The organism is Paenibacillus terrae, assembly GCF_000943545.1.
Taxonomy (GTDB): domain Bacteria; phylum Bacillota; class Bacilli; order Paenibacillales; family Paenibacillaceae; genus Paenibacillus; species Paenibacillus terrae_A.
Genome location: NZ_JTHP01000005.1, coordinates 1 through 57,671, shown reverse-complemented (window position 1 = coordinate 57,671; position 57,671 = coordinate 1). Strand labels below are relative to the sequence as shown.

The 57,671-nt window shown below is 47.2% G+C and carries 49 protein-coding genes and 2 pseudogenes (1 of these 51 running past the window's edge); 34 read left to right on the top strand and 17 right to left on the bottom strand.

The features are described from left to right. On the top strand, window positions 1–1,419 hold the 3' portion of the coding sequence (locus QD47_RS04460) for a pectate lyase family protein (RefSeq protein WP_044644984.1). The gene continues 675 nt to the left of window position 1, outside the view; 1,419 of the gene's 2,094 nt are visible here — the last part of the coding sequence; the start codon falls outside the window, past its left edge; it ends in the stop codon at window positions 1,417–1,419. Window positions 1,420–1,523: 104 nt separating this feature from the next. On the opposite strand, the gene QD47_RS04455 is transcribed toward QD47_RS04460, so the two are convergent. From QD47_RS04455 to QD47_RS04445, 3 genes are all read right to left on the bottom strand, one after another. Continuing rightward, a complete protein-coding gene (locus tag QD47_RS04455) occupies window positions 1,524–1,868 on the bottom strand; it encodes a hypothetical protein (RefSeq protein WP_044644983.1) in 345 nt (114 codons plus the stop codon). Between the two features lie 101 nt (window positions 1,869–1,969). Continuing rightward, on the bottom strand, window positions 1,970–4,978 hold the full coding sequence (locus QD47_RS04450) for a DEAD/DEAH box helicase (protein WP_044644982.1): 3,009 nt from the start codon (window positions 4,976–4,978) through the stop codon (window positions 1,970–1,972). Beyond that, a complete protein-coding gene (locus QD47_RS04445; protein ID WP_044644981.1) occupies window positions 4,975–6,651 on the bottom strand; it encodes an SWIM zinc finger family protein in 1,677 nt (558 codons plus the stop codon). Before QD47_RS04445 ends, QD47_RS04450 begins: the two co-directional genes overlap by 4 nt. Window positions 6,652–6,999: 348 nt before the next feature. On the opposite strand from QD47_RS04445, the gene QD47_RS04440 reads away from it, so the two are divergent. Then, complete coding sequence (locus QD47_RS04440) at window positions 7,000–7,194, top strand: alpha/beta hydrolase (protein WP_044644980.1); 195 nt, start codon at window positions 7,000–7,002, stop codon at window positions 7,192–7,194. Between the two features lie 78 nt (window positions 7,195–7,272). Here QD47_RS04440 and QD47_RS04435 read toward each other — a convergent pair. Further along, window positions 7,273–7,578, bottom strand: a pseudogene (locus tag QD47_RS04435) (HAD-IA family hydrolase); the annotation flags it as partial. A gap of 216 nt (window positions 7,579–7,794) precedes the next feature. On the opposite strand from QD47_RS04435, the gene QD47_RS04430 reads away from it, so the two are divergent. The 4 genes from QD47_RS04430 to QD47_RS04415 all read left to right on the top strand — a co-directional run bounded on the left by QD47_RS04430 (window position 7,795) and on the right by QD47_RS04415 (window position 11,286). Next, window positions 7,795–9,477: a sigma-70 family RNA polymerase sigma factor gene (locus QD47_RS04430; protein WP_044644979.1), complete on the top strand. Its 1,683-nt coding sequence runs from the start codon at window positions 7,795–7,797 to the stop codon at window positions 9,475–9,477. Beyond that, complete coding sequence (locus tag QD47_RS04425; RefSeq protein ID WP_044644978.1) at window positions 9,474–10,415, top strand: ParB/RepB/Spo0J family partition protein; 942 nt, start codon at window positions 9,474–9,476, stop codon at window positions 10,413–10,415. The genes QD47_RS04430 and QD47_RS04425 overlap by 4 nt, the downstream gene beginning before the upstream one ends. A gap of 230 nt (window positions 10,416–10,645) precedes the next feature. Then, window positions 10,646–10,903 (top strand): hypothetical protein, encoded by a 258-nt coding sequence (locus tag QD47_RS04420; protein WP_044644977.1) that lies wholly within the window; start codon window positions 10,646–10,648, stop codon window positions 10,901–10,903. Further along, window positions 10,900–11,286, top strand: a complete 387-nt coding sequence (locus QD47_RS04415) for a retropepsin-like aspartic protease (protein WP_044644976.1) — start codon at window positions 10,900–10,902, stop codon at window positions 11,284–11,286. Before QD47_RS04420 ends, QD47_RS04415 begins: the two co-directional genes overlap by 4 nt. A gap of 121 nt (window positions 11,287–11,407) precedes the next feature. On the opposite strand, the gene pgmB is transcribed toward QD47_RS04415, so the two are convergent. The 3 genes from pgmB to QD47_RS04400 all read right to left on the bottom strand — a co-directional run bounded on the left by pgmB (window position 11,408) and on the right by QD47_RS04400 (window position 15,534). Then, window positions 11,408–12,061, bottom strand: a complete 654-nt coding sequence (gene pgmB, locus QD47_RS04410; RefSeq protein ID WP_044644975.1) for a beta-phosphoglucomutase — start codon at window positions 12,059–12,061, stop codon at window positions 11,408–11,410. A gap of 27 nt (window positions 12,062–12,088) precedes the next feature. Next, entirely contained in the window at window positions 12,089–14,371 is a 2,283-nt protein-coding gene (locus tag QD47_RS04405) for a glycoside hydrolase family 65 protein (RefSeq protein ID WP_044644974.1), read from the bottom strand. A 140-nt stretch (window positions 14,372–14,511) separates the two neighbouring features. Beyond that, window positions 14,512–15,534, bottom strand: coding sequence for a LacI family DNA-binding transcriptional regulator (locus QD47_RS04400; RefSeq protein ID WP_044644973.1), 1,023 nt, complete (start codon window positions 15,532–15,534; stop codon window positions 14,512–14,514). 243 nt (window positions 15,535–15,777) lie between these two features. On the opposite strand from QD47_RS04400, the gene QD47_RS04395 reads away from it, so the two are divergent. Both QD47_RS04395 and QD47_RS04390 read left to right on the top strand, forming a co-directional pair. Further along, window positions 15,778–17,442, top strand: a complete 1,665-nt coding sequence (locus QD47_RS04395) for a PTS transporter subunit IIBC (RefSeq protein WP_044644972.1) — start codon at window positions 15,778–15,780, stop codon at window positions 17,440–17,442. A gap of 5 nt (window positions 17,443–17,447) precedes the next feature. Then, window positions 17,448–18,269 carry an endonuclease/exonuclease/phosphatase family protein gene (locus QD47_RS04390; RefSeq protein WP_044644971.1) on the top strand — a complete coding sequence of 274 codons (822 nt, stop codon included), beginning with the start codon at window positions 17,448–17,450 and terminating at the stop codon, window positions 18,267–18,269. Between the two features lie 27 nt (window positions 18,270–18,296). Here QD47_RS04390 and QD47_RS04385 read toward each other — a convergent pair whose 3' ends face one another. Then, window positions 18,297–19,496 carry an MFS transporter gene (locus QD47_RS04385; RefSeq protein WP_044644970.1) on the bottom strand — a complete coding sequence of 400 codons (1,200 nt, stop codon included), beginning with the start codon at window positions 19,494–19,496 and terminating at the stop codon, window positions 18,297–18,299. A gap of 190 nt (window positions 19,497–19,686) precedes the next feature. Continuing rightward, window positions 19,687–20,184 carry a DinB family protein gene (locus tag QD47_RS04380; protein WP_044644969.1) on the bottom strand — a complete coding sequence of 166 codons (498 nt, stop codon included), beginning with the start codon at window positions 20,182–20,184 and terminating at the stop codon, window positions 19,687–19,689. Window positions 20,185–20,489: 305 nt separating this feature from the next. On the opposite strand from QD47_RS04380, the gene QD47_RS04370 reads away from it, so the two are divergent. Beyond that, window positions 20,490–20,756, top strand: a complete 267-nt coding sequence (locus tag QD47_RS04370; protein ID WP_235332183.1) for a helix-turn-helix domain-containing protein — start codon at window positions 20,490–20,492, stop codon at window positions 20,754–20,756. An 84-nt stretch (window positions 20,757–20,840) separates the two neighbouring features. On the opposite strand, the gene QD47_RS04365 is transcribed toward QD47_RS04370, so the two are convergent. Together QD47_RS04365 and QD47_RS04360 are read right to left on the bottom strand one after the other, a co-directional pair. Then, window positions 20,841–21,770 carry a response regulator gene (locus QD47_RS04365; protein ID WP_044644967.1) on the bottom strand — a complete coding sequence of 310 codons (930 nt, stop codon included), beginning with the start codon at window positions 21,768–21,770 and terminating at the stop codon, window positions 20,841–20,843. 5 nt (window positions 21,771–21,775) lie between these two features. Beyond that, window positions 21,776–23,077 carry a sensor histidine kinase gene (locus QD47_RS04360; protein ID WP_044644966.1) on the bottom strand — a complete coding sequence of 434 codons (1,302 nt, stop codon included), beginning with the start codon at window positions 23,075–23,077 and terminating at the stop codon, window positions 21,776–21,778. A gap of 212 nt (window positions 23,078–23,289) precedes the next feature. On the opposite strand from QD47_RS04360, the gene QD47_RS04355 reads away from it, so the two are divergent. The 9 genes from QD47_RS04355 (at window position 23,290) to QD47_RS04315 (ending at window position 33,039) form a co-directional block, all read left to right on the top strand. Further along, entirely contained in the window at window positions 23,290–24,543 is a 1,254-nt protein-coding gene (locus QD47_RS04355) for a cation:dicarboxylate symporter family transporter (protein WP_044644965.1), read from the top strand. Window positions 24,544–24,802: 259 nt separating this feature from the next. Continuing rightward, window positions 24,803–26,314, top strand: coding sequence for a methyl-accepting chemotaxis protein (locus tag QD47_RS33865; RefSeq protein WP_044644964.1), 1,512 nt, complete (start codon window positions 24,803–24,805; stop codon window positions 26,312–26,314). A gap of 145 nt (window positions 26,315–26,459) precedes the next feature. Then, the gene (locus tag QD47_RS04345) at window positions 26,460–26,822 is read left to right on the top strand and encodes a DUF1304 domain-containing protein (protein ID WP_044644963.1); all 363 of its coding nucleotides are present in this window, start codon (window positions 26,460–26,462) and stop codon (window positions 26,820–26,822) included. 161 nt (window positions 26,823–26,983) lie between these two features. After that, window positions 26,984–28,603, top strand: coding sequence for an ABC transporter substrate-binding protein (locus QD47_RS04340; protein WP_044644962.1), 1,620 nt, complete (start codon window positions 26,984–26,986; stop codon window positions 28,601–28,603). Window positions 28,604–28,676: 73 nt separating this feature from the next. Next, the gene (locus QD47_RS04335) at window positions 28,677–29,627 is read left to right on the top strand and encodes an ABC transporter permease (RefSeq protein WP_044644961.1); all 951 of its coding nucleotides are present in this window, start codon (window positions 28,677–28,679) and stop codon (window positions 29,625–29,627) included. A 4-nt stretch (window positions 29,628–29,631) separates the two neighbouring features. Further along, window positions 29,632–30,477 carry an ABC transporter permease gene (locus QD47_RS04330; RefSeq protein ID WP_044644960.1) on the top strand — a complete coding sequence of 282 codons (846 nt, stop codon included), beginning with the start codon at window positions 29,632–29,634 and terminating at the stop codon, window positions 30,475–30,477. Window positions 30,478–30,542: 65 nt separating this feature from the next. After that, on the top strand, window positions 30,543–31,571 hold the full coding sequence (locus tag QD47_RS04325; protein WP_044644959.1) for an ABC transporter ATP-binding protein: 1,029 nt from the start codon (window positions 30,543–30,545) through the stop codon (window positions 31,569–31,571). A 22-nt stretch (window positions 31,572–31,593) separates the two neighbouring features. Then, window positions 31,594–32,535 carry an ABC transporter ATP-binding protein gene (locus tag QD47_RS04320; RefSeq protein ID WP_152643763.1) on the top strand — a complete coding sequence of 314 codons (942 nt, stop codon included), beginning with the start codon at window positions 31,594–31,596 and terminating at the stop codon, window positions 32,533–32,535. A 48-nt stretch (window positions 32,536–32,583) separates the two neighbouring features. Then, entirely contained in the window at window positions 32,584–33,039 is a 456-nt protein-coding gene (locus tag QD47_RS04315) for a hypothetical protein (RefSeq protein WP_044644957.1), read from the top strand. Window positions 33,040–33,091: 52 nt separating this feature from the next. On the opposite strand, the gene QD47_RS04310 is transcribed toward QD47_RS04315, so the two are convergent. Both QD47_RS04310 and QD47_RS04305 read right to left on the bottom strand, forming a co-directional pair. After that, the gene (locus QD47_RS04310; RefSeq protein ID WP_044644956.1) at window positions 33,092–33,706 is read right to left on the bottom strand and encodes a hypothetical protein; all 615 of its coding nucleotides are present in this window, start codon (window positions 33,704–33,706) and stop codon (window positions 33,092–33,094) included. Continuing rightward, window positions 33,699–34,574 carry a hypothetical protein gene (locus QD47_RS04305; protein ID WP_235332182.1) on the bottom strand — a complete coding sequence of 292 codons (876 nt, stop codon included), beginning with the start codon at window positions 34,572–34,574 and terminating at the stop codon, window positions 33,699–33,701. The genes QD47_RS04310 and QD47_RS04305 overlap by 8 nt, the downstream gene beginning before the upstream one ends. 118 nt (window positions 34,575–34,692) lie before the next feature. Here QD47_RS04305 and QD47_RS04300 point away from each other — a divergent pair, with 118 nt between their 5' ends. The 6 genes from QD47_RS04300 to QD47_RS04275 all read left to right on the top strand — a co-directional run bounded on the left by QD47_RS04300 (window position 34,693) and on the right by QD47_RS04275 (window position 42,663). Next, on the top strand, window positions 34,693–35,727 hold the full coding sequence (locus QD47_RS04300) for an iron chelate uptake ABC transporter family permease subunit (protein WP_044644954.1): 1,035 nt from the start codon (window positions 34,693–34,695) through the stop codon (window positions 35,725–35,727). A 119-nt stretch (window positions 35,728–35,846) separates the two neighbouring features. Then, on the top strand, window positions 35,847–36,404 hold the full coding sequence (locus QD47_RS04295; protein WP_044644953.1) for a GNAT family N-acetyltransferase: 558 nt from the start codon (window positions 35,847–35,849) through the stop codon (window positions 36,402–36,404). Between the two features lie 312 nt (window positions 36,405–36,716). Next, window positions 36,717–39,389 carry a pyruvate, phosphate dikinase gene (ppdK, locus tag QD47_RS04290; RefSeq protein WP_044644952.1) on the top strand — a complete coding sequence of 891 codons (2,673 nt, stop codon included), beginning with the start codon at window positions 36,717–36,719 and terminating at the stop codon, window positions 39,387–39,389. Between the two features lie 243 nt (window positions 39,390–39,632). Next, window positions 39,633–40,931, top strand: coding sequence for an ABC transporter substrate-binding protein (locus tag QD47_RS04285; RefSeq protein WP_044644951.1), 1,299 nt, complete (start codon window positions 39,633–39,635; stop codon window positions 40,929–40,931). Window positions 40,932–40,970: 39 nt separating this feature from the next. Continuing rightward, window positions 40,971–41,843, top strand: coding sequence for a carbohydrate ABC transporter permease (locus QD47_RS04280; protein ID WP_044644950.1), 873 nt, complete (start codon window positions 40,971–40,973; stop codon window positions 41,841–41,843). Continuing rightward, the gene (locus QD47_RS04275) at window positions 41,833–42,663 is read left to right on the top strand and encodes a carbohydrate ABC transporter permease (protein ID WP_044644949.1); all 831 of its coding nucleotides are present in this window, start codon (window positions 41,833–41,835) and stop codon (window positions 42,661–42,663) included. The genes QD47_RS04280 and QD47_RS04275 overlap by 11 nt, the downstream gene beginning before the upstream one ends. On the opposite strand, the gene QD47_RS04270 is transcribed toward QD47_RS04275, so the two are convergent. After that, complete coding sequence (locus QD47_RS04270) at window positions 42,653–43,510, bottom strand: helix-turn-helix transcriptional regulator (protein ID WP_044644948.1); 858 nt, start codon at window positions 43,508–43,510, stop codon at window positions 42,653–42,655. The genes QD47_RS04275 and QD47_RS04270 overlap by 11 nt on opposite strands. Before the next feature lie 137 nt (window positions 43,511–43,647). Between QD47_RS04270 and QD47_RS04265 the strand changes: the two genes are divergently transcribed. Beyond that, complete coding sequence (locus tag QD47_RS04265) at window positions 43,648–44,934, top strand: Gfo/Idh/MocA family protein (protein WP_044644947.1); 1,287 nt, start codon at window positions 43,648–43,650, stop codon at window positions 44,932–44,934. A 124-nt stretch (window positions 44,935–45,058) separates the two neighbouring features. On the opposite strand, the gene QD47_RS04260 is transcribed toward QD47_RS04265, so the two are convergent. After that, window positions 45,059–45,898 (bottom strand): carbonic anhydrase, encoded by an 840-nt coding sequence (locus QD47_RS04260; RefSeq protein WP_044644946.1) that lies wholly within the window; start codon window positions 45,896–45,898, stop codon window positions 45,059–45,061. A gap of 118 nt (window positions 45,899–46,016) precedes the next feature. Further along, entirely contained in the window at window positions 46,017–46,382 is a 366-nt protein-coding gene (locus tag QD47_RS04255) for a winged helix-turn-helix transcriptional regulator (protein WP_044644945.1), read from the bottom strand. Window positions 46,383–46,654: 272 nt separating this feature from the next. On the opposite strand from QD47_RS04255, the gene QD47_RS04250 reads away from it, so the two are divergent. The 9 genes and pseudogenes from QD47_RS04250 to QD47_RS04215 all read left to right on the top strand — a co-directional run. Continuing rightward, window positions 46,655–47,860 carry an MFS transporter gene (locus QD47_RS04250; RefSeq protein WP_044644944.1) on the top strand — a complete coding sequence of 402 codons (1,206 nt, stop codon included), beginning with the start codon at window positions 46,655–46,657 and terminating at the stop codon, window positions 47,858–47,860. 24 nt (window positions 47,861–47,884) lie between these two features. Then, window positions 47,885–48,727: an aldo/keto reductase gene (locus tag QD47_RS04245; RefSeq protein WP_044644943.1), complete on the top strand. Its 843-nt coding sequence runs from the start codon at window positions 47,885–47,887 to the stop codon at window positions 48,725–48,727. Window positions 48,728–48,895: 168 nt separating this feature from the next. Further along, complete coding sequence (locus tag QD47_RS04240; RefSeq protein ID WP_044644942.1) at window positions 48,896–49,927, top strand: LacI family DNA-binding transcriptional regulator; 1,032 nt, start codon at window positions 48,896–48,898, stop codon at window positions 49,925–49,927. Window positions 49,928–50,110: 183 nt separating this feature from the next. Then, complete coding sequence (locus QD47_RS04235) at window positions 50,111–51,586, top strand: glycoside hydrolase family 32 protein (RefSeq protein ID WP_044644941.1); 1,476 nt, start codon at window positions 50,111–50,113, stop codon at window positions 51,584–51,586. Window positions 51,587–51,655: 69 nt separating this feature from the next. Further along, window positions 51,656–53,074: a sucrose-specific PTS transporter subunit IIBC gene (locus QD47_RS04230; RefSeq protein WP_044644940.1), complete on the top strand. Its 1,419-nt coding sequence runs from the start codon at window positions 51,656–51,658 to the stop codon at window positions 53,072–53,074. 423 nt (window positions 53,075–53,497) lie between these two features. Next, window positions 53,498–54,082: a hypothetical protein gene (locus QD47_RS04225; protein WP_044644939.1), complete on the top strand. Its 585-nt coding sequence runs from the start codon at window positions 53,498–53,500 to the stop codon at window positions 54,080–54,082. Between the two features lie 41 nt (window positions 54,083–54,123). Beyond that, on the top strand, window positions 54,124–54,480 hold the full coding sequence (locus tag QD47_RS04220) for a hypothetical protein (RefSeq protein ID WP_025683674.1): 357 nt from the start codon (window positions 54,124–54,126) through the stop codon (window positions 54,478–54,480). An 82-nt stretch (window positions 54,481–54,562) separates the two neighbouring features. Next, entirely contained in the window at window positions 54,563–54,721 is a 159-nt protein-coding gene (locus tag QD47_RS32405) for a hypothetical protein (RefSeq protein WP_200893386.1), read from the top strand. Between the two features lie 5 nt (window positions 54,722–54,726). Beyond that, window positions 54,727–55,548 (top strand): annotated as a pseudogene (locus QD47_RS04215) (PTS transporter subunit EIIC); the annotation flags it as partial. Between the two features lie 206 nt (window positions 55,549–55,754). On the opposite strand, the gene QD47_RS04210 reads toward QD47_RS04215, so the two are convergent. Next, window positions 55,755–57,173 (bottom strand): helix-turn-helix domain-containing protein, encoded by a 1,419-nt coding sequence (locus QD47_RS04210; protein WP_044644938.1) that lies wholly within the window; start codon window positions 57,171–57,173, stop codon window positions 55,755–55,757. Window positions 57,174–57,671 lie beyond the last annotated feature (498 nt).

Genomic DNA, 57,671 nt, shown 5'->3' with positions numbered 1-57,671 from the left:
ACAGATAAACCAACTCCTGGGGTAGATAAAAACGCAACCTCAAATATTAACTATAATCTGGCCGGTTTCTCCTATGGTAATACAGGCGGCGGGGAAATTAAGGATACCGATGCCAATTACAAAAAGGTTTACAATGCTGTAGATCTCAACGAGGCACTTAAAAAAGGTACTAAAGTCAGAGTTATTGAGATCATGAATGATCTTGATTTGGGATGGAACGAAATGCCTGATGCTGCGAAGGTCATGCCTTTTAGTGCAAACAACCCTGTGCTGACAAATCCCGTTTTGAAGAAAACAGGTGTGAGCAAAATCTATATAGAAAACTTGAATGGAATCACGATTTTCTCGGCAAATGGCGCTAAAATCAAACATGCCGGCTTTGTGATCAAAAGAAGCTCTAATTTGATTTTCCGTAACCTCGAATTTGACGAGCTTTGGGAGTGGGATGAAGCAACCAAAGGGAACTATGACAAGAATGACTGGGATTATATCACGGTTGAAGGCCAAAGCTCCAAAGTATGGATTGACCATTGTACATTCAACAAAGCATATGATGGCTTGGTAGATGTGAAAAAAGGCAGTAACGGAGTTACCATTTCCTGGTCCTTGTTCAAAGGAGATGACCGCAGCTCCAACAGCTGGGTGACTCAACAAATTAACGCTATGGAAGCAGACAAAGCTTCTTACCCGATGTACGCTTACTTGAGAAGCAGTGCAGTTGGCATGAGTAAAGAAGATATCATTGATATCGCAGCAGGACAAAAGAAAGCACATCTGATCGGTGCTACTGAGATGGCCGCTGATAATGCAGATCTGGCAGTAACATTGCACCATAACTACTACAAGGATATTCAAGACCGTATGCCGCGTTTGCGTGCTGGTAATGCCCATGCCTATAACATCGTTATGGATGATGCCGGATTGGCTAGAGCCAAAAAAAGAATTACATCCGACATGGCTAAAGCAATTGCTGCCAAAGGATACCATTTTGACGTCGTAGGTAATGGTGCGATTTCAACTGAAAATGGCGCGGTATTGCTTGAAAAATCATATTTAATTGATGTATTTTCTCCAGTTCGTAATAATCAAAAAGACCCTAAAAAAGATGACTACACAGGTAAAATCAAAGCAGAAGATGTCATCTTCTCTGACAACGGTAAAGTGTTCAGAGGGGGCAGCGAAGATGCGAATAGCCCGTTAGCCCCTTATCCTGTAAAAGGCAAGAGCTTCTCCTGGAATGGATTCACAACGTTGCCTTACAGCTACACAGCCGAAGATCCTGCGAACCTGGTTGCACAATTGACAGCCAAGGACGGGGCAGGTGCAGGCAAGCTGAACTGGTCGAGTGAAAACTGGCTTAAAACAGTATACAAAGCAGTCGCTTCAAAGGGTGTAAAAACGGTGGAAGATTCCGAATAAATATATTTGAAAATAGCTTTGGAATAAGAAGCAGCCAGGACAGATATACTCTGTTCCTGGCTGCTTCTTTTCGTATACATTTTCAGGATGCGTTCGGCAAGCACTTAACCGATAACGACAAACGAGGACACACCAGCAGGTACCGATCTGACCCGGAACAGCGTTCCGTCGTCTCTAAAGGTACGCAGAATATAAGGCTGGTTCGTAGGTGTGCGCACATTGTCGAATCGGACTGTGCCGAAACTGTCGAAATTGGCAGCTTGCACAAAGCTTCCATTTGTACGACGGAGGACTGCAAAAAATCCCGTTGTAATAAAAGGTACTCCATCATTACGAGCCCAGATGACCGTAAACCGGCTAAAGGTTTGCGTAGGACTCACATTACGATATCTCGTAGCAGGAACCTTCCTGCCCGTAGACTTCAAGGTTTGAGGAGGACGAATGGCCATTACCTATCAACTCCTTTGTTGTGATGTGATAGTAAATGCACACAAAGGAGTTTCGGACCGTGCTATAATCTACTTCTTCCAAAATAGGTTTATAGACCTCATCACGCCCAGTCGCGACGTAGTGTAAAGAGTTCTTTTAACGCGTCTGTCGACAGCTCGGTGATCCAGCCCTCGGTGCTGGAAATGATTTGGTCGCTAAGCTGCTGCTTGCTCTCCAGCATTTCGTCAATGCGTTCCTCCAGCGTGCCCAGCGAGATGAACTTGTGCACCTGTACGTCCTTCGTTTGTCCCATTCGGTAGGCGCGGTCTGTGGCCTGATTTTCAACAGCCGGATTCCACCAGCGGTCGAAGTGAAAGACGTGGTTGGCAGCTGTCAGATTCAGACCCACGCCCCCGGCCTTGAGTGACAAAATAAATACGGATGGCTGCTCGTCAGGTGGCAATGTGTGAGATTGGAACTGGTCAATCATCCGGTCACGGGCGGTTTTGGACGTGCTACCGTTGAGGTAGAGCACCGGCTCTTGCAGCTCTTGAGCGAGCACCTGCTGGAGCATACGTCCCATGCCAATATACTGTGTGAAAATAAGGCAGCGCTCGCCTTCCTCCCGCAGCTCCTTGACCATGGCCAAAATACGCTCCAGCTTGGATGAACGGCTGATAACTGCTTCGAAATCGGGCTGACTATAGCCGGAAGCCGTGGCATCCGGGGCCGCCTCCTTGGTTAAGAGCGCAGGATGGTCACAAAGCTGCTTCAACTGGGTAAGGGCAGATAATATAGCACCTTTTCGCTCAATCCCCTCCAGCTTCTGCATCCGTTCCATGAGCTCTTTAACAATTTGGTCATAGAGCGCTCCCTGCTCGGAGGTGAGGTGAATATACGTTTTCATCTCATTTTTCTCGGGCAAATCAAGCTGTATAGCCGGGTCTTTCTTCTTGCGTCGCAGCATGAAGGGCTGAACCAGTTTTTGCAGGTCTATCGTTCGTTGTTCGTTATGTTCCTTCTCGATAGCATTGATGAACCGATTGCTGAAGGAGCGTGCGCTGCCCAGATAACCGGGATTGATAAAATCATAAATCGACCATAGCTCGGACAGCCGATTTTCAATAGGCGTCCCGGTCAGCGCTATACGATGCCGGGCAGGGAAGCTGCGAACGGCACTGGATTGCTTGGTTTGCGCATTTTTAATGTTCTGCGCTTCATCCAGGCAAACCGAGTCCCAGGTTATGCTTTGCAGCAGCTCTTGATCAAGGGTCGCTGTTGCAAAGGAGGTCAGGATGACATCGGCTTGCTCGACTTCCTCACGGAATAAGTCTCCCTGATCCCGCTTGCTTCCATAGTGGAGCATGACCTTCAATGAAGGTGCGAATCGGCTGAGTTCCTTTTGCCAGTTGCCCAGCACTGAAGTTGGGCAAATCAGCAGCGAACTGGAGCGGACGCCCGTCTCTGCGGCGATGTCCTGTAGATGTAGCAAATAGGCAATAAACTGCACCGTTTTGCCAAGCCCCATATCATCGGCAAGACAGGCGCCCAGTCCAAAGCGCCGTAAAAAGGCAAGCCACGCGTATCCGTCCTGCTGATACGTCCGCAGCTCGGCTTGCAGTCCGTCCGGCACCTCCAGTGCGGGCCATTCCGACTGCCGCCCAAGCTGGCTGATCAGCTTCAGCAGATGCCCGTTCAGCTCGACCTCCAGCCGGAAGCGTGCCGCATCCTCCGGCTGTTCTCCCGTAGCGTCGCTCTCCGCCTCATCAGCGTTGCCGAGCAGGTGTAGCTGTAGGATGTCCTGAAACGACAATCCCTGAGTGCTGTCGATCCCGGCCATGGCCCGACGGATTTGCGCCAGCAGCGCGGGATCGAGTGCGATCCATTGCCCACGGAAGCGCACCAGCCGCTCATTGCGGGCCACCAGCTCGGCGAACTCGGACTCGCTCAGATCGGCATCGCCAATGGCAACACGCCAATCGAACTGGACAATCGAGTCCAGTCCGAACAGCGAGCTGCCCTTCGCGCGCTCGCCTCCGCCTTCGCCCGGGCGGACCTTGGCCCGCAGCTTCGGCTTCTTGCGGGTGGCTGCTTCCCACCAAGCGGGAAGCAGCACCTGCCAACCGCCCTCCAGCAAGCGATGGCTGTCGGTCGTCAGGAATTGCCACGCCGCCTCGTCGGAGAGCGGGCGATCCAGCACGTCATCGCGGCTTCCGGTCCGCTGCTCGGCGGGCAAAATCGCGGTCAAGCGCTCCAGCCATCCGGCTGAGCGCTCACGCACATGGGCCGTCCACGCATCGGGCCACGGGCCGGATGCGTATCCATCGTCGGCTAGCCGTACAGGCACCAGCAGTGCCGGGTCCTGCTTGTCCTGCAACACAAGCTTGAGCTGCCACGACGGATCGTCGTCCTCCAGCTCTGGCTCCAGCAGTTGCAGGAGCGGGCGGAAGGGCGCGGTATCGGCCTTCCAGCCGATAGCGATAAGCCATGCCCGCGCATCCAGACCTGCCGCGGCCGGGCGGTTTTGGGCGAAGAGAATTGGATATTCTCTTCGCAAATCGGCGGCTTCCGCCTCGGTGCTGTACCAGCGTTGAAACACGGCGGACGAGAACGCCGCAGCCAGCCCTTCGCGCTCGTCCTTCTCCAGGCTGTCAAGCAGAGCAAGCTCTGCCGGTTTGGTGCTTTCCAGCGTTTCCCCCGATTCTAACGCCTCTAACGTCTCCGCCGCCTCCAGTACTTCCGCATCCCAAATCCATTGCAGCTTCCCTGTCTGAAATGCTGTGAGGCTGGGCGCGTAGGCTTTCGCTTCAATGCAATGGGCAAGTAGAGGGATCAGCCGAAGCCACGGGGCATTGTCCTCGTCCCAGATCCATTCGATATGCTCCAGCAATTTGCGCTCCGTCAGAAAGGGAATCACCTGCTCCGAGGGGAGGAGGATAATATCCGTGCCCTGAATGTGTTGAATCTCCAGATCGGTGCCATAGAAAGAAGCCTCATGCCAAGCAAATAAACGCTGCTTCAGGATTTGGCCGGAAATGCTGTAGTTCATAGACGAATCGCCATAAATAAGCGCGTCTCCATAGGTGGTTAACTGGATGTGTACCGTAATCGTCTCTGTATATTGGCTCATGATAACAATTTCCCTTTCCGCAATTCCTCCTGTAGCGCCCTCAGGCGGCTATGGCGGCTGGTGAAGGTCGTGAAGAACAGCTCCCAGCGCGGCTCTTGCTTCATTTTTTTGTATAGCTTGAACAGCCGCTTCAACAGCTTGACCGCTGCTTTATAGCTAGATCTGTTTTTTTCCAGCACATATCGTTCCACCGCCTGATGGTAGAAGGGCAGCAGTAGCTCCGGTGCGTTCTTTTCAATGGGCTGCAATACACTCACCCGAAAACTCAAAGGCTCGCTGCGTATACTTAACTGGTAGTCGATCCATTGCCGCCATTTGTCGTGGGCAAGCAGTGCTTCTTCATACATTCCCCCGGCAAAAGGAAGCATTCCGACCAGTGTATCCCACATTTCCTGCTCTGCTTCTGGAAGATGCTGCAAAACCGTATCCCAATCGTTCATATAATCGTGCAAATGATCGTCCCGATGGCTGTGGAGTAAGGGGCCGATATGCTGTAGTCCGTCCTTGAGGCGCGACCATTCCTCGGCTTCACGTAAGGCATGTAAGAACAAAAGCAGTTGGCTGGAAGAGATTTTTAGCGGAAAAGCCTTTTCGGCCTCCTCAAGCAGTGACCAGGCTTGATCATCCTGCGACTGGTAAAAATACATCCAGCTTTGGGCCAGCATCCAGGGAAGCCGGGCCAAAGCTGTGCCAAGCTCATCCTCAGCCGCCCGTAAATGCTGTAATTCCTCCGCATATATGCTGGAAGTGGAATCTTTCTGCTGGGGACGCATCCAATTTAGCCAAAATCGGTAGTACGCGTCTGAAAAATAAGTGCCGTTACGCGATTCTGTCAGCATTTTTCGGCGTAAATAGGCCAAGGTCTCTGCCATGCGTGCTTTTTGCATCGGTTCATTGGTTAGGGCAGGTGTTAGGACAAGCTGGCTCTCAAAATCACGCTCGATAGCTTCTTTAAGCTCATCGGCGGCGATTTGCGTGTAATATCCCATATAGGAATGGGTGGGATAGCCTGGCATAGGTGACTGAGGCACCAGCTTTTCCAGCACACGCAGATGAGCGTGCAATTCATACAACTGTTCCATGCCGGGTGAAAGCGGCGGCTTCACGGCATATATTGAGGCCAGCGCGCTTTGTGCATATTGGGAATTTTGCGTATTCATGTGGATAAGGGCGATGCACTGATCGAACAAGTCATGCCATTCCAAGATGGGCAAATTCAGTATGCGGCTTGCTGTTTTACTGATCGTGTTCCTGGCAGCCTGCTTGCGATCCGGTGAAGGAGTGGACCGGGAAGCAGGCGCGGTGGTGCGCACGTCAGATTTTGTAGCCAACCGGGTGAAGCTCGCTGAATGGGCGTTCACCAACGCATGTACGGAACGCTCCTGCACATTCGCATAATTCAGCAGTGTGGCGATCATGTGCTTGCAGTTCTTATGAACCGGACATGTACATCGGCTGGCAGCAAAAGCGCTCAAGTGCAGATCCACCTCGTAAAGATCGCTTCCATCTACGACAGCCGCGATATGGTCGGCGTCAGGCATTGTAAATTCTTTTACCTTTCCTTGCTTAAAATATTGAAAGCCGCGTTTAATCGTCACGTCATTAAAATGGTCAGCTACATTTTGGATAAGCTGCTGCCACTGTATATCATCCATAAGATAGGTTGGTTTCATATGCATTAGTCTCCTAAGAGAGAATAGTCAATCTGATGACAGCTTAACTCTTCCATTATATCAGTTTAGGAACGAGTATTTGCATTAATCCAGAGAGCGGTTTTTATTCGGCAATATAATAGATCGGAATGATTCTGTCCGTCTATATATTGTACCTGCGGGCGAATGGAAACGAATAATGCAAAATGCTGGGACGTAAATTGAGGTGGAGGGAGCAGATGGAAAGTTTTCATGCGGGTTGACATGCGTTCTTTTAGAGAGTGAATTTGTATTATGAATATAAAATGAATATTACTAATATTTTAGTGCTGATGATCCTATTTAGGATTGTATGAGGAGGAAAAGAAGATGTCATCTTTATATAGCTACGATATCCACCTGCCCAGCCAGCTTGATCCCAACCGCACGTATCCGACCATTTTTACACTGCACGGTAAAGGGTCCAATGAGCAGGACATGTACAGAGTTGTCGAGCCGCTGTCGGGGGATTTTATTATTATCGGTATTCGTGGAGACTTGCCTATGGGCGGGGGATTTCAATAGAGAAAGTCCTTCAAGTCATAAACACGCTAAAATGACCTGTCACAGAGACAGGCCATTTTTTTATATTCTTTCCCTTTTTCATCCCCTGAAAAAATGATTCTCCAACATGCTCAAAGACAGCTCGGCTGTAGTGGCCACCACGATATCCGCACCTTGCATTTGTGAGGGCGTTCCTACGCCGACCGCGAACATTCTTGCACTCTTGATCGCCTGGATTCCCGCCTGTGCGTCCTCTATACCGATACAGTCGGCAGGCTGAACGCCCAGATTGGAAGCTCCGGTGAGGAAGATTTCCGGGTCGGGTTTGCCATGCCGAATGGCTGTGACATCCACCACACTGTCAAAATAGTGCGTCAGCTCCAGCCTGTCCAGTATAAACGCTGCACAGAAGCCCACATACCTACTATCATCTTTTTCATAAAATTGATCTGATAGATCACTAAAAACAATATGAGACCTAAGATTACTTGTCTGATTATCCAATTATATGTCTAAAAAAACACTTTATTATCAAACTATTAGAACCTTTGACGAATGACAGATTTCCAAAGAAGTTTAGAATATACTTGTGAAAATAGTCTTTTTTAGGGAGGGAGGCATTTGGCTAAGTCCCAGTCAAAAGAAAAAATAACAATTGAAGAATTAGTGGAGAGTTACTCTAAAAACATAACCAGAACAGCAAAAAAATTTATTAACTCAAGGATGAAATATGACAAATGGTTGTTAGAAGATCTTGTCCAACAAGGCTATGTCGGACTGATAGAAGCTCATAGAAGATATGATTTCAATACAGGCAATAATTTTTTTTGGAGTTACGCTCGCAAATTTGTAAGAGGCAGAATGATAGATTTTATCGTGCAACATTTTAATTTTATACGCCCAAGTAAAAAAATAAACAGTGTCATGTTGAGAATTAAAAGGTTGGATCTTATTAATCAATCCCCTCAATATATATCATATATACTAGGGTGTACCTCCAATATGGCCACTGAAGCAATGTATTTTCTAAACATGAGGTATATGGTTTATCTATATGAACCTGCGTCCACAACCCCAAAAAACCATCAGAGTAAACTTCTTATTGATGTAGTAACTGCTGAGGAAAGTTCGGATGACTTATTTCAGATTGAAGTCTTCAATGGGTTTTCTATCATTGAAAAAAAGATTGCACAAATGCTAATTGGAGGCTATAGCAGGGAAAATATTATCGAGCATTGCGGCATCCCTGCTTCTCAATTAATAGAGATAATTGATGAGATACTCGCAAAATGTGGGGTTGATAACCAAAAAATCAAAACTAGAAGCGAGGAATTGCTTATGCAAATATCAAATTTGGAGGGTATTAGACAAACCGCACAAACTGATGAAAAGAAAAATTTTGAGTGGGTAGAAATTGAACTTATATGGGCCAATCCCAAAAACCCGAGGAAAGATCTTTCGGTAAATATAGAACAACTACAAGAAGTGCTGACATCAAAGAGTTGGGAGGAACCAGTAACATGCTATCAAAAAGGACAGTATTATATTTTGCTGGCCGGACATCGTAGATGGAATGCCGCGAAGGCCTTAGGTCATAAAAAAATACCCGTATTTATCGTAGAGCCCCCATCAAGTCCCGCCGAAGAAAAGGATCGTTTAGGTTCTTTACAAAGTGTTCAAGTCGATTGGACACCCTATGAAATCGCGAAAAATATCTATGATCGCTGGGTATATGCAGGCGGTATATCCTATAATCAATTAGCTAATAAATTAGGAATATCCAAAAAAAATGTAGAGACTAAAATCCGTGTTTATAAATACTATCCCCGCGCTGAAATAGAGGATAAATTATCAAATGGTATGTACTCAATCACAATGCTTGATTATATCCTCACTTGGATTAGAAGATTAGATCAGTATCAACCCCAATTTGTTGAATCTATTGGAGAAGACTTCATCAGACAAATGATGCTTACCAAATACGAAAATAAATGCTTTAACAGCCGTATAACCAACGACCGCTGTTTTGTTACTAATGCTACTTCTGATGAGATACTCTCCTTTTTATCGAATCCAACCAAGACATTAGCTCAATCTGAGATTGAAATGACCATGAATCGGTCGAAGGAGAATCAAGCCACTTATAAAGAAGTGTATGAATTGCTAGATAAGTCTATCGAGTCTTTGGGAAATCTGGAGTGGAAAGATCAAAAAGAGGCACAGCAATTAATAACCGAATTGGACAAGTTAATCGAAAATATCGCAGTAAAGAGACAAGAATTAACGGGGGAGGGATTAGCTTGAAAAATACCTCAAAGCTAATAATGGCAGATATTAAAGATGTTATCCCTAATCCTTTTAATCCGCGAACCAATAATGCGATTAAGACAGAAGAAATACAACGGGTTATTAAAGAAAAGGGATGGGAAGTCCCTATTACTTGTTATCAAAAAGGAAGTCAATATATTATCTTATCGGGTCACCGCCGGTGGTATGCCGCTAAAAGGTTAGCGCAAAAAAAATTACCAGTTTATTTGGTTGAGGCTCCCGCAAGCATAGAGGAGGAACAAGAACGTCTTGGTTCCGTTCAAGGAGGAAAATCAGACTGGACTGTCTATGAATGGGCTAAGCACACTTATGAAATGTGGATTTATTGGGACAAATGCTCGTTTAATGAGCTTGCCCGTAAGATGAATAGAAGTTGTGCCTTCGTCTCTCCTCGTGTAAAGATATTCAGTTATTATCCGCACTCTGAGATTGAAGATAAACTCAAAAGTGGTAAATACTCAATCTCAGGTCTTTCTTATCTGATAAAATGGTTGGATAGTCTATCCAGATTAAAACCGGAAATTGTTGAACATTTAACAACAGATATGATCAGAACTACAATGCTATCGAAAATTGAAAAAGGCCTGGTAGGCATCCTTGATCTAAAGAGTGATTTATTCATACACCAAGCGAGTAATAAACAAATAAGTGACTTCTTAATGAATTCTAATAAGAAATTATCGGATGCTTTTCTTGAAGTCAGTAAAGACAGTATAAAGTACAGAGGAAAAAGTAAAATAAAGGCGCAACTGCATGAGATAGATAACGCAAACGATATTATAAAGAGATTAAGTCCTCCTGAAAGTGCTAAGGAACTTAAAAAAATGCAGCACATGATAGATGAATATAACCATAAATTATTGAGACTAAAAGAAGATTTACGAACATACATGAATAACGAAACACCACTATAAAAATGTCTAATTTTCTATATAAAACATAAACATTAGCCACAACTTCCGACTGGAAGTTGTGGTCTTTTTGCGCTAAATCAATTATGAAAAAATGATGCTACTTTACATTGACTTTTACGATATAAAGTACCTCAAGATGGTATAATAATGTCGAATATCATTATAAAATATCGAATTATGTACAATATGTTCTTCTTCAAATACAGGATATTTTAATGGAGGTGTCTGAAATGCGATGGGAAGAAGTTAAAGAACGTTTTCCCAATGAATGGGTCGTACTTGAGGCAATCAAAGCCTATTCAAAGGATGGTCAGCGTTTCATTGAAGAAATGACCGTAATTGATACATTCGATGATTCGACTAATGCTTTTAAGCGGTATAATGAGCTGCACAGAGTAGATCCTCAGCGTGAGTATTGTTTTTTTCACACCTCTCGTGCCACGGTTACGGCAAAAGAACGCTATGTGGGGATCAGGGGGCCTAGATGAACATTACAGAAATATATGAGCTTCCCTTTGTCAAGGTCAAAGTAACATTTAGGGGAGAAGAGTTAACTTTAAGCAAAATGCTGCTAGATACTGGTTCTGCCAGCACGCTTTTGAATGCAGATATAGTACGAGAAATAGGTATGGTTCCGGAAGGAAATGATGATGTTGATATTATACGGGGCGTGGGTGGCGTAGAATATGTCTACACTAAATTTCTAGAATCCATTACACTCGAAGAATCGACACTCAAAAATTTCCAGGTGGAAATTGGAAGTATGGATTATGGTATGCAGATCGATGGGATACTGGGCTTTAATTTTCTTAAACTAGTTGGAGCTGTTATTGATACTAAAGCAATGGAAGTAAAGACGGATACCTATTAGAGTTTGTTTGCAAGACTTCTAAATTCAATAAGGCCTGTATCAAAGAAAAATAAAAAAACTGGTGGAACGGGTCCACCAGCCAATCAAATTCACTTCTATAGGACATTCCCTTTTTTGAAACTTATATAAAATGCGCCTCCAGCATCCTCAAAGACAGCTCGGCGGTAGTAGCCACCACGATATCGGCACCCTGCATTTGCGAGGGCGTGCCCACACCGACCGCGAACATCCCTGCACCCTTGATCGCCTGAATTCCCGCCTGAGCGTCCTCTATACCAATACAGTCGGCAGGCTGAACGCCCAGATTGACGGCTCCGGTGAGGAAAATTTCCGGGTCGGGTTTGCCATGCCGAATGGCTGTGACATCCACCACACTGCCAAAATAGTGCGTCAGCTCCAGCCTATCCAGTATAAACGCTGCATTTTTGCTCGCAGAGGCCAGCGCGATGCCGATTCGGGCTTCACGAAGCTCCGTCAGAAGCGGGCGGATGCCTGGTAGTACGTCTGCCGGGGTCAAAGCCGAGATGAGCCGCTGGTACTCCGTATTTTTCTGTGCGGCCAGTTCCTGCTTGTCATCGGCTGAATACGCGCTGGACCGATCACCGCGCGCCAATATTTTGTCGAGTGACTCTGAACGGCTGATCCCTTTTAGCTGCTCATTAAATTCTCGATCAAAAGGAATACCCAACGTTGCCGCCAAGCTGCCCCATGCCTGAAAATGGTATTCGGCCGTATCTGTAATCACGCCGTCCAAGTCAAAAATCACTGCCTTCATTCGCTTCTCCCCCTTGTCTACCCGTATTTATGAAACACTGTTCGTCATTAACGGTTGCCCATTGGTTATATGCGTTGGCTGTCCATACAGCTCCAGCGTCAGGGGTTCTCCGTCCAACAGCGTAATGATCACTTCATTTTCCTGTACGAGAATACTTAGCAAGCGACCGCGATAGTTGATTTTAAACGTATATTTGCTCCAGCCCTGCGGCAGGAAGGGGGAAAAACTCAACGTTTCGTTATACGTTCTCATTCCGGCAAAGCCCTGCACAATCGCCAGCCAGCTTCCCGTCATGGAGGTAATATGCAGACCGTCCTCGGTATCGTTATTATAATTATCCAGATCCAGACGGGCCGTTCGTTTATACATCTCGACTGCTTTTTCCTCCATTTTGAGCTCGGCAGCCAGCACAGCGTGAATGGATGGGGACAGACTGGATTCATGAACGGTCATGGGCTCATAAAATGCAAAATGGCGTGCTTTTTCCTCCAGCGTGAACCGATCTCCGAAGAAATACAGACCTTGCAGCACATCCGCCTGCTTGATGAAGCAAGAACGGAGGATTTTATCCCATGACCATTTCTGATTTAGTGGCAGATGACTTGGATCAAGGGAGGATACAGGCTGTAAATCCTTATCCAGAAAGGTATCATGCTGTACGAATATGCCCCGTTCCTCATCGTAAGGATAATACATGCGGTTGATGATATCCTGCCAATGCGCAAGCTCATCCTCGGTAACAGCCAGCTTCTCCGATTTCTCTGAAGAAATTTGAGGCAAGACCGATAACGTATATTTTAAAACCCATGCAGCCAGCGTGTTGGTATACCAGTTGTTATTGACGTTATTCTCATATTCGTTCGGTCCGGTAACCCCGTGGATCATATACTGCTGATGGCGATGGGAAAAATGAACTCGATCCGCCCAGAAGCGGCTAATTTCGACCAGTACATCTATTCCATATTCCCGTAAATAGGCCAAGTCGCCCGTATAGTTGGTGTAATTGTAAATGGCATACGCGATGGCTCCGTTACGGTGAATCTCCTCGAAGGTAATTTCCCATTCATTATGGCACTCCACACCCGTAAAGGTGACCATAGGATACAGTGCTCCACGAAGACCTTGCTGCGCCGCGTTATGCTTGGCACCCTCCAGTTGATGGTAGCGGTATAGTAGCAGGTTTTTAGTCACGTTAGGTTCTGCCAGCGCCAAATACATCGGTACAGCGTACGCTTCCGTATCCCAATACGTGGCACCGCCATATTTCTCACCCGTAAAGCCTTTCGGTCCGATATTCAGGCGGGCGTCTTCACCGTAGTACGTAGAGAATAGCTGGAAAATGTTAAAACGTATTCCCTGCTGGGCCTCTGCATCCCCTTCGATTTCAACATCCGCTTTGTCCCAACGTCTGTCCCAAGCGGCGATATGCTCCTGCTTAAGCAGAGCGTATCCTTTGTTCACGGCTTCCACGGCGAGACGTTCAGCTTGTGGAATCAACGCATCCTTTTCTATGTCACGTGAGGTGGTGACCGCCACGATTTTTTGCAAATGAGCACTGTCACCCGGGGCGACGGTATATTGATAGTGGCGTGCAGCATACAAAAAGCCTTCTTCCGTCGTCTGATGATCCTGTCCCTCGGTCACAATACCCATGGTAGCGTTTACGGTAAAACGCGGAACACCAAACGAATTATCTATCGTCGTGGTGGACAGGCTGATGAATTGTTCCTGAACCTCGCGCGCTTCCTCTAGCCAGAACACCTCATCATAGTTGGTGTCCTCATTTCTCGTATTACCGTCCAGATAGGGGACAAGCTCAATCGTTAGAGGCTGATCGCCTATATTCGTTGCTTGGTAATCAATCAGGCATAGTTCACGAGTGGTGATGCTTAGAAAACGTTCCGTAGTGATACGAACCTGACCGTTCACGGTACAGGCACGCCGCAGAATACCTTGCTTCATGTCCAGTTCCTGCACAAAATCACTGATGTCTGCTGTGAATAAATCTACTTCCTGCTGGTTGACGATCAGACCGATGCCGATAAAATTCATGGCGTTGATAACCTTGCCAAAATACTCGGGATAGCCGTTTTTCCACCAGCCGACCTTTGTTTTGTCGGGGAACCAGACACCGGAGATATAAGTTCCTTGATGATGATCACCTGAATAGGCTTCTTCAAAATTTCCGCGCATGCCCATATAACCGTTGCCTATGGACATTATGCTTTCTTGTAATCGCATGTGTGTTGTATGTAGAGTGTGGGTTGTCAGTTTCCAGTTATCTACGTCAAATAATCGGTTATAAACCATGATTGCGTACCCCTCTCGGAAAATGAATTCGTTGTTTTAACGAAATCAGTATATGAGCGAGTTCAGTATATAGTGCAACCGATTGCCCTGTCAACGCAAAAAAACTGATTTTATGGATGTCCACAAAATCAGTTTTTTGTTCATTCCTCGGAGTACAGTAGCTTCTGACTGGATTCGCGTTCTACAATCCGGTGGGGAACGATGATATGTTTGGTCAGCTCCTTGGGGTCTTCGATTTTTTCGATCAGACTTTTGGCCGCCTGATAACCCAGGGTGAAGATATCAATATCTACGGAAGTAAGAGGGGGATTCATCAGCTCAGCCAGCATCAGATTGTTAAAGCTCACCATGGAAAGCTGTTCTGGCATGGACACGCCCAGTTGGGACAGAAATTTCTGTACAGCCATCGCTACAAGGTCGTCATTAACGATCATAGCGGTAGGCGGCGGGGAAACCTGCAATAGCGTCCGTATGTCCTCCAGGGTAAAAGGCTCCCTGACAACGTACTCGTCCGGTAGAGGCAAATGGGCCTCCCGCAGCGCATCCTGATAGCCCCTGAGTCTTTCGGTATTCACAGTGCGTTCATGATCTCCGCCAACATAAGCAATACGCTGATGATTCAGACGGATCAAATAAGTGACCACGTCCTTGGCGGCCTGGTAGTTATCGTTGTCCACATGGGTGGTTTCACTGATAAATTGCTGAGGCTTGCCGATTACAGTGTAAGGTATTTTTTCTCTATGAAAATACTCCACGATTTTATCCTCTTGCTTGGAATACAAGACAATATAGCCGTCAACACGTCCGGTTCGCGTCATCAGCTTCACGCGGGATAGCAATTCATCGCTCGTTTTTCCTGTGACAATCGACAGTGTATAGTTATGCTCATTTACCCATTCGCTGATCCCGCGAAGGCTTTCCGGAAAGAACGGGTTTTGAAAGATCGCCACATCCGATTCAGGCATAATAATGCCAATCGACTGTGTGACACGGTTAGCCAGACTTTGGGCTGAATAATTGGGCTCATAGCCAAGCGCCTTCATTTCTTTGCGGACACGTGCCTTGGTGGCCTCGCTAATTTTGGGGCTGTCTTGAATGACACGGGACACGGTGGAAGTAGCAACATTGGCACGCTTTGCGACATCTTTGATGGTTACTGCCATCGTCTTCTTCTCCTTTTGCTATCTCAAGCAGGAAATATTATGTTCTATCATACGATATTGGCTTAAAATCAACAAATTCGCGGCTTTTTTCGAGCTTTTACATCGTCATTAACCAAGATATTTACAATCAGGGTATTGCTAATAGAAAGCGATATCATTATAATAATTGTGCAACCGATTGCATATATTTACGAGGTAACAAACAACGCTGTACATACTATATGGATGGAGATTGATGGAGAAATGAAAAAACTTCTATCATTTGATTTTTGGCAAAAGTTTGGGAAAGCACTGCTTGTGGTAGTCGCCGTCATGCCAGCGGCCGGAATTATGATTTCGCTCGGTAAAGTGGTGGCGATGCTGGCTGGTGATGTTCATGTCTGGTTGACCGTCGGCGGGGTCATGGAAAATTTGGGTTGGGGCATCATTAACAATTTACACATTCTGTTTGCGGTGGCAATCGGCGGTTCCTGGGCCAAGGAACGGGCTGGCGGGGCTTTTGCTGCCTTAATTGCTTTTATCCTTATTAATATTTCAACAGGAACGATTTTGGGTGTATCCTCGAAGATGCTAACGCAGGAGGGGGCAACCACTCATACTCTCTTTGGTGTGACCATTCCGGTCAGTGGCTATTTTACCTCTGTCTTAGGGGCGCCTGCACTCAATATGGGCGTGTTTGTCGGTATCATTTCCGGGTTTGTCGGGGCAGTGGTATTTAACAAATACTACAATTACCGCAAGCTGCCAGACGCTTTAGCCTTTTTTAACGGTAAACGTTTTGTTCCTTTTGTCGTGATTTTATGGTCTGTTATCGTTAGTTTGATCATGTCTGCCATCTGGCCATTTATCCAGGGAGGGATTAACCAGTTTGGTGTTTGGTTGGCGACCTCTGGGGAATCGGCTCCTTTTGTAGCGCCATTTGTCTATGGTACACTGGAAAGACTGTTAATTCCCTTCGGGCTTCACCATATGCTGACGGTTCCTATTAACTATACTCAACTTGGTGGCGTTTACACGACGCTTACGGGTTCCGGGGCGGGCAGCGTCGTTGCTGGACAGGACCCGCTGTGGCTGGCTTGGGCAAGCGACCTGAGTGCGCTTCGTGGTACCGATCCGACAGCCTACAATAGCTTGTTGGAAGGCGTGACGCCTGCCCGCTTTAAGGTAGGACAAATGATCGGCGGAGCGGGAATCCTTATGGGACTGGCGGTGGCTATGTATCGCCGTGTAGACAAGGATAAGCGAAGCAAGTACAAGTCGATGATTTTTTCAGCCGCTGCTGCTGTCTTTTTGACAGGGGTAACGGAGCCGCTGGAATTTATGTTTATGTTCGTAGCGCCTGTACTGTACGTGGTTTATGCTATTCTTACCGGAATTGCGTTCGGAATGGCGGACATCATACATTTGCGTTTACATTCGTTTGGTATGATTGAACTGCTGACCCGACTGCCGTTGTCTATAAACGCGGGTTTGGTGCAGGACATTATCAATTTCGTGCTGACTTGTGTTGTATTTGCGGTGGTGACTTACTTTATCGCTTATTTTATGATCGGCAAATTCCAGATGGCTACACCGGGGCGGCTGGGGAACTATACGGATGAGGAGCCTCGGGAGACTTCCGAGGTGGGGAGTACGGAGGCAGATGGTGTGGCGGCTGTTTCCCCGCAAAATCAACTGGCTACGGATATCATCAAAACGCTTGGGGGTGAGCAGAACATTGTCGAGGTCGATGCCTGCATGACCCGTCTGCGTGTGACGGTCAAAGATACGGATGCCGTCGGGGACGAAAAGACATGGAAAGCGCTGGGCGCTCTGGGCTTGATTAAAGTAGATAACGGGGTACAGGCGGTTTACGGACCGAAGGCCGATGTGCTCAAATCAGATATACAAGACATACTCAACAGGTGATTACTTTGAAATTGTTAACCTTAAATGTACATGCTTGGATGGAAGAAAATCAGCTCGAAAAGCTAAAACAACTGGCCGCTTTTATTCATGAGCAGCAGTTCGATATCATTGCTTTGCAGGAAGTGAACCAGTCTATGGACGAGGCTCCTTTATCGCCGGACGATTTGGGCGCTTACTATAGCGCTGATCCTGAGGTGGTCATTAAGCGCGATAATTACGCTTATGTGCTGAATGGGTTATTGTCCGATACCTATTATTGGACGTGGGCCCCAGCACACATTGGCTTTGCCAAATACGATGAGGGCTTGGCGATTTTGTCCAAAACACCGATTGCAAACACGGTGAACGAATATGTTTCCTCGCTACGGGACTATGACAACTACCGCTCGCGTAAAATTGTGGGCGTGCAAGCAGTGATAGATGGAGTATCGGCATGGTTTGTGAGCGGGCACTACAACTGGTGGAATGATGAGGAATCCTTCCGTGGACTATGGGACCGTACAACAGAGGTATTGAACCCTTTTGCACCGACACCTGTTTTTATGATGGGGGATTTCAACAATGCGGCTGAAGTACGCGGGGAAGGGTATGATTATGTGCTGCAATCCGGCTGGTCGGACACCTATCCGAACGCGGCGGTACGTGATGAAGGCCACACGGTCATCAAAGCCATTGCAGGCTGGGAAAGTAACGCCGAACCGCTGCGGATTGACTATGTTTTTTCCAACAAACCCGTACAGGTTCAATCTTCAACCGTCGTGCTGAACGGAAAAACGGGATCAGTCGTATCCGATCATTTCGGGGTTGCAGTTGAATTGGAGCTGTAATTATAGGTAAAGGAACAGGCTGCCTGCTTATGCAAGTGGCCTTTTTCTTGAGGATTTCGACTTTAACCGAATGAAGTATTGGATAACAATAGCCATAAGCACCAAAAGCATATTGTAATAAAAAGGAGCATTTATGTTAAAACGTTCAATGAGTACGCCTGCGATGATTGGAGAAACAATGGCCCCTAATTCTGAAAATGATACGACGTTGCCGATAAATGGACTTCTATTTTCCTCAGGAATGACATCCCCCAGTTGGGAGTAAAAAGAATCCAGATAACTGGCTCCGCCAATGCCTCCGATGAACATTCCCAAGTATACAATCCATGGTTCCTTGAACCAAAGAAACAAGGCTATTTCCACCATGATCAGCAACAGGCCAATAATACTGAGGATTAAGCGATCTTTGAGCAGGTCCGATAGCTTGCCGATAAAGGGTGCCGATACAAACGTCGATACCCCGATGATGGTGAAAGCCAGACTGATTTCTACAGGGCTCCAGTGGAACTTGTAGGTTGCATACACCGAGAAGTACGTTAAAAATATGGCGAATGCACTCATTTCAAGGAAATGAACGGTGGAATAGAGCAGTAGCTGTTTCGTTAGCATGGTTTTTCTTTTCGATTCGTGAAGGGGTTCTTGCTGCTGCTGAGGTTTGGAAGAGAGACGGGAGAATGTCATTCTGGAGACGGCAACGAAGGATATACAGGAAAAAATAGCGACGAAATAGAACGGAACAGCTAAAGTAAAATAGGAAACAATGATTCCGCTCATGATAGGTCCCAAAATCGTACCTGCACCTTCGCTACTGCTGATATATCCATTGAGGATACCTCTATTCTCCGTGGTACTGATCTGGTTAATGGTAACTCTTACAAAGACGGTTAATCCTATCGCCACCAAGCCTTGAAGGAGTCTAAGGATGGATAGAATGAAGAAGCTTTCTGCAACCGGGAACAAGAGCATACAAATGATTTCAGCGAAGAGTAAGCTCAGCCCCAAGCGCTTTGCGCCAATCCTTTCATAAATTCGTCCTGCCAAGCCTCCACCCAGAAATCTTCCCACATAAAATAGAGAAAATAAAATACTCATATTGAGTGCGGATATGCCGAACTGTTCTACATAAATAGCAAAGAGCGGGAGGATCATACTCCCGCTCATATTAGCAATAAGACTGATGACAATCATACAAACGAGATTATGGTTTAAATGTATACGTCTCTTCATATCCTCGAAACCTCTCTTTGAGCTTGCATCATGGGAACCGTTTTTCTGATTGCTCCTGATTACGCATGAAGGGCTTCAAATCAAGGTAGGATGAATATGAAGTAAGCAGGGCACAAGGGGAGTGATTCTCCCTAGGATACGCAAGTGTGCTCCTCATTGTGCCTGATTTCCCGAGGGCACAGTTTTCCCTTTAAGCGGGAAAGCCCCCTCCAGGCGGCGGCCAAGCTCCATAAATACGGCGCAGCAGCACGATTTCGCCCAAATGATATGAGTTGTGGGAAGCGATATTCCGCAGCAGTCCCGCTTTCGTTTCACCGGGGAAATGGGCCAGCGAATCATCCAGCTGTGCGGTTTCGGCAATCTTTACAGCCTGATCTACACCCTGCAAAAATTCCTTAATAACTGCCTGCCATGCTTCTTCACTTTGCGGTCCAGTTTCTTCGGGCCAGCTTTCCATCACATTGCCCAGAAGCTGGGGCTTCCGGCCTTCCAAATGCTCCAGCATAAATTGCTGCCAGTAGCTCATATGCTTCAACAGTTGATAAATGCTGTAGGGCATTTCTACATTTTTTTTACCTGCCAGTTCAGCGTCGATATCCGGCAAAGCCCGAGCCACTCGAATATGTCCACGTTCACCGACCAGCGATTTAACCAGTGCTTGACCGAATAATTGGTTTGCATCCGACATGTACGATCATCCCTTCTATGGAGAGCATGTACTAGCTTGTTCCCATTTTACGATTATACAATTAAATTTTTGGAAATGAAAATTATAGCATGGTTTGCGAGAGAGAAGAATTTTCTGAAAAAAGTAGTTGATCTCAATGGAACTACAATAAAATTGTTTCATGAGAAACGAAAAATCATGAATCAGTATGATTTTTATTTAGATGCGAAAATGTTAAAGGGGAGCTTTTCGTATCTTATCAGCACGTCTATGACCTGCTTATGAAAACTAACCATCAGCTGGAGCAGTATCAGTAGAGAGAGAGTATGTCTTTACTGCTCAAGGAAGGCTGGATTCGCAGAACCCAGCTTAACGACAACAAAAAAGAGATTTATTTTCGTCTAACCCCGTTGGGGAAAAAGCTCTTTCTTGTGCATGAGTGGCTTCACAATAAAGTACAGCATCAGTTGCTTCAATTTTTAGATCGTTACAGTACGGAGGAATTAAATGTCTTGAAACGCTTGTTGTCCGATGGTGTCGGTTTTTTGGGTGCAATGGAACGGCAGGACAAGAGTGTGGAACCAAAAGACTAGAAGATGATCAGCATTTTTTAACCAAATGGCATCTGCGTAACCCTTCTCATGTGGTGGCACATTAGGGGGTAAGCAGGTGCTTTTTTAATGTAGCAGCCTTTTGGCCTCCATATAGAACACCTGTACAAATTTTTTTGTATTGATACGGGCTTGAGACAGCGAGGGCTCCACATTGTTTTGCAGTTCCAGCATTTTTTTGCGGATTTCTGTAAAATCAAAAAATTTGGACGCATAATTTTCAAATTTAGGGTGGGTATAATCCGTCAATCCGAGCGACACGATATGGCTTAGTGTCTGGAAAATAGCGCGGCGGACGCGCTGCTCAGATGCTTTGATTTCCTTACTCAGCTCTGTCGCAGAAGCCGAGCTTCCCAGCCGTTTCAAGGCTACATTCGCGAAGATATCCTTCAACGGCGGGAACAGATAGGGGGATAGGTTACCCGTATCTTCCTCATACTGGTCCAGATATTCCAGCATGTCCAGCAAATCCATACTGCCCGCTTCGCCGATCATTCCCATTTCGGAGAGCAGAAACTGCCCGGAAGTTGTGATGCTTTTGGTCGGTTCTACTGTTGTCGATGGTCCTCTCGATGTGAACATCGATAGCCCCTGTAGCGTGCGCTGGATATCCGTGATAGATTGCTGCATACGCAAACGTTCGGACACCTTATGAATCACCGCAATAATCTCCAGCCGATTCAAGGGCTTGGCAATGTAGTATTCAATACCGAGCGAGTATGCCTCGCCGATCATGTTTTTGGATTCAATACGGGAAATCATAATGATTTTGCCGCTGAATTGATCACTGAGTGCACGCACCGTCTGAATGCCATCACGAATCGGCATCAGCAGATCAATGAGCAATACATCAATCCGGTTAAGCTCCAATAGATCGCTGTTCACATAGGAACCGTCCTCCGCTTCCCCGATAACCTCACCGAGACCTTCATCTTCAATAATGTCTGCCAGCATAGAGCGAATTCCCTGATCGTCATCTACAATATAAAAACGCATCCGGGCTATCTTCCTTTCTCCGTCAGTTTCCGTAAAGGCAATGTGACTGTAAAAGTGGTCCGTACCCTGTCTGTGTGTTCTTCTTCCTGTTGCAGCACAATCGTTCCTTCGAGGCTCTCCGCGACCTCGCGCACATAAAACAATCCCATGCCAGTCGAAGGCTGTCCTTCATCATCATACTTGGTTGTATACCCCGGTGTGAAGACCATTTCCCGTTTGCGCTGAGGAATCCCCGGGCCGTTGTCCGTGACACTAAAGGTCACCGTGTCCTCTTTTCCTGGTAGAAACCGAATGGAAACGTCAATCCTTCCGCTGTCCTTCATCGCTTCAACCGCATTAGCTGTCAGGTTATTAATGAGTGTCAAAACCGTATAAACATGCAACTTGGGCAGCAAAGGGTCAACATTCAGGCTGAAATGAATAGACTTGTCCAGCGCTTGTGCATATTTGTGGTTCGTTCGGACGATCAGCTCCCCAAGCTCCCGAGAAGGCATGTAATGCACTCCGCTTTCCGCATCAATCAGCTTGGACAGCCCGGCATAAATCCGCTGACTGTCTTTTTTGATCTCATGAACTTGTCCGGAAATACGAAGCGCCTGTCTGGCGTAGCGGTCCCTGTCTTCCAAGGATTCAGCCTGCTGCAACTCCCGGTACAGCTCGTAGCTTTCACGGGTGATTTGCTCTGTGTGCGACAGGGTTTTGCCGAGCTGGACGGACTCCTCATACAGATCCGATACCAGAAGCAGAATCCGTTCGGTCTGCTCTCTTTGCGCCTCTTCATGCTGAACGGACTGCTTCAGGCGAATGATATTGTAGAACCCGAGCACGAAGAAGCTGCGGATCATGGCGATGAGCACCACCTTGCCCATCTTGATGATGTCCCAGAATTCCCCGTCAATGCTCCGCCGGACGCTAAGTTCCGCCACGCTTGCCGCAACCTCAATACCCACGGAGAGGATGCCCACCCGGAGAGCGCGGTAAGGCTCGGCATTAATGTTAAGGACCTGAAAGAGCAGGCCGTAGACTAGGTAATAAAAAAGGGTAGGCCCGTGCAGGGTCACCAGCTCTTCGAAGGAAAGGCCGGAATGGGTAAAATAACTGAGTGAGATACGAAAGGCCACCACGGCTATGCCTGTAAGCAGTCCTGATAATGCAGGCGGAATATGACGAATAGATAGCAGAAAGAAAAAAAATACAGGCGTGCCGAAGCTGAGACGAAATGTATTAAAGAAAGGGTGAATATTCAGCTCGCCCGCCAGTGGTACGACCACAAGCATAAGCAGGAAAAGGAGGATATTCAGCTTCATATTTATTCACCTCCTGTGTATTCGATCAAAAAGGCAATGTGAGATAAATTCACAATTCAACATTAAAGTGGTGAATTTATTGAAAAAAAACAAATACAGGTGTAGATAATTGTCGGTTTTTATAGATCAGACTGTAGTATAAATAACACCATTTGAATATTAAGAACAGCATACTGAAAAAATATACAAATCGGCCAGGGGGGAGACACGAAGTGAAAAAGATTAATTTGACGATGCAAATCTTTATCGGACTGGCTTTAGGTATTATTATTGGTGCCTTATTTTACGGCAATTCAGGGGTGGAAGTCTACTTAAAGCCGATCGGCGATATTTTTATCCGGTTGATTAAGATGATTGTCGTGCCTATTGTGATCTCAACTCTCATTATCGGCGTAGCCGGCGTCGGAGATATTAAAAAGCTGGGCAAGCTCGGCGGAAAGTCTATTGTGTACTTTGAAATTGTGACGACCATTGCAATCCTTTTCGGATTGCTGGTTGCGAATCTGGTTCGTCCCGGAGACGGTGTAGACATGTCCCACCTGGCCAAGAGTGATATCCATAGCTACGTGGAGACGGCTGAAAAGTCAGGCCACAGCTTTATGGATACGATTGTCCATATTGTTCCTACTAATATTTTTCAAGCGCTGGGCGAAGGGGATATGCTGGCTATTATCTTCTTCTCCGTCTTGTTCGGACTAGGGGTAGCGGCGATTGGTAACAAGGGCAAGCCTGTGCTGAATTTCTTCGAAGGCGTAGCCGACGCTATGTTCTGGGTAACCAATCAGGTGATGCGCTTGGCTCCGTTCGGTGTATTTGCACTGATTGGAACGACAGTAGCCAAGTTTGGGCTGGCCTCATTGTGGCCGTTATTGAAGCTTGTTTTGTCGGTGTACGGCTCCATGCTGCTATTCATTGTGATTGTTTTTGGAATTATCGCCAAGCTCTGCGGTACTCGTCTCTGGACTATGGTCAAAATTTTGAAAAGTGAGCTGCTACTTGCCTACTCAACGGCCAGCTCGGAAAGTGTCCTGCCTAAGATCATGGAGAAAATGGAGAAGTTCGGATGTCCGAAAGGAATTACTTCCTTTGTCATTCCGATAGGATATTCCTTTAATCAGGACGGTTCCACCTTGTATCAGGCGCTGGCTGCGATCTTCATCGCCCAGATGTATGGTATTGATCTGCCGATCACTACACAGATCACGCTGATGCTAGTGCTGATTATTTCTTCCAAAGGTATGGCAGGTGTGCCGGGCGCTTCCTTTGTAGTTTTGCTCGCTACACTGGGATCAGTGAACCTTCCGCTGGAAGGCTTGGCCTTTATCGCTGGTATTGATCGTATTCTCGATATGGCGCGTACGGTAGTCAATGTATTAGGCAACTCACTTGCCGCCGTGGTCATGTCCAAATGGGAAGGCGAATATGATAAGGAAAAAGGCGAGGAATACGCTGCTTCTTTGAAATAAAATCGAATAAACCGAATATTTGCCGAAAAGAACACTCTTGCAGAGTAAGTGCGAGGGTGTTCTTTTCGTTTCCAGACCTGTGAGGTTTCTCCCTTTTTCGACATTTTTCGATATTTTATCTATGAATATTTGGGCATATGGCCTTAAAAAATGGTTCTTTTTACCTAATTAATTTCATTTTTATTTATAATGATTATTGATAATATTCCGATATAAAATATACCGTTTCAAACATTGGTTCAGAAGGGAAGATCATATCATGTTTCTCAAAAAAAACGAGGCTCAATCACTTGCTCCTTTAGTGGAAGAAAGCCGCAAATTGTCGCAAAAAATACAGCAGAAGGACTACTCTGCCGCAATACAACTATCCTCTGCATCTTCTGAGGTTCAAGAAATCGCAAACAATGTCAACCAAGCGCTTGAATCCATCAAAAATGAGGCTCGACACACCGACATTCGTCTGAAGCTCGTCACCAAGGCGATTGAAGTCGGCTTATGGGATATGGAGGTCATTGCAGGTGATCCTGTGAATCCAAACAATACGTTCACATGGACAGATGAATTCCGCTCCATGTTGGGGTATCAGAGCGAAAAGGATTTCCCAAATGTATTGGATAGCTGGGCATCCCGGTTACATCCGGAGGATTATGACTGGGTATTGGCAGCGTTGGCGGATCATTTGCTGGATCATACCGGAAAAACTCCTTATGACATTCAGTATCGCTTAAAGCTGAAGCATGGCGAATACCGTTGGTTCCGTGCGACTGGAACGACAATTCGAGATCAGCAAGGAGTGCCACTGCGAATCGCAGGCGCTTTGCTGGATGTGAATGACCAGAAAATCAAGTCTGAGGAATTGGAAGCAATGGTTACAAGGTATGACCTTGTTAACCGTGTATTAATCGAAGCTCCATACGACATCATTCTGGTTGACGGAGATGTAGAGAATCCAAATAGTGAATTTTGGTGGTCACCGCAATTTCGCAAAACGCTGGGTTTTAGTGATGAGAAAGACTTTCCGAGTGCGCTTAGCAGTTGGAGTTCACGCTTGCATCCAGATGACGTTGAAATAGCGTTTAAAGCGTTGAACGACCATTTGAATGATTTTTCAGATCGCACTCCCTATGAAGTAACTTGCCGCTTGCAGAATAAAAATGGCGAATACCGCTGGTATTATAATAGTGGTGGAAGCATACGTGACAGTAAGGGAGTGCCAATTCGCATGGCAGGTACTATCCGTGATGTAACGTTGGAAAAACAAAAGCAGTCCGTTGCGGACGAGCTCACGCTCAAAATACAGCATCTTTCGGATTCCATCGCGGAAATGGTGAATGGTGTCAACTCGGTTAGTAATCAGGCGCAGGAGCTGGCTACGGCTCAAGAGCAATCGACTGAGGCGGCTAATCAGGCCAAAGTCAGCGCGGAAGAGACACAAAACATTTCCAACTTCATTAAAGAGATTGCCAATCAAACGAATCTGCTTGGGCTGAATGCGGCGATCGAGGCATCCCGTGCGGGTGAACAGGGACGCGGCTTTGCCGTAGTTGCGGATGAAGTAAGGAAGCTTGCCATTCACAGCGCCGATGCGACCGGAAATATTGAGACCAGTCTGGACGAAATGAAGACGCTTATCGAGCGGATTTTGCATAACATCGGCAACATGTCTACGTTGACGCAGACACAGGCCGCGCTCACGCAGCAGGTGAATGCATCTACGGACGAGATTAACAGCATGTCCAAAGCATTGCTGGATTTTGCGAGAACCATGTAACTAACATTCTTCTAAGCGCTATGCAAGAATTAGACCGGGCTTAGTCCCGGTCTATTTACTGATTTTGGGAAATGGATTATAATCCTCAAGAGTGAATCCGAAAGTTACAACTTACAACGATTTTGCGTGGAAAAGAGGAATACGCTTGAGCTTGATAAGTTCAATATTGGTGGGAATTGTTGCTCTGGAGCATGTGTACATTTTAATATTGGAAATGTTTTTGTGGACGACTCCACGGGCGATGCGCACGTTCGGCACCTCCAAGGAGCTGGCGGAAGTAACCAAGTCCATGGCGGCAAATCAGGGATTGTATAACGGCTTTTTGGCAGCTGGATTGGTGTGGGGCTTGTGCTACCCGGACGCTGTGATAGGCTGGCAAATTCAGCTGTTCTTTGTCATTTGCGTGGTAGTGGCTGCGGTGTATGGTGCATTGACGTCCAATAAGTCTATTTTATTGAAACAAGGATTACCCGCCATCCTGGCATTAATCAGTTTGCTGGTCTTCTAAAAGACACCCTAAACGGGTGTTTTTTTTGCTGAATTCGATCACATAATGTCTGAATTTCTAATGACAAGGGGAATTAGGTAGTTTTTGATTGATTGTAAATCCGATTATTCCGATTTATAATATTTTTTATTACACACTTAGAGAACTCGGAGGCTAGAGACATGCGACGTAATTGGACTGGTGTATTTGTATTGATCATATTAATGTTGGTGGTAAGTGCCTGCTCTGGCGGGAATTCCGGTTCTTCGTCTGCGACAAACGAAAGTGCAGCGAATACGAATGCTACAACAGCGGATAACGGGCAACCAAAGGAAGGCGGCAGCCTGATCATCGGTGTACAAGCCGATCCGGTGGTGCTGAACCCGAACTATGCGGGTGATCGGGTGAGTCTGACGATAGATCAGGCGATATTCGCACCTTTGTTTCAGGTGAACAACGGCAAGAAGACATTCTATCTGGCAGATAGCCTGACTCCTTCGGCAGACAAGCTGACGTACACGCTGAAGCTGAAAAAGAATTTGACCTGGCATGATGGTCAAAAGCTGACGGCTGACGATGTGGTTTTCACGATTAATAAAATTTTGGACGAGAAGCAGCACAGCTTTTTGAGAAGTAATTTTATGATCAACGGCAAGCCGGTTCAGGTGAGCAAGGTTGATGATACAACGGTGGATTTCAAGCTTCCGCAGGCAGCTCCTGCTTTTGAAGCGGCGCTGGTACAGGTATCCCCGATTCCGAAGCATATTTTCGAGAACGAAGCGGATATTGAGAAAAGTACGAAAAACAACACTCCAGTCGGTTCCGGCCCGTTCAAGTTTAAAGAATACAAAACTGGTGAGTACGTGACACTGGAACGGTTCGATAACTATTTTGGTGGCAAGCCGCATCTGGACTCTGTGACGTACCGAATTGTGAAGGATTCGAATGCTGCGAGCTTGGCGCTCCAGAATGGCGAAATCAATGTTAACTATGTAGACCCGCAAAATGTGGAGACGATTAAAGCAACCGGGAAATTTGACATTTTCCCATACAGCGAAGGCCGTTTGGCTTATCTGATGTTTAATGAGAACAGCGACACGAAGCAGTTGAACAAAAAAGAAGTGCGTCAGGCGCTCTCTTATGCGCTGAATCAGGATGAGTTGATTCAGGTATCTTATGGCTCCAAGGATTATGCGGATACTGCGAAGTCTGCACTGACACAGGACGTGCTGTATCACACGAACGATGTTCCATTTTTCAATAATGATGTGAACAAGGCGAAAGAACTGCTGAAATCGGCTGGAGCTGAAGGACTGAAGCTGCGCATTATTATCCCGGGCGGTAATAAGGTGCAAGAGGCACAAGCGCTGTACATTCAGCAGAAGTTGAAGGATATCGGCGTTCAGTTGGATGTAAACAGCATGGATTCCTCGGCTTGGTCGCAAAAATTCGTCGATACGAATGCCAAGGACTTCGATCTGGCGATCAGCGGCTATATCATGGGTTATGACCCGGATGCGTACCGTATCTTGTATAGCACCGGATCGTCCTCCAACTATTCGCATTATTCCAACAAAGCAGTGGATAAGTTGATGGAAGAAGGCGCAGCGGAGTCGGATACGACCAAACGTGGAGAAATCTACAAAAAGGTACAAGAGATTTTGGCTGATGATGCAGTTATCTACCCGATTGCTTATACCAAAACGATTGTAGCGTTCGACAAGCAGTATGGCGGTATTGATCAGGCTGTGCTGAAACCGGTCGTAATTTTCGAAGATTTGTCCAAAATTTATCACAAATAAGACAGGGTTTTCAAAAAATAAGCTGGGAGAACCAGCTTATTTTTTTCGAGAACAGCAAGGGGAAGAGAAACGTATGAGACAACTCATCGCCAGAAGATTGCTGCAAGTTATACCGATGCTATTTTTCGTATCCATCGTCTGCTTCGGCTTGATCAAGCTGGCTCCAGGTGATCCGGTTCTCTCTTTTGTTACACCGAATATGCATCTGGAAGATATCGAACGTATGAGGCACAGCTTGGGGCTGGATCAGCCTGCTTATGTGCAGTACATGTTATGGCTCAAAAAAAGTCTCACAGGTGATTTGGGCTACTCGCTGATTAATCACCAGCCGGTACTGGATCAGATTCTGGATCGCCTCCCGGCTACCGCCGGATTAATGGGTGCATCCATTGTACTGGCTGTCCTGATTGCGATTCCACTCGGCTTGACGGCTGCCGCCAATCGAAACCGCTGGATCGACAAGCTGATTAACCTGATGTCATACATCGGGATTTCTGTGCCATTGTTTTGGCTCGGCATTTTACTTATTTATTCGTTTGCTATTTATCTGCATTGGCTTCCAAGTACGGGGATGCGGACCATTGGAACGGACTCGGCGCTCGATGTGATCAAGCATGGGATTTTACCGTGTTTTGTATTAGCTTTCGGGTTTTTATCTGTGTATGTGAGGTATATCCGCTCCAGTACAATAACGCAGCTCAAGGAAGAATACGTGCAGATTCAATATGCATTCGGGTCTGGAAAACGACTGGTATTATTTCGGCATGTGCTCAAGCATGTGCTGTTGCCCATCATTACGCTGCTCGGTATGTCGGTTGCAGATCTGGTAGCCGGAGCCATCGTGACCGAGACGGTATTTTCCTGGCCGGGCATTGGCTCGCTGGGCATGACGGCGGTAAAAGGGATGGATTATCCTGTTATTATGGGCATTACACTGTTTTCCGCCCTGCTGCTGATCCTGGGCAATCTGCTTGCGGATATTTTGTACAGCATCGCGGACCCGAGAATTAAATCAACGAGGTGAACTCATGAATCGGAGCAAATGGCGCAACATCGGGATCGAGCTGATGACGAGCAAAATGGGCGCCGCCGCCCTCATACTATTGATCGTATTCTCGCTGGGGGCAATCTTCGCTTTTTTGTCACCGCAGGACCCGAACAAGCTGAACGTGCTGGAACGACTCCAACCGCCGGGAGCGTCACACTGGTTTGGAACGGATGACTACGGCCGAGACTATTTTACAAGGGCGCTGTACGGTGGTCGTGTATCTTTGTTGGTGGGCTTTGCGTCCATGATTATTGCGACCAGTATTGGCGCGATAGTAGGCATTGTGAGCGGCTATTTCGGCGGATGGATCGATAATTTGCTCATGCGGATTTTGGAGCTGATCATGTCGATTCCGTCTTTTTTGGTTATTTTGCTGTTGAGTGTGTTTTTGAAGCCGGGCGTCGGCAATATTATTGTCATTATCGCCCTGCTGATGTGGATGAATATTGCCCGGGTGGTCCGGGCAGAGACGATGACGCTGCGGGAACGGGAATATGTGCTGTATGCCAAAGCATCGGGACAAAGCACATTCGGGATCATTCTGAAGCACATCGTCCCGAACCTGATTCCGGTAATTATCGTGGGGGCGACGAACAATATCGCTTCGGCAATTATGATGGAATCGTCACTGAGCTTCCTCGGCTTTGGTGTGCAACTGCCGAACGCTACGTGGGGAAGTATGCTGAATAATGCTCAAGGGTATATTGCACAGGCTCCATATATGGCCTTATTCCCTGGGCTGCTTATTTTACTGACCGTGCTTAGCTTTAATGTCTTGGGGGACGTGCTGCGTGTAGGCTTTGAACCCAAGCTGGTGAAACGATGATTCGCAACCAGCTACAAGAACCATTACCAATGGCTCCAGGAGCGACAGAAAGGAGCGACAACACAATGACGGAACATCTGCTGTCCGTCGAACAGCTGGAGGTTTCCTTTTTCACTCGTGAGGGGGAGAACCAGGCGGTTCGAGGGGTTAGCTTTCATATTGATGCTGGAGAAACGGTAGGAATCGTAGGAGAATCCGGTAGCGGTAAAAGCGTTACAGCTAAAGCGATCCTGTCCATGATTGCCCCGCCGGGCAAGCGGCTGAATGGCGATATTCGTTACCGGGGAGAAAGTCTGACGGCTCTAACGGAAAAGCAATGGCGTAAAATACGCGGGAACCAGATTGCGATGGTCTTTCAGGACCCGATGACCTCGCTGAACCCGGTCAAGAAGGTCGGCTATCATCTGGTGGAGGTGATACGCAGACACCAGGGACTGGGCAAGGAGGCGGCTACGAAAGCCGCTGTGGAGCTGCTGCGACAGGTGGGGATTACCGAGCCGGAACGCCGGATGAACCAATACCCGCATCAATTCAGCGGGGGGATGCGTCAGCGGGTGATGATCGCGATGGCGCTCTCGTGCAGCCCGGAGCTGCTGATTGCTGACGAGCCGACCACGGCGCTGGACGTGACGATCCAGGCGCAAATTCTGGAGCTGCTCAAGACGTTGAAGCAGCAATCCGACATGGCGATTGCCCTGATCACCCATGATCTGGGCGTCGTCGCCCAGGTGTGCAGCCGTGTCATCGTGATGTACGGCGGCATGGTGATGGAGGAGGGTCGCGTGGACGATATCTTTTATCGTCCGGCCCACCCGTATACGCAGGGCCTGCTGCGCTCTGTGCCGCAGCGCACGAACGGCTTCCGCGAGCGGCTGGTGCCGATCGAGGGCACGCCGCCGGACCTGCTGGACCCGCCGTCCGGCTGTCCGTTCATGGAACGGTGCCCTCATGCCTTTGCCCGCTGTGTAGAGCGGCCACCGATGGTGGAGCTTCGCCCGGATCAACGGGCGGCCTGCTGGCTGAACGAGCCGGACGCTGTGCCTGCCGGAGTCTACGAGACGCCCGAAGCGGGCCATGTGGAAGGGAGGGTTTAACGTGAGTGAAGTGAGCAATGCAATGGGCGAAAGTCAGCCCTTGGTGGAGGTACACCAGCTTAAGAAGCATTTTGTAACAGCCAAGGATCTGTTGGGGGGCAGCTCGGAGGTACTCAAGGCGGTTGACGGCGTGAGCTTCCAGATCAAGCGTGGTGAGACGTTCGGACTGGTCGGCGAGTCGGGCAGCGGTAAATCGACGGTTGGACGCTGCCTGACGCGGTTATACGATTATACGGAAGGGACGGTGCGCTTTGACGGTCAGGATATTTCCAAACTGAACGATAAGCAGCTCAAGCCGCTGCGTCGGCGCATTCAGAGCATTTTTCAGGACCCGTATTCCTCGCTTAACCCGGGTATGAACGTGCTCGACCTGATTGGCGAGCCGATGGATATTCACAGATTGCATCAGGGCAGTGAGCGTAAGGATGCCGTCGTGGCTTTACTTGAAAAGGTCGGACTGAAGCGGGAGCACTTGTACCGCTACTCCCATGAATTCAGCGGCGGACAACGCCAGCGGATTTCTATCGCGCGTGCTTTATCCGTGAAACCGGAGTTTATCGTCTGCGACGAACCGATTTCGGCGCTGGACGTGTCTATTCAGGCACAGGTCATTAACACGCTGGAGGATCTCCAGCAGGAATTCGGGCTGACGTATCTGTTCATCGCCCATGACTTGTCGATGGTGCGGCATATTTCAGACCGGATTGGTGTGATGTATCATGGAAGATTGGTGGAGGTAGCCGACGCGGATGAGCTGTATGAGCAGCCAGCCCATCCGTATACACAGGCGCTGCTGTCCTCTATCCCTGTGCCTGATCCGAGAGCAGCTGGAGAGCGGGACGGTTTTGGGGCGGGCTTCGCCCAACCAGACGGTTCTTTGGCATGGGACAAGGACGGTGAGAGTGCCGCTGAGCTGCGTGAAATCAGTCCTGGCCATTATGTAGCGTACCCGGTTAACCGTTAGGTTAAGGTTGGTGTACGATGTACGTGATCAATAAGGAGGCACAAAACGATGACTGAATCGACGAAAAGAGTACGTATTTCCCAATGGGACGCGCTCATGCTGGAATCTTTACGCGCATTAGGCTGGTCTGATGAGGAGCTAATCCGTCGGGTGCAGCACAATGAACTGCCGTCGGACGGACAGTCCGATTTTGATTATGCGGAGCTTGCCACCGGGCTGGCGACCAAAGAGCCGGAGGTGTTTGTCAGCGCGGTAACGGACGGATATCAGATCAAGTACAACACGATACGGGGAATCCGTTCATGGATTGCCGCTGCGTTTGGGCGAGAGCCTGAGCTGTCACTGGAGGAAGGAAGCGAAGCCGTTACATCCGAGCTGACGAAGGTTGAGTATGCTCGGCTGGAGCAGGTGCTGTCATTCGGCTGGTCGATACAGGAAGATCGGCCCGCGACTGGAGATGCTGCGGGATTGTACCGAATTGTGCCTGCTTCACAGGCGAATTAAATCCTGGGTATGGAAATTGAAACGAGCTGACCGGGGAGGCCAGCTCGTTTTTTTAATGCAATCCTTCTTCATCTTTTTTATACAGCATGACCAGACTATTGTGAATGACCCGTGTCATGCAGTAAAAGAAGGCCATTCTGGAAGTTTGCATAATGGCTCCTAACAACATGGACATCGATTCCATATGGGAAAAATGTCGGATAAGAATTCGGTTAATAATCCCTTCACCAAACCAGACAAAATATAGCGGAACAATCATCTTTTGAATATAACGAGCTTTGCGCTCCAATTCGGGGTGGAGCGCAAAGTACCTATAAATATGGGTGAATGTATTGGAGAATCCCCACAAGTTAATAAAAGGAATCATGCGAGCCATAGCTCCAACGGTACGAATCGGATAATCGGAATGCTTTTGCCGGATGGCTTTATGTACTTGAACTAGCCAGATCAGATAGGTTACAAAACACATGTAGTACAGAACAAAGCTAAAAACTGTAAATTTTTGCTCCAGCTCGTATAGATGATCGTAATAAAAATCATTTGCGTAAATATACACTAACGTAAAAATAAGGATGAGAAATTCGCCTATAGTGCCCACCGCTAGCAGGGCTTGATGTACGCTGCCAGCTGTCTTTGATGGGAATGCTTTGGAATCTGAATCATTCAAGATGTACTTCCTCCCAGTCTAGTTGCTTCAAATACACGATAGCATCCTCCAGTGTTTCAACGGGGATAATGCGCAGCTTGAGTCCATGCTCCTTTTGAACTCGGGCAGCTTCTGCTTCGTTGCCTTCCTCACCGTACCATTCATAATCTGCCGGTACGAAAAATAGATCAACCTTTGCGGCCTCGGCTCCCAGCAGCTTTTGCTCCAGCCCACCGACCGATCCGATATCTCCGTATTCTTCCATCGTGCCAGAGCCTGCGATTTTGTGACGTCCGCCATCTGAGAAGTCGATGTTTTTGGCTTCCTCATACAGCCCGATACCTGTCATCAGACCCAAGGAATTTCCCGAAAGATCCTGCAAATGAGTCAATAGCTCTGCATAGCGAGCATCCTCCAATTTGCTAAGATTCGAGAAAGTCGCCGTAGCCCCAGCTGTGTCGCTGTCTACGCTTAATTCCGTCGCTGCATGTACGGCTTGCATGGCAGAATATTTTAGCGTGTCCGTCTCTGTGAGGTCCTTCAAATAAGAGTCCACTTCATCAGGGGCAAGGGGTTCAAATTTAATCTCTCCCCCAGATACATTTTCATTGGAATATACATTCCAACGCTCCAGAAGATTGTTAGCAATACCCGTTTGAACAGACGCAAAAAACACGCTTCCCTGAACGCCAAGATCTTTGACCGGATGCATTTCTCCCTGCAAAATATACTGTGTAGGCATAGGCCGTGTTCCAATAAAGGCAGCGATAGCCGGGATCAGCAGCAGCGCGAAGATGAGTATACGTTCTTTGTTTATGCCAAATATCCTTTTGAGGAGATATGGATTACGGCTTGGCACCTCATTCACAACCTTTCTATCATTTCTCATACGGATATCATCGGTTGATATGATTAGAAAGGTTACATTTTTCACCATAAATGACCGATAAGAGTATAGTAGTATTCGTATTTTATGGTAAATGAGGAAAGGGGATCTTTTAAATCTGATGAGTGAACAAGAAATACATGTGGGTGAATGTGGAGGTGGGACGATTGCTGGCGAACCGAATGCAGCTCCACCACGTCCACTAAGAATTGTTTTGACCTTGGTTACAGGATTTGCTTTATTGATCCTTGGTTTGTTTCTGTCGCTAATCACAGGTATATTTCCTATCAGCTATGCAGAGATATTGGAAGTGTTTTTTTCTTCAAATCCCAATCCCACATTTGTGGAAGTTGTATACCATATTCGTATGCCATTTGCATTGGATATGTTGTTGCTTGGAGGATGTCTGGCCGTTTCAGGAACTCTTTTACAATTACGAACAGCTAATCGGTTTGCATCACCAACCTTAACCGGACTTATGCCTGGGGCAATGGTAGGGCTATGTGTTGTCCTTTTACTTGGGATGGACATGGACTCTTTTGGTAGTATGGCTCTTTGTATTGCAGGAGCGGTGTTTGGGGGATTCATTGTATTTACATTGAATAAAATCCGTTTCATTCGAGGACGGTCTGCGGGGATTCATTTATTCATGATTGGTTTCATTATTGATGTTGTCCTTCGTTCAGCGTCGGGAGTTATTATGCTACTTGGAGAAAATCAGCAAGAGTGGGCAATCTCTCAGGGAGGGTGGGGAATAAGAGAAGGATCATTCACGTTTTGGCTTGCAGTGCTTACAATTCTCGTTGCGGGCTCTGTCTTTGCATTCCCCAAGCAGCTTAGTCCTTTATACATTCCCTTCGCGATTGTGTTGACCGCCGTTACCGTGTGGGCATGTGGTACCATCGGATATATAGGACTTATTGTGCCTTATTTCATGCGTTGTATGATAGGAAACCGTCCACGGCTTCTCATTTTGGGCTCCGTCTTTTGGGGGGGAGGTCTGTTAATGCTGGCCAAAGTCATTTCCGCTAAAATTAACGAGCCGGTTGGGTTTCCCGTAACCCCGGTGCTGGCCTGTATCGGCATACCCTTTTTGATCTTTATGGTGTGGATAGAATGGAAAAGAAGCTCTCTGCTTGAAAGCAGTAGATTTTGAACGAGAAAACTTTTTCCAGATCACTGGACTTTTATCATAGGTGCTCTGCTAGATCATCAGACGCTCTTTTTTTATGCTATATTTTATACATAAGGAAAATCAGAGAGTTGAGGTGCAGCATGACATCAATGACTATTGTTGAATCATCCGTCAAACCAGGATTAATGGCTTTTCAGGCAGGCGCAGAGGATCAGGCTCAAGTTCACGAGTTAATTTTACAGACTGCCAGATGGCTGCACAGCAAGGGTTCCACTCAATGGGGCAAGTTATTGAAAGGGAAGGATGATCATAATCTGGGAGGCGCTATTTCGCGCGGAGAAGTGATCATTTTCCGAAAGTCAGAGGGGCATTCTTTGGCAGGCTCCATGATTCTACAACAGCAGCCCAGTGCATGGGATCGTAAGTTGTGGGGATTAAATGAAGCGGATTCCGAGCCGGGAACGGCAGTATACCTGCATCGTTTGGTTGTAGATCGCGATAGCACCGGGAAGGGGCTAGGCCGTGAGCTGATGCAATGGATTGAACAAGGCATCCACTTCACAGGCAAGGATCGAATCCGTTTAGACTGTATTGCGGGAAATGACAAACTTAGCGAGTTTTACAGACAATGCGGTTATACGTATATAGGCGAAACGAACGGCTATAATGTTTTTGAAAAGATGCTAACAGAGATGTAGAAAAATAAAATCTGAGCTGAGCAAAGGGACGTCTGTACAAACAGACGTTTTTTTTGTTTTTTGGAACCCGTCCTGAGTTGCAGGATGGACAGGTATGTTGGGATAGAATCACTCTATCCCAACATACGGCTAACCACGAATTAAAGTGTTTTATAAATGAGGTTTATCGCTATTTAAAACGTCATAAACAAATATAATAAATATATATTACGTATTATATATTGAAATAACCACTTACTTTGTGTTACAACTTTAAGTAAACCTATAGATCATTTCAGGCATGTATCTCGATAAGTGGAGGGAATGAATTCAATGCTGAAAAGAGTGTACTCATTTAACGAAGGTAAGTTGGGGATGAAAGCGCTACTAGGAGGAAAAGGCGCCAATCTAGCGGAAATGACGACACTGAGTCTCCCAATCCCTCCCGGCTTTACGGTGACCACTGAGGCGTGCCGAGCCTACTTTACTTCCGGCGGCAAGCTCCCGGAGGGTTTGTTGGGAGAAATCGTCATTGCCCTGCACGACGTTGAGGAAGCCCAGTCGGCTATATTCGGAGATACGGAGCGGCCTTTGCTGGTATCTGTTCGTTCAGGATCAGTAACCTCGATGCCCGGTATGATGGATACGATACTGAACCTGGGTCTGAATGATGAAACCGTGCGTGGATTGGCAGAGCAGACGGGAAATGAGACCTTCGCCTATGATTGTTACCGTAGATTTATTCAAATGTTTGGCGAAGTGGTGCTGGGTATCGAATCCAATCATTTTGACCAGCTTCAGGAGCAGAGCAAGCAGACCCATGGGCGTAGCAGTGACCAGGAGGTTAGCGCGGAAGAATGGAAGGAACTGATCGGACATTATAAAGATCTTGTCGCAGAGCAGAACGGACAGCCGTTTCCACAGGATGTGTATCAGCAATTGCAAATGGCGGTAGAGGCTGTATTTCGCAGCTGGAACAATATGCGTGCCAAGGTTTACAGGAAGGCTTACGGTATTCCAGATGAACAAGGAACAGCAGTGAACATTCAGGCCATGGTATTTGGCAATCTCGGCAACGAAAGTGGAACCGGGGTGCTCTTCACCCGCAATCCCTCCACAGGTATGAATGAACTGTATGGCGAGTACATGGTAAATGCTCAGGGAGAGGACGTCGTGGCAGGAATAAGAACGCCTAACCCTATTCCTCAACTTTTGGAAGAGCAGCCGCTAGTCTATGGTCGTCTGGAAGAGCTGGCTTCCTTGTTAGAGCGTCATTATCGGGATATGCAGGATATCGAATTCACGATTGAAAAAGGAAATCTGTATCTGTTACAGACGCGCAGCGGCAAAAGAACGGCGCAGGCGGCTGTGAAAATAGCTGTGGATCTGGTGGAGGAAGGGATTATCAGCAAAGAAGAGGCTATCCAACGGATTGAGCCGTCCCACATGGATCAACTGCTGCATCGCTCCATTGATGTTTCCACACCGCTGGTTGCGATTGCCCAAGGTCTGCCTGCCTCACCCGGCGCAGCGAGTGGGCGCATTGTATTCGACGCCGATACGGCAGAGAACTGGAAGAAGGACGGGCAGAAAGTCATCCTGGTCAGTGTGGAGACCTCACCCGATGATGTTCACGGGATCATTGCCGCCGAAGGCGTGCTGACAAGTCGAGGTGGGATGACCAGCCATGCTGCTGTGGTTGCAAGGGGCATGGGTAAACCCTGCATTTGCGGCTGTGACACGCTGAGGATTGATCTGGACAGTCGAAGCGTCAGCATCGGTACCCTTACCTTTCAGGAAGGGGAAAATATTTCGATCGATTCGACCTCCGGGCAGGTGTACCAAGGCAGTTTGTTGCTCAACGAGCCAGTCATTACACCGGAGCTGTTGAAGCTGCTGGAGATTGCGGATGAAATTCGGACGTTGAAGGTCTACACCAATGCGGATACGCCACTCGACGCCGCCAAAGCTCGGGAATTTGGAGCTGAGGGCATCGGGCTGTGCCGGACAGAGCATATGTTTTTCTCGGGCCAACGGCTGCCTATCGTTCAGGCGATGATTTTGGCCGAGGATCAGGAGGAGCGGGTTCTTCATTTGAATCGTCTGCTCCAAATGCAACAATCCGACTTTGAGGCTATGTTCAGTGCGATGGACGGTTTACCGATGACGATTCGCCTGCTGGACCCGCCATTACATGAGTTCCTGCCGAACCTTGAGCAGCTTCAGGAGCAACAGCGGGAGCTTGAGCTTTCCGGCGGCCATGTGGAGGAGCTTCAACGTCTTAAAAGAACCATCTCCAAGGTGCACGACCTGCGTGAGATTAACCCTATGCTGGGATTGCGCGGTGTTCGGCTGGGCATTCTGTTTCCGGAGATATACGATATGCAGGTTGAAGCGATCTTTAAGGCCGCGGAAGCAGCACTGCGCAGGGGCGTGGATGTGAGACCAGGGATTATGATTCCGCTGGTCGGTCATTCGAATGAACTCAAGCAGATGAGAGAACTGGTCGATGAGGTGGCAGCTCAGGTGCTTAGCGAGGAATTCAAGTGGTTCAAGTATCGGGTGGGCACCATGATTGAGGTTCCAAGAGCCGCCCTGCTTGCAGACAGCGTGGCACAGTACGCCGACTTTTTCTCCTTTGGAACCAATGATCTGACACAAATGACCTTTGGTTACAGTCGGGATGATGCCGAAGGTAAATTCCTCGGCTCCTATATGGAGAAGAATATTCTGGAAACGAATCCCTTTCAGGTGTTGGATCAGGATGGCGTAGGCAAATTGATCGAATGGGCTGTTATCAAGGGTAAGGAGAAAAAGCCTTTTCTGGAGACAGGTATCTGTGGTGAGCATGGCGGGGATAGTGAGTCTATTCTCTTTTGTCACCGCAGCGGACTGGACTATGTCAGTTGCTCACCGTACCGGGTGCCATTTGCCCGCATTGCCGCGGCCCAAGCAGCTTTGCTTGTCAGAGCGGAGCAGCCTGAGGGAGCGTTGTCCGTTATGTAGCTGAAAGTAGTCTCTACAATTTCAATAACACATTTAAGGCAGCCTTGATCCAAGGGCTGCCTTGTTCGTTTTGCACCACATTTTACATACATATATCTCGTCGGGAAGAAAAAAATTTATATAAAAAATGAGAATGGTGATATCGTGTTCCCTTCTCCTACATATGATGATAGGGAAAGTTTTTGTAAGCGCTTTAATAAAATAATGACATACAACCATGCGAAGCTACAGGAGGCGGTTAAGATGGACAATTACATGAGCTGGATAAAAATTGGTTTTTTTCTCAGCGTTCTGTTTTTACTTGCAGCAGCATGCAGTACCTCTCCCAAGCTGGAAAACACGGAAGGGAAAAAAGTCCGGCTGACCATGCAAGTCTGGGGGAATCCTGCGGAGGTGAAGGTGTACCAGCGGGCACTGGATGCATTTGAGAAGGAAAACCCGAATATTGAGGTTAAGCTGGTGCCTGTACCGGGAGACCAATATGAGCAAAAGCTGCTGACACAGCTTCAGGGAAGCCGCGGGCCGGACGTGTTTTATTCGTATGAGCCGACCATTGCGCGTTTGATTGGAGCGAAGCAGGTGCAGCCGTTGGGTGAATTTTTAAAAAGTGATGCCAGTGATGTGAAGGCCGAAGATTTTCCGGAGGGATTGTGGGGTCCAGCCAAACGCGATGGGGAAATTTACGGGGTCACTCCTGACTCGAATCCGATGGTGATGTATTACAACAAAAAGGTCTTTAAGGATGCCAGTGTGAAGACACCGCAGGAATATTATGACGAGGGCAAATGGAACTGGGACGCCTTTGAGGAAGTCACATCGAAGCTGAAAGCTGCCGGAAAACAGGGCTATATCGCAGAAAACTGGTGGGCTCACTGGTATTCATGGGTGTGGTCGAATGGCGGACGGATTTTTGATGAACAAGGCAAGTATGTGCTGGACCACAATGAAAAGGGTAAGGAAGCCTTTGGCTTCATGTACGATATGGTGAACAAGGGAAATGCGGTATATCTCGGCTCACTTCCCAAGGGGCAAGGGGCTGACGCAATGTTTATGTCCAACCAGGTCGGTATGCTGGCGGCCGGAAGATGGCTGGAGCCCTTGTTCAGTCAAAATAAAAGTCTCGACTTTGATTATATTTACTGGCCTTCCAATACAGGCAAAAATGAACCTGTCGCCATTCCGCTTGCTTACGTAGCCGTGAACAAAAACAGTCCGCATCTGCAAGAGGCCATGAAGCTGGCGGCATTCTACGTCTCGGTGAAGGGGCAGGAGGTGCGACTGGTTGAAGGTGGGAATGCCATGGGTACGCTTGCCGCCGCAGATGAGAGCATTATGAAAAAGGCGATGATTGAACATTCAAGCTATTTGACCGAAGGACGCGACAAGGGGCATGCCCACGGCTCCGCAATGGCTTATGACGCTCAGGTACCGGGATTAAATTCGGATATCACGGAGACGATTGACCTGATGTTCCTCGGCAAGCAGGATGCTGAGGCAACGATTGAGAAGCTGAATCAGATCATATCCAAGGCGGTCAAGTAGGCACGGAATAAGGCCGTGACCGGGGAGGAAGGTGACAAGATGCAGAAAAAGCATCAAGCGCTGTGGGGCTATCTATTCATTAGCCCCCAGTTTCTGGGCCTGCTATGTTTCTCACTGCTGCCGCTGCTGTATGCGTTCTATTTAAGCTTTGTGAATTGGGATGGCTTTGGCGTGCCTGTATTTGTCGGTTTGGATAATTTCAGAGACCAATTAGCTGATCCTGATTTCTGGAAGGCACTGATGAATACAGTGTACTATATGGTGCTGGTTATCCCCGCGGGGATTGTATTGGCTCTGCTCGTAGCCATCATGCTCAATAAAGTAAAGGGCAAGGAAATCTATCGTTTGTTCTTTTTCATGCCTGTTGTGACCAGCTCGGTATCGGTCGGGGTCATCTGGATGTGGATACTGAACGGCGAATTTGGCATTTTAAATTATCTGCTGCGAGCGATTGGGATTACAGGCCCGATGTGGCTTACGGATACGCAGTGGGTAATTCCGTCGATTGCGCTTTTGAGCATATGGCTGGGGCTGGGATACAATATGGTCATTTTCCTGGCAGGACTTCAGGGCATCTCCAAAAGCTATTACGAGGCAGCCGAAATTGACGGGGCCAGCAAGTTCCAGCAGCTAAGGTATATTACCCTGCCGCTATTGTCACCTACGACCTTTTTTGTCACCATCATGATGGTTATTAGCTCTTTTCAGGTGTTCGATCAGGCGTTCGTCATGACGAATGGGGGGCCAGCCAAGGCAAGCTATACGCTTGTGTACCATATTTACGATCAGGCATTCATTGATTTTACGATGGGGGAAAGTGCTGCGGCAGCAATGATTTTGTTCGCGATTATTCTTGTCTTTACCCTACTGCAATTTAAAATGCAAAAGAGGTGGGTGCACTATGGAGATTAGGCAAAACAGCAGGGATTTCCTGCGCCATGTGCTGCTCGCTGTCGGCTCTCTGATGATGTTTTTTCCCTTCCTGTGGACGGTTCTCAGTTCTCTGAAGGATATCTCTCAAATTTTTGTCGTCCCGCCCCAATGGATTCCCGATCCGTTTGTATGGAGCAATTATCCGGCTTCACTGGAGGCTATGCCCTTCGTACAGGCGTACATGAACAGCTTTTATATTACGGTCATTATCGTGACAGCGACGCTGATTAGCGCGTCCATGGCGGCGTATGCTTTTGCTAAAATCCGTTTTCCGGGGTCGAATGTCCTGTTTATCCTGTTCCTCGCTACGATGATGGTGCCCAAGCAGGTGACGATGATCCCGCTGTATTTGGTGATGGACCGCATCGGGTGGCTGGATACGCATTGGTCGCTGATTGTACCCGGAGCGTTGTTTAACGCGTTTGCGGTGTTCCTGCTGCGCCAGTTCGTGATGGGGATTCCGCGCGATCTGGAGGAAGCAGCGGTCATGGACGGGGCGGGGTACATTCGCATTTACTGGAGTGTGATTCTGCCGTTGGTTCGTCCAGCGTTAGCCGCGATTGGGATTTTCACCTTTTTGGGCGCCTGGAACAGCTTTCTCGATCCGCTGATTTACCTCAATACACCAGAGAAATTCACGGTTCCGCTGCTGCTCAACAATTTCAAAGGGCTGTATACCGCGGATTGGTCGTTGATGATGGCGGGTACTACCATTTCCGTCGTTCCGGTGCTGATCGTCTATATGATTGCTCAAAAACAAATTATCGAAGGCATTACCTTGACGGGTATCAAGGGGTAGAAGCGTTTCCCTGCTCCTTTTTCTGTTCTTTTCGATACTGTAACGGGGTATACCCGGTGCATTGCTTGAATACACGACCAAAGTGAGCGATGCTGTCAAAGCCCGTTTTTTCAGCAATGGCGGTCACTTTCCAGCTCGTTTCTCTCAGATACGCTCGTGCTTGCTGGACCCGGACATCCTGAAGGTACTCTATTAAGGTAAAGCCTGTGGTCTGCTTGAAAATCCGGCACAAATACGTACTGCTGATATAAAAATGCCTTGCCAGTTGATCCAGGGTCAGCCTCTCCGCATAGTGGGCATGCAGGTATTCGATGACTGCATACACTCGCTGCTGCTTCTCGCTGCGTTCCGGCGCAATGGTGTCGGGGGTGGAGGATTGTATGCGGCCGATTCGGATAAGCAGCTGGAGTAGCAAGCTTTGGAGATACATATGGCGGTATGCATGGTCTTGATGGTACTCATCCAGCATTTGCTGGAACAGATGCTCCAGCTCGCGCTGTTCCTCCGTCGAAGGGCGAAGCAGAAAGCTTTTCTCCGGCAGGAGGGGCTGCTTCTGATCGCTGGACGGGGCGTCAGGCATCGACGTGGCAACAAACGCTTCATCAAAATTGATCAGAATCCGCTCATGGCTACCGTTGCCCTTGTTGCTCGTGCGATGAAAATCGTGTTTGCTGATCCAGATCAGATCGCCCTTCTGTAGCGCATATACCCGCTGATTAATGTAATAGTAGCGCTCTCCTGCCAGCAGATAATAGATTTCATGTGCTTGGTGAACATGGTCAGCGGACATGCTGAACGGCTCTGTCCGTAGCGCTTGCTCGATGGCAAAACGGGGTGTGACGATCACATCAACGGTCTCCTTTACGAGAAAATTCAAATGGATAATATATGTATACTTTAAGGACCAATTCACAATAAATGCGAAGAATTCGCTCTTTCTTATACTATAAAATAAAAGTAATTCATGCAAAGGGTGTGTGCCAATTGGCTAAAATCAAATATGCACTTGTGGGTACTGGAGGAAGAGCCGAATTTTTTTACGGTGAAGTTGTTACCGTTTTCAAGGATACCTCGGAGCTGATCGCGTTCTGTGACGTCAATCAGACGAGAATGGACTATGCCAATCGGCTGTTGCAGGAGAAATATGAGCACGAGCCGATTCAGACCTATAAAGCCCATGAATTTGAACGAATGATCGCAGAAACGAAGCCGGATATCGTGATCGTCACGACCATTGACCGTGTGCATCATCAGTATATTATCCGGGCGATGGAACTGGGCTGTGATGTTATTTCCGAGAAGCCGATGACGGTGGATGAGGATAAATGCCAGGATATTTTGGACGCCATAGATCGCACGGGACGCAAGCTACGCGTCACCTTTAACTACCGCTATGCGCCGCATAATACGAAAATCCGCGAGATTATTATGGACGGGACGCTTGGTGATATCTTGTCGGTCAATTTCGAATGGCTGCTGAACACACAGCATGGTGCGGATTATTTCCGTCGCTGGCACCGGGATAAGCGCAATAGTGGCGGTCTGCTGGTGCATAAATCGACGCATCATTTCGATTTAATGAACTTTTGGCTCGGCTCAAAGCCGGAAACGGTGTATGCGATGGGCGATCTGAAATTTTATGGACGGGAAAATGCGGAACAACGTGGTGTGACTGAGTTCTATCAACGGGCTTACGGCAGCAAGGCGGCAGAAGATGATCCTTTTGCGTTGCATCTTGACCGTAACGAGCACCTGAAAAGCATGTATCTGGATGCCGAGCATGAGGATGGCTATGTGCGGGATCAAAGCGTATTTGGCGACAATATTAGCATTGAGGACACGCTTAGTGTCATGGTGAAGTACAAGAACAAGACAGTCATGAACTACTCGCTGAATGCTTACATGCCTTGGGAGGGATTTATCATCGTGTTCAACGGCACCAAGGGACGGATGGAGGTTCGGGTATCCGAGCAATCCTACGTTAATTCCGGGGGCAGTAAGGCAGACGAGGGGGCGTTAAAAGAAAAAACCATTACGATCTATCCCCACTTTGCAGCACCTTATGAGGTGGAGGTAGAGGAAGGCGTGGGTGGTCATGGCGGTGGTGATCCGGTCATGCTGCGGGATATTTTTGATAAGCCGGCAGATGATCGGTTTCATCGCGCAGCCTCACATATCGACGGTGCATGGTCCATTTTGACCGGTATTGCCGCCAACCGTTCTATTCGTACAGGTCAGCCAGTAAAGGTGGAGGAACTGGTTCATTTGTAAAGACTGGCAACCACTAAAATAACCAAGAAGCCCCCCTGTTTATCTTATGGACAGAGGGGCTTCTTGGTATTTTACTGTCAGCGGCGGCAGAGTTTCTGTTAGCTGTCGTAGGGTACTTATTTCATTATTTATCGGCAGTCAGTTCACGGGCTCCCAGTTGTTGTACAGGACGATGGTTATCGGGAAAAAGGGTGGCGAACTGACTGATTTGGTCGGCCGACATTTCAATGGGTTGTTCCAGCACTGTCCAGTTCACATGCTCTGTGCATGGCGGAGTGGTCAGAGATCCGTTATAGCGAATCGAGTGCAGGTCCTTCGGCAGAAGAGTAGCGAGATTCAGTTCTCCCTCCAGAGCCTCTTCCTGGGAAACATCTTTTGGAAGTTTGGACCAAATACGGCTGAAAGCCTTATTCTCCTTGCCGCCTTGAATGAGTACGCCTAAGACGGCGGTGCTGCCGTTGTCACCCTGATGAACAAAATGAAGCTCCATATCGGCATTTTTACCATCTATTTGGTGTTCACTAGGATGATGGAAGTGAAACTGCTTTAAAGTGAATTTAGTACCATCCAGTACAATAGTATTACCGGGGCTGGCTGCATTGATTTGAATGGTGTGTCCATTATTCAGAATGGATACTTTCGTATTGGTGTAGTGAACCTGTATCGGCTGCTGCGTTTGCGAAGCTTCCATTCGAGTATGTTCTATGTTGACAGGGGATTGTTCGTGGCCATTACCACAAGCGGCGAAATCCTTTTCCAGCTCTCCCCAATGTTCCGGTCCCTCCTCTCCCTCATAGGACCAGTGTGGATTTTTCTGAACAACCGCATGGGCGGCGCTACCAGTCGGTGAAGACGAAGTAATCGTAGATTTGGAAGTGGCGGGCTGAGCATTACATCCGGTTGCCGACACAACCAGGAAAATAGCAAACATGCTGGACAAGCAAACTCTCCAGTTTTTTTTCATTGTGCATGATCCTTCTTCCCAAAGTAGAGTATGTGAAACTTTTTACATTGTAAATTATTGTACAAAGTTCCATCAAGGGTACAAGGACTTAGGAAGAAGGAATGGGTGTACTCTTTTTTTACAGCTTATTCAGAATGTTATCCTCCAGTACAACGGATTTATCCCCGTACTCTTTAATAATATGCTTTTCTCCCCAGGCGCACAGAGAATCCAAAATGCCCGTCAGACTGCAACCATATTCACTAAGCTCGTACTCCACTTTGGGAGGCACCTGATTGTAGCTAATTCGATTGACGATGCCGTCTTCCTCTAATTCCCGGAGCTGCTGCGTCAGCATTTTTTGTGTAATCGAAGGCATGATGCGTTTCAATTCGCTTGTCCGCATTTTCCCATGTGTCAAATGACACAGGATCACACACTTCCACTTCCCACCGATAACCTCTAAAGTCGCCTCAACCGAGATGTTGTATTTTTTCTGACCCAATGTCGATCCCTCCGTGTGTTTCACCTTTTGTTTAGGGTACTTTTTGGTACCTATATCACTAAAAAGTACGTACTGTTCATAATTGCTTGAATAACTCATAATAACATTTGCTGGTCGAAGATTTCTATAGATGAGCATTTTGCATAAATCCCAGGAGTGATTTCAATTCTAATCAGCACTATATAGGTCGAAACGGTCTAGTTCGTCTATGTAGTGTACCTCTAAGCGTGAGGAATCGAATTATGAAAAATGCTGAGATAGGAGTGAAAGACATGTCGTCAGACTCAAAACGAAGTATTTGGCCATTACTGGCTTTAGCCGTAAGTGCCTTTGCCATTGGGACAACCGAGTTCATCAGCGTGGGACTGCTTCCCCTGATCGCTGAGGACTTGCACATATCCGTAACCATGTCGGCCTTAACCGTCACGTTGTATGCTTTAGGAGTTACCATCGGGGCTCCCGTTTTGACCTCGTTAACATCCAGTATTCCCCGTAAAACGCTGCTGCTGTGGATCATGATTGTATTTATTGCAGGCAACAGCCTCGCAGCGTTCTCCAGTGGAATTGTCATGCTGCTGATTGCACGTGTGGTCTCGGCGTTCTCCCATGGGGTGTTCATGTCCATCGGCTCCACCATCGCAGCCGATCTTGTACCCAATGATCGCCGAGCCAGTGCCATTTCCATTATGTTCTCCGGGCTGACCGTAGCCACGGTCACGGGTGTACCCTTGGGGACCTTTATTGGGCAGCAATGGGGCTGGCGAGCGGCCTTCATGGCGATTGTGATCGTCGGTGTGGTGGCACTCATTGCGAATCTGATTTTGCTGCCATCCACTCTGCGAAAAGGGAACAGACCCCCCTTCCGGGAGCAGGTCAAACTGGTTACCAATGGTCGCTTGCTACTCGCCTTTATCATTACAGCCTTGGGGTATGGAGGCACGTTTGTCGTGTTTACTTATTTATCTCCATTGCTTCACGACATAACCGGATTTAAGCAGAGTACGGTAACGTTTATTCTTTTGCTGTATGGAATCGCGATTGCCATAGGGAATGTTATGGGTGGAAAAGCTGCTAACCGCAAGCCGCTTTCAGCTTTATTTTACATGTTCCTGATTCAAGCGATTGTCCTGCTCGTTCTGTTGTTCACAGCTCCTTTTAAAACCGCCGGACTGATTACGATTTTTTTTATGGGATTGCTTGCGTTTATGAACGTGCCTGGCCTACAGGTATATGTGGTGATGCTGGCTGAACGTTTTGCCCCCAAAGCCGTAGATGTCGCTTCTGCCGTCAATATCGCTGCTTTCAACGCGGGAATTGCGATTGGAGCATACGTGGGTGGAAGGGTGACTGATTCCTTGGGTCTCATTCATACGACCTGGATCGGGGCGATTATGGTTTTCGCTGCGGTTCTACTCACAGGCTGGAGTCGCACGCTAGAAAAAAGGGATGCAATCCCCGCAATAGGTTCACAATCTTAATAAATGCAGAGAGGAAGATAAACAATGACTCAAAACTTACAAAGCACAACAACATTGCACAACGGAGTTCACATGCCTTGGTTCGGAATCGGGGTATTTAAAGTGGAGGAAGGCTCAGAGCTGGTCGATGCCATCAAAACGGCTGTGAAGCATGGTTATCGCAGTATAGATACAGCCGCAGCTTATGCCAACGAAAACAGTGTAGGACAAGCCATCGGCGAGGCTCTTCAGGAAAATAACCTGTCCAGAGAAGACCTTTTCGTAACGTCCAAAGTGTGGAATGCCGATTTGGGGTATGAAGAGACACGGGCAGCCTATGAAGTAAGTCTGGACAAGCTGGGTCTGGACTATCTGGATCTGTATCTGATTCATTGGCCGGTTCAAGGCAAGTATAAAGAAGCCTGGAGAGCTTTGGAGTCCTTGTATAAAGAAGGGCGGATCAAGGCAATCGGAGTCAGCAACTTCCAGATTCATCATTTGGAGGACCTTATGAAGGATGCTGAAATCACGCCAATGGTGAATCAGGTGGAGTTTCATCCACAATTAACACAAACCGAGCTACTGCAATTCTGTCAAAAGAACAACATTCAAATGGAAGCCTGGTCCCCGTTAATGCAAGGCCAATTGCTTGATCATGCGGTACTGCAAGACATAGCGACCAAGTATGGCAAATCGGTGGCGCAAGTGATTTTGCGCTGGGATGTGCAGCAGGGAGTTGTCACCATTCCCAAGTCTACCAAGGCGCATCGGATTGTCGAAAATGCCGACATTTTTGATTTTGAATTGACGCAAGAGGATATGGACCGAATTCAGGCGTTAAATGCGAATCATCGGGTAGGTCCTGATCCGGATAACTTTGATTTTTAAACTCTATTTCCATGATACGCCGTTCCTTTCTTCATTGAAGGGAGCGGTGTTTTTTGTCCGTGATGGGTCTGGAGCAACAGCATTCCAACCCCGCCATATGGTATTATAGGGTATGATAAAAGAGACGTTTTGGGAGCTTGTGAAAATGAAGACAATTCGGGGGACCTCATGAATAAGACGATTGCAGATATAGCCCAAATGGCTGGCGTGGCCAAGAGCACGGTATCCCGTTTTTTGAACGGCGGGGCTGTCAGTGTGGATACGAGACGTAAAATTGAAAAGGTGGTCAAGGCCACGGGCTATGTGCCCAATGCCTTTGCCCAGAGTCTTAAGGCGAAGCGGACCAACATTATCGGCACCGTTGTGCCACGTCTGGATTCTTTTGCGACATCCCATACGCTGATGGGTATTGATGAGGAGCTGCGTTCTCAGCATTATCAGATGCTGATCTCTAATACGAGCCAAGATGTACAGCGTGAAATAGAAGCCATTTATGAGCTGGGTCGGCAAAAGATTTCCGGTATTATTTTACTGGCTGCTGAAATTACCGATGAGCATCTGACCGCGATCCGCGACATTGCCATTCCGGTTTTGCTGGTGGGGCAGCAGCACACGCAGCTTCACAGCCTTATCCATGATGACTACCGAGCGGGATATGATATCGGCGCATATGTTCTGTCACAGGGCCACCGTGAAATTGCCTACGTCGGCGTTACGGAAAAGGATGTCGCTGTCGGTGTGCGGCGCAAGGAGGGCTTTAAGCAGGCTGTTCGAGATTCATTGCCCGATCAAGCTCATATGGAAGATGTGAAGCAACTGGAGCGATCCGCTGGGTACGATATCAGATACTATGAAACCGGATTTAAAATGTCTGATGCACGGGTGGCTGCGTCTGCGATTTTAGATGGATTCAGGCCATCCTTAATGGTGTGTGCTACGGATAATATTGCGCTTGGCGTGATCAACGCGGCGTATTCCAGAGGGATTGCCATTCCATCGGAATTGTCGGTGACTGGCTTTGGGGGATACGATATTACGGAGGTGATTCATCCTGCGCTAACAACCGTGCAATATCCTTACATGGAAGCAGGACGCGTAGCAGCGCAAAATATTGTACGGCTGGTAGAACACAAACCAGTAGAGAAAGTGACTGTTATGAATTATTCTCTTATAGAGAGAGAAAGCGTTGACAAACGCTGAACAGGTGGATTATAATTTCTACGAAACCGGTTCCATAGCGCTCGGGCACAAGTGGAATCGGTTGCAAATCCATGGATGAGTATATTTTTTTAATCATACAGGAACCGGTTCCTGTATATTATTTTTTCATTAAATTGGAACCGGTTCCTGAGGCGAAAGTTTTAATAAGAATGAGGTACACCTATGAAAATGACAAAAGAACAAAAGTATCGACTGATTGAGCAGGCAGAGCCCGGTGAAATAGCCAGCTTGGAGAAAAAGGTGGAGCAATGTCACTGGCGGCAGGAGTTTCATATTCAGCCATCGACAGGCTTGCTCAATGATCCCAATGGCTTTTCGTATTATCAGGGTGAATACCATTTGTTCTATCAGTGGTTCCCGTTTGGAACCGATCATGGAATGAAATACTGGTATCATTTGAAGTCCAGAGATTTGGTCACATGGGCCGACGCAGGCATCGGTATCGCACCGGGCGATTATTTTGATTCACATGGTGCTTATTCAGGTAGCGCGATGGCGCATGAGGGCAAGCTGTATATGCTATATACGGGAAATACACGTGACAGGGACTGGATCAGACATCCTTATCAATGTATGGCCGTTATGGATGAGAGCGGTCTCATTACAAAATGGGAGCATCCCGTTATTCCGAACGTGCCGGAAGGCTATACGGATCATTTTCGTGATCCCAAGCTGTGGAAGGACGGAGACAGCTTTTACTGTGTGATCGGTGCCCAGAGAGCGAATTTAACAGGCTGCGCCGTCCTTTATCGGTCAACCGACCTCCATACGTGGCAGTTTCAGGGGGAACTGCGGACAGGGCTGGAGACGTTTGGCTACATGTGGGAATGCCCGGATTATTTTGAACTGGACGGCTTGGGTGTATTGGTATTTTCTCCTCAGGGCCTGGAGCCTTCCGGGGATGAGAATCACAATATTTATCAGTCGGGTTACGTGATCGGCAAGTCGCTGGATACCGGCACCAGAATATTGGAGCATGGGGCATTCCGCGAGCTGGACCGTGGCTTTGACTTTTATGCACCGCAGACGATGATCGACCCGCAGGGGCGGCGTATTATGGTGGCGTGGATGGGATTACCGGATATTGATTGTCCGACAGATCCGAACGGATGGGCGCATTGCCTGACGCTGCCGAGGGAGCTTACGCTTCATGAGGGCAAACTCATACAAAGGCCAATACCTGAGCTAACTACGCTGCGTAGAAAGCGTGAGGAACGGGTAGCCGACGCATTAACGTCGGAGAGCAAAACCTATACGGGCTTCAAGGGTACGGCTTATGAGCTGATTTGTGAGTATGATCTTTTGAGCGCCAAGGCATGCGGTATTGAATTCCGCGCAAGTGCGACCGAGAAAACGGTGATCCGATATGATGCCGTGAGCCGCAAGCTTGTGATGGACCGTTCGCAATCGGGTGAGCCTGTCGCTGCTTCGTATGGTGAGATAAGACAGTGCGCCATGAATGGGGACCGTATCAAGCTTCATCTGTTCGTGGATACGTCTTCGGTTGAAATTTTCGTCAATGATGGGGAAGAGGTGTTCACCAGTCGTATTTTTCCGCACCCAGAGAGTGACGAAATACGCTTTTTTGCCGACAAGGGAGAGGCTCTCTTCCAAGCGGTAAAATGGGATTTTACATGAATATTCAACATCATCAAGTGGATCGTTAATCATCAATAACATAACGGAATGAACGAGAGGATGAACATCATGACGGAGAACCGGGAAATAGCCAAAGAAGTGATCCAAGCAATCGGTGGGAAGGATAATATTGCGTCCTTTGCTCACTGCGCGACACGCCTGCGGATTATGGTGCATGACAAGGAGAAGATTGACCAGAAAAAGGTTGAAGAAATCGACAAGGTCAAAGGAGCTTTTTTTAACTCGGGTCAGTATCAGATTATTTTTGGTACAGGTACGGTCAATCGGATTTTTGAAGAGGTCGAGAAGCTCGGAGTGACCGGATCCTCTAAAGAAGAAGTGAAGAGTCAGGGGAAAAAGGAAGGCAACGTCTTCCAACGCTCCATTCGTACCTTTGGCGACGTATTTGTACCGATCATTCCGGTGCTGGTTGCTACGGGGCTGTTCATGGGCTTGCGCGGCTTGCTTACCCAGCCGCAAATTCTGGCCCTGTTCGGCATGACGCCGCAGGATATTTCACCGAATTTCCTATTGTTTACCCAAGTATTGACGGATACGGCTTTTGCTTTTCTACCTGCGCTGGTCGCGTGGTCAGCCTTTAGAGTATTCGGCGGCAGCCCGGTGCTCGGTATCGTTCTCGGTTTGATGCTGGTGAATCCGGCCTTGCCCAACGCCTATGCTGTTGCGGACGGCTCAGCTCATCCCTTGACGATGTTCGGCTTCATCCCTGTGGTTGGTTATCAGGGCTCGGTATTGCCAGCCTTTTTCGTAGGTTTAATTGGAGCCAAGCTGGAACGGGGGCTGCGCAAACGGGTACCCGAAGCGCTGGATCTGATTCTTACACCGTTTTTAACACTGTTGATCATGATTATACTGGGGCTGTTTGCTATCGGTCCGGTTTTCCATTCTCTTGAAGAGTGGGTACTGCAAGGAACGACGTTTGTACTGGATTTGCCTTTCGGTATCGCAGGGATTGTTATCGGTTTTCTGCATCAAATTGTCGTAGTTACGGGTGTGCATCATATATTTAATTTTCTGGAAATTCAACTGCTCGAAAAGAACGGAGTAAACGCTTTCAACGCGATCATTACTTGCGCTATGGCTGCCCAAGGTGCGGCTTGTCTGGCGGTTGGACTGAAAACGAAGAACAGCAAGCTGAAAGCGTTAGCGCTTCCTTCCTCGTTGTCCGCTTTTCTGGGGATTACAGAGCCGGCTATTTTCGGGGTTAACCTGAGATATATGAAGCCTTTTGTCATGGGCCTGATCGGTGGGGCAGTCGGCGGGTTTATCGCTTCGATCTTCCATTTGGCGGCTACAGGTATGGCCATTACGGTCATTCCGGGTACATTGCTCTACATGAACCATCAGCTTCCGCTTTATATTTTGGCGAACGTGGCTGCTATGACAGTAGCTTTTGTCCTGACCTGGATGTTCGGCTATAATGATAAAATGCTGGAGGAAGTCAAAACAGCAGGTTCCTCCAATTAACACCACCCAGGTGGTATGAATAAGTAAGCACACGCCTAGGAATTAAATGTAACGGTCGTTCTACTTTGGAGCGCTCTCACCCCTTGTTAAAAAGGGCTGCTAGAGAAAGCATCCAAGTGGGGCGGCCGTTTTTCTTTAAACTTTAGCATTTCGTATCCGGTTACGCATCATGACTTTGGCCGCCAGTCAGTTCGGAACGCAACGGGTTGCCAGAGTATTTACAATGGCATGGACTTGGGTAGTAGAATAGTTTCCTTCCTTTAATGCGGTATTCCTTGACAAACTGTAGCGATTTTTATCAAATCCCGAAAAACAAAATTTTATGTCAATGAGGTAAAAATTTCAAAAAGTATATATACGATGGTTATTTTGTATGTTATCATATAAACGTTGTTAAAATTTAGTATTTGGAGGCAATTATCTGTGAAAAAACTTCTTGTAACAATGCTATTTATTATGTTAGTGGCCATTGGATTGAATCCTGCAAGCTCTTATGCAGATTCATCTTCATCGGCTAAAGACGCTTCTGACCAGTCCCTATTCCCACCCTACTCCTCAATTGTTAATTCGGATACGCTCTTGAGCGGTTTGACGCTTGAAGAGTATAATGAGGCTATAGCCAATGCAGTTCCACTGGAATCAGTAATTGTAAAAAGCGATAAAACTCAATCCATTGAAAAAATTTCCCCTATGGCTGTGCCATCTTGGTCATTTAGCCACCTAAGTCGTAACGATGGATTTTGGTCAGATAAGTTTTCAATTGGTTATGCAGGGTATGTGCCTGTAAGTGTGGTGCAGTGGGGAGATGATAGTTCTTGGTCTCAACCCAATGTAGGTTATACACTTGTGAGTAGAGATTATTTGGGCAAGGTTCGCATCGTTTCTGGAAGATATACAGGCACGAATACAAAATTTGAAATCAAGGTACCAGAAGCTGGACAATACCAAATGTTAGTTAATAATTTAAATGACTACACTATTTCAGGGAACGGATTCATGGGTTATTAAATTTTGTTAATTGGATTATTTTTGGAAGGGAGGAAGTGAGTGTGAACAAGCGACTCAGACCAGCTGTTATTATCTTAAGTCTAATTGTCGTTGTCGGAGGGGCGGTGGCTGTTATCAAAAGTCAGACCTTTGCGAACAGCAGTAAGCCTCAAACCCAAACTACCAATGATCCTGACTGGCTCACACCTGAGAAAAAGAAGGAGATAAACGAGAAAGTGTTATCTTCACAAGCAGAAATTATACACTCAAAATATGGAGATTTTTTCCCTGTTGAAGTTCCGAATAAGTATCCAAGCGATCAAGTCGCAAATTGGGACAATAAAGAGGAAATAACAGCACAGACAAAGCAAATTATCTATAATAATTTTGTTTACGAAAAAAAAGAGAAAAAAAACTAATTTTTTCCGGAACGCTTGTAAAAATGAGCGTTCTTTTTTGTGCGCCATGCATGGGCGCGTAACTAGGCGGTGAAAGTCCGCTATGGGGGCTGACAGTTGCCAACCATTAGCCAAGAGCAAGGGTGTCCGCCGTGAGGCGGAATCTGAAGGAAGCTGGCGGCAAAATTCCGACCTGAGGAACACGAACCGCATCAGGCATCCAAAGTGGGATGAGCCTGCAAAACAAGGAAAAATCCAATAAACTGTCCAGACACGAGGACTGTTGCGGACGGCTCAGCTCAGCCCTTGACGATGTTCGGCTTCATCCCTGTGGTCGGTTATCAGGGCTCGGTATTGCCAGCCTTTTTCGTAGGTTTAATTGGAGCCAAGCTGGAACGGGGGCTGCGCAAACGGGTGCTCGAAGCGCTGGATCTGATTCTTACACCGTTTTTAACACTGTTGATCATGATTATACTGGGGCTGTTTGCCATCGGTCCGGTTTTCCATTCACTTGAAGAGTGGGTACTGCAAGGAACGACGTTTGTACTGGATTTGCCTTTCGGTATCGCAGGGATTGTCATCGGTTTTCTGCATCAGATTATCGTAGTTACGGGCGTGCATCATATATTTAATTTTCTGGAAATTCAACTGCTTGAAAAGAACGGAGTAAACGCCTTCAACGCGATTATTACTTGCGCTATGGCTGCCCAAGGTGCGGCTTGTCTGGCGGTTGGGCTGAAAACGAAGAACAGCAAGCTGAAAGCGTTAGCGCTTCCTTCCTCGTTGTCCGCTTTTCTGGGGATTACGGAGCCGACTATTTTCGGGGTCAACCTGAGATATATGAAGCCTTTTGTCATGGGCCTGATCGGTGGGGCAGTCGGCGGGTTTATCGCTTCGATCTTCCATTTGGCGGCAACAGGTATGGCTATTACGGTCATTCCGGGTACATTGCTCTACATGAATCATCAGCTTCCGCTTTATATTTTGGCGAACGTGGCTGCTATGGCTGTAGCTTTTGTCCTGACCTGGATGTTTGGCTATAACGATAAAATGCTGGAGGAAGTCAAAACAGCAGGTTCCTCCAATTAACACCACCCAGGTGGCAAGAGGAATGTGGGTTTGGATAAAAAAGCAATTATTTATACTGATAGCTAAAAAAGCTCTGCCGACCAATTAAGGTTAGCAGAGCTTTTTTTAGCTATCTATCCGTTTAAGCACCTCCAATGGTAACGTAAGGCTGAATACTATGGTGGTGGTTAAGTGCTTGATCCGGCACAGTGAAAATAAACAAAAAGCTAGCTGCGATGATCAGCAGCACCATTTTTTTCAACATTGTTCATCCACACCTTTTCAATAAGATTTAAAAATGCTGCTTTAGTTTCTGGAACCGCATAATCCTGAAAGTGTAAAAATAGACCCATACAATTTATAAAATAAGTCTCATTATTTAGCTTATGATAACTTATCATTGAATACATCAAATGTTTAAAACCATCAATGTAAGAACCTCGATGTAAATCATAATAAGCTAATTCGTAACCAAACCATGCGATATAGTCCGGTATCACCTGTTGAGTATACATATCATCGAATGGAGGCTGTTCAGAAAAAGAATTAATCTCCGTTTCAAACCGTTGAAGTATATCATCCACGTCCAATTCAAATCGGTTTGCTGCAATTATAACATTCAACAATTTGGAGATTTCCTCTTGTTCATTAGAGCCTGATGTCGCTGCAATATATTCAACATAATCTTGAAGCACGCTTATATCTCCAGACAAAAGCTTATATACGTAAGTATTACCTTCCGCCCAATGTTGAAACAAACCGATCCAGTGTCGGGTATCCTCGTCCTTCTCTTTGACCCAATCTAAATTAGCGTAGGCATATGTATAATCTAGAGCTTGCTGAAAATCGCCTTCGGCTTCACAGACACTTGCACACAACAGGTCAGCATAGGTGATGTACACAAACATAGGACGACTTAGCTTTTTTTCGGATTCATTATGCTCTCGTTTCTTCTGTTGATGTTTCATCGAATATTGAATTTCCGCTTTCACCTTCATTTTTCGAGCCATTTCATCAAGCCTATCCCATTGACGCAAAGACCTGTACACGTTCGCCAAGTCCTTCAATGCGTCAAGCTGATCTATTTCATCCAAGCGCTCAACAAAAGCTTCAAATATCGTTGCTGCCCTGAGATTTTGGTTTTGATCGTCTCCAATCTGTATAGTGAATATACGATATTGACAGACTGCCAAGCGTTCAGAATGTTGGTACTTCTCCACTTCTGCTACATTCTCATAGAGCAGCAGCGCAGCAGCATGTCGTCCTTGTGCTAATAGCGCTTCTGCAATTTCAAATAGTTTAGGTGAATAGAGTAGATTGTCCATGATTTGTCCAACGATTCGACTGATCGCCCCCAGCTTATCCAGCTCTGCACAACGATATAGCAACCGCTCAATTCGACGCATATTGGGAGAGCGTTCGATGATGTAGTCATCTATGAACCGTTCGTAAAAAAAGCCTTCCGGTAAACCCATAGTCTCAGTGATTAGATCAAGCTGGTTAACAGATATAGGACTATTACCAGTTACAATGCCACTTACTATTCCTCTGTTAATGCCTGCAATATTCCCGAATTGCGTTAGGCTCAAACCCTCTTGTTTTAGGTATTTGTCTAATTCCGCCCGAATCGTAGGTGTGATTTCCATACATAAACCACCCTCCACATAAAAATTCCATAATTTTATATTCTTGCATTCTATTGTTCTCCAAAATTAACCATATGTCAATATATTTTTGACTAATGTATAAAGGTGAATTTTGGCATATTAATGCATATGGAAATGGAAAGGACGAGTGATGGAAGCGGAGAGTAAGAGGGTGAAAAACGCACTCCATACAGAGTGCGACTTGTGAGCGAAGCGCAGGGGCATCGGTAAATGATTTCAATCCACGCACTCACATGGAGTGCGACGACATACTACAATGATGCGAAATGGTCAGATAATTGATTTCAATCCACGCACTCATGTGGAGTGCGACTGCACCCATTGGCTCAACAGTACTTTGACAATAAAATATTTCAATCCACGCACTCACATGGAGTGCGACGACGCGATCAAATGGACACTACAGACAAGGAAAACAATTTCAATCCACGCACTCACATGGAGTGCGACGATCAATGATGGACTTTTCTCTCCATT

What these genes read in the sequence shown, in the direction of transcription:
- QD47_RS04360 (WP_044644966.1), bottom strand. Translation starts at nt 23,077, where the DNA reads ATGAAGCTGAATATCCTCCTTTTCCTGCTTATGCTTGTGGTCGTACCA.
- QD47_RS04240 (WP_044644942.1), top strand. Translation starts at nt 48,896, where the DNA reads ATGAATAAGACGATTGCAGATATAGCCCAAATGGCTGGCGTGGCCAAG.
- QD47_RS04295 (WP_044644953.1), top strand. Translation starts at nt 35,847, where the DNA reads ATGACATCAATGACTATTGTTGAATCATCCGTCAAACCAGGATTAATG.
- QD47_RS04245 (WP_044644943.1), top strand. Translation starts at nt 47,885, where the DNA reads ATGACTCAAAACTTACAAAGCACAACAACATTGCACAACGGAGTTCAC.
- QD47_RS04440 (WP_044644980.1), top strand. Translation starts at nt 7,000, where the DNA reads ATGTCATCTTTATATAGCTACGATATCCACCTGCCCAGCCAGCTTGAT.
- QD47_RS04230 (WP_044644940.1), top strand. Translation starts at nt 51,656, where the DNA reads ATGACGGAGAACCGGGAAATAGCCAAAGAAGTGATCCAAGCAATCGGT.
- QD47_RS04370 (WP_235332183.1), top strand. Translation starts at nt 20,490, where the DNA reads ATGTCTTTACTGCTCAAGGAAGGCTGGATTCGCAGAACCCAGCTTAAC.
- QD47_RS04365 (WP_044644967.1), bottom strand. Translation starts at nt 21,770, where the DNA reads ATGCGTTTTTATATTGTAGATGACGATCAGGGAATTCGCTCTATGCTG.
- QD47_RS04445 (WP_044644981.1), bottom strand. Translation starts at nt 6,651, where the DNA reads ATGAAACCAACCTATCTTATGGATGATATACAGTGGCAGCAGCTTATC.
- QD47_RS04405 (WP_044644974.1), bottom strand. Translation starts at nt 14,371, where the DNA reads ATGGTTTATAACCGATTATTTGACGTAGATAACTGGAAACTGACAACC.
- QD47_RS04280 (WP_044644950.1), top strand. Translation starts at nt 40,971, where the DNA reads ATGCAGAAAAAGCATCAAGCGCTGTGGGGCTATCTATTCATTAGCCCC.
- QD47_RS04250 (WP_044644944.1), top strand. Translation starts at nt 46,655, where the DNA reads ATGTCGTCAGACTCAAAACGAAGTATTTGGCCATTACTGGCTTTAGCC.
- QD47_RS04415 (WP_044644976.1), top strand. Translation starts at nt 10,900, where the DNA reads ATGAACATTACAGAAATATATGAGCTTCCCTTTGTCAAGGTCAAAGTA.
- QD47_RS04275 (WP_044644949.1), top strand. Translation starts at nt 41,833, where the DNA reads ATGGAGATTAGGCAAAACAGCAGGGATTTCCTGCGCCATGTGCTGCTC.
- QD47_RS04305 (WP_235332182.1), bottom strand. Translation starts at nt 34,574, where the DNA reads ATGAGAAATGATAGAAAGGTTGTGAATGAGGTGCCAAGCCGTAATCCA.
- QD47_RS32405 (WP_200893386.1), top strand. Translation starts at nt 54,563, where the DNA reads ATGGGGGCTGACAGTTGCCAACCATTAGCCAAGAGCAAGGGTGTCCGC.
- QD47_RS04320 (WP_152643763.1), top strand. Translation starts at nt 31,594, where the DNA reads ATGGGCGAAAGTCAGCCCTTGGTGGAGGTACACCAGCTTAAGAAGCAT.
- QD47_RS04380 (WP_044644969.1), bottom strand. Translation starts at nt 20,184, where the DNA reads ATGTCGGATGCAAACCAATTATTCGGTCAAGCACTGGTTAAATCGCTG.
- QD47_RS04400 (WP_044644973.1), bottom strand. Translation starts at nt 15,534, where the DNA reads ATGGCAGTAACCATCAAAGATGTCGCAAAGCGTGCCAATGTTGCTACT.
- ppdK (WP_044644952.1), top strand. Translation starts at nt 36,717, where the DNA reads ATGCTGAAAAGAGTGTACTCATTTAACGAAGGTAAGTTGGGGATGAAA.
- pgmB (WP_044644975.1), bottom strand. Translation starts at nt 12,061, where the DNA reads ATGAAGGCAGTGATTTTTGACTTGGACGGCGTGATTACAGATACGGCC.
- QD47_RS04210 (WP_044644938.1), bottom strand. Translation starts at nt 57,173, where the DNA reads ATGGAAATCACACCTACGATTCGGGCGGAATTAGACAAATACCTAAAA.
- QD47_RS04300 (WP_044644954.1), top strand. Translation starts at nt 34,693, where the DNA reads ATGAGTGAACAAGAAATACATGTGGGTGAATGTGGAGGTGGGACGATT.
- QD47_RS33865 (WP_044644964.1), top strand. Translation starts at nt 24,803, where the DNA reads ATGTTTCTCAAAAAAAACGAGGCTCAATCACTTGCTCCTTTAGTGGAA.
- QD47_RS04235 (WP_044644941.1), top strand. Translation starts at nt 50,111, where the DNA reads ATGAAAATGACAAAAGAACAAAAGTATCGACTGATTGAGCAGGCAGAG.
- QD47_RS04385 (WP_044644970.1), bottom strand. Translation starts at nt 19,496, where the DNA reads ATGAAGAGACGTATACATTTAAACCATAATCTCGTTTGTATGATTGTC.
- QD47_RS04315 (WP_044644957.1), top strand. Translation starts at nt 32,584, where the DNA reads ATGACTGAATCGACGAAAAGAGTACGTATTTCCCAATGGGACGCGCTC.
- QD47_RS04450 (WP_044644982.1), bottom strand. Translation starts at nt 4,978, where the DNA reads ATGAGCCAATATACAGAGACGATTACGGTACACATCCAGTTAACCACC.
- QD47_RS04455 (WP_044644983.1), bottom strand. Translation starts at nt 1,868, where the DNA reads ATGGCCATTCGTCCTCCTCAAACCTTGAAGTCTACGGGCAGGAAGGTT.
- QD47_RS04260 (WP_044644946.1), bottom strand. Translation starts at nt 45,898, where the DNA reads ATGAAAAAAAACTGGAGAGTTTGCTTGTCCAGCATGTTTGCTATTTTC.
- QD47_RS04330 (WP_044644960.1), top strand. Translation starts at nt 29,632, where the DNA reads ATGAATCGGAGCAAATGGCGCAACATCGGGATCGAGCTGATGACGAGC.
- QD47_RS04340 (WP_044644962.1), top strand. Translation starts at nt 26,984, where the DNA reads ATGCGACGTAATTGGACTGGTGTATTTGTATTGATCATATTAATGTTG.
- QD47_RS04420 (WP_044644977.1), top strand. Translation starts at nt 10,646, where the DNA reads ATGCGATGGGAAGAAGTTAAAGAACGTTTTCCCAATGAATGGGTCGTA.
- QD47_RS04335 (WP_044644961.1), top strand. Translation starts at nt 28,677, where the DNA reads ATGAGACAACTCATCGCCAGAAGATTGCTGCAAGTTATACCGATGCTA.
- QD47_RS04285 (WP_044644951.1), top strand. Translation starts at nt 39,633, where the DNA reads ATGGACAATTACATGAGCTGGATAAAAATTGGTTTTTTTCTCAGCGTT.
- QD47_RS04325 (WP_044644959.1), top strand. Translation starts at nt 30,543, where the DNA reads ATGACGGAACATCTGCTGTCCGTCGAACAGCTGGAGGTTTCCTTTTTC.
- QD47_RS04395 (WP_044644972.1), top strand. Translation starts at nt 15,778, where the DNA reads ATGAAAAAACTTCTATCATTTGATTTTTGGCAAAAGTTTGGGAAAGCA.